Raw genomic sequence first — 57,671 nt, 5'->3', positions numbered from 1 at the left:
TATTATTTTGCACCCGATTCATAAAGTTTGAATTTTATCATGAAAATATCTTTGTATGTACTTACAATTCTGTTTTGTCTGTCTTGTTGTACACAGAACAAACTAGAGGAGATCTCTATCCAATTGGATAAAGAAACTCTGAATCCGGTACGTAATCCCGGGGAAAAGGGAACCCTTCGTGTTACCGGTCATTATTCTAATGGAAAGACATCCGATCTCTCCTTATCCGATATCGCTTTATCCGTACGTACAGTCAGTGCCAGTGGAAATGTCGAGGTTGTCGCTTTATCCGGTGATCAGTTAATCCCGAAGGATGGCGGACTGGCTGAAGTGACTGCCGTCTATCAGAAAGACGGTGCCACTTATCAGGCGAAAAAGAGAGTCGTTGTTGCCCCTTATTATCGTGATTACCACCAGACCCTGGTGTTGAAACTTTTTATGGGGTACGATGGCGAACTGAATGAACCTGATCCGAACAACGTGATTTTCCAAAAAGAAGACCCGTCATGCCTTTGTACATTCGCTCAGGCGCTCGATGTGGTGAAACGAGTGGATAATCTGACACGCGGTATCCCGAAGATCATTTACCTGGTCGGTTGGCAGCGTGGTGGTCATGATCATCTTTATCCCGACTGGAGCGTCGTCAACCCTAAGCTGAAACGCGAAGAAGATGCTACAGCTCTCGAAAGTCTCCGCTGGCTGATCCGTGAAGCACGTGCTTATAATACGACTATCAGTCTGCACATCAATATGGTCGATGCTTTCGAGGAAAGTCCTCTTTGGGATACTTATATCAAAAATGATATTATTGCACGTGATGTCAATGGAAACCTGAAATCCATCTGGGAATATGTCAAAGGACATAGAGCTTATCATCTGAGCTATACGAAAGAGTGGGAGAAAGGCTTCGCCAAAAAACGTATCGACAACCTGATCGGGATGGTTCCCGAACTAAAGGAAGGCCATACCATTCATATCGACGCTTTTATGGCTTACTGGCAACCGGAAAACCGTCCGTTAAGTCCTTGGCATGCCAAACCGGAGAACGGAGGGATTGATATGTATAAAGAGGTAGAAACACAGCGGAAGATATTTAAATACTGGCGCGAAAAAGGGTTCGATGTTACCGGTGAAGGTATTTTCTGGGCTCATCCGGCGGGAGAAGGTTTTGTCGGTTTGCAACCTATGTCGTGGTGGTTTCCGGCGGATATAAACTTCCAGATGGAAGTCCCCGAACGGTTATCGGCAAGGGGACGGACACATCGGGACGGACAAGGTGATTTTCGTTTCGGTTCCAGTATGCAAGGTGAAGAGATTTTTCAGAAAGACAAGGATAATCTTCCCGGTTTCCTGTCTCAGTTCTGTACGATGACGTTGCCCTGGTATTATCTGAGTCGTCTCGAACGTGTTGCTTTTATCGATGACGCGTTGTATTACAGTGATGGTGTCGTAGCCCGTGTGGAAGATGGAAAGAAGATCATCCGCAAAGGCGATTTTATCCTGCGTGAAAACGACAACCTGTTCGTCCCCGCTCTTTGGAACGAGAACGAGATCATCGCCTATTCCGCAGAAGGCTACAATAACCGCAGCTGGCGGATGCCGGAAGGTTGGGAAAAAGTCAGCTCAGTGGATATATATTCCATAACTATGAATGGTTCGACATTGAAACAATCCGCAGTGCCGGTAAAGAATGGCCTTCTTATGCTGACGTTGGAGAAAGAGGAAGCGGTTTCGATTGTTCCGGCAGGGATACCGTTACATTAATTCTATAAAAATAATCCTTGGATTATTGCAGAATGATTCAAGGATTATTACTTTTGTAAAATCAAATAAATCAGTATTAATATAAAAAATCTTAGCTATGACAAAAGAAGAGAAGGAGGAGCTTATCCGACAGAAAGAGAACCTGAAATTATTATTTGAATTATCTAAATTCTTACCTACAGCAGATATGCAGGCCGATTTTGAACTGTTTAAAAACATGACGCCCGAAGAACGTGCGATGTTTCAGGAAAAGCGGGCACAGAAGATAGAAGCGATGCCGGGCGATGAGAAAATGATTTTTACTGAAGCTACAGAAAAAGGGTTGAAGGCTATAAAGTCAGAATTACAGGATGTTAAGTTGGCATTGGAGTTAGGAGACGTTGCGAATGCTTTATCGTTGAGTTATATTGCGAAAGAGTATTTTGGTAAAAGTAAAACCTGGCTTTATCAACGTTTAAACGGTAATAAAGTGAACGGAAAATCAGCTCGGTTTACAGAAGATGAACGGAAACGCTTTGCAGCAGCTTTACTGGATTTGAGTAAAAGAATCAATGAAACAGCACTTAAATTTGTATAGTTTAAAAGATTGTTTTGATTATCCGGCTGATTATTCACTTGCCGGATAATCAAAACTGAATCTTATTAAGTTCCGAACCGCGAAGTATCTACGGATTTCACCTTTTTCTCTTTGTAGCCACCGAAGCTGTAACGGAGTGTCAGGGAGACGGAGCGTATATCCTGGAACAACTCCATCCGGCTCTTTTGTCTTTGTTCGTCGATATGGGTGAGAGGTTTCTGGCTATTTAGCAGGTCAGAGCCTTTAAGCGTCAGGCGAAGTCTCTTTTTGGGGAGTGTCCATACCAGTGCGGCATCGAGGCTATACAGGGGATCGATGTCGTAAATGCCCTGGATCGCCGGCGAACTGTAATCGCCGCTGATGTCGAGCGAAAGGTTCTTGTCGCGCGTCAGAAAGATCGTATTTGTCAGCATTGCCCGCCCGAACAACTTCTTTCTGTCGAAGTTGATATCGACCAGCGTGCCTTTGTCGTGGATGCTGAACCCCATCAGCGTCAGTCGCGAACTGAGCACTTCGCCGGCACGAAAAGGAACAACGGCCATCAGTCCGTACATCGTATGCGTATCCAGGTTGATGGAATGGAAGACCGATTGCAGACGGTCGTGTTGCTGATACGACATCTGCTGTATCTTGTCGGGTTGGAAGTTAGCGAAAGCCCCCAGTACATATTTATTCTTTATGACATATGTCAGTTGCATCGAATAGTTCAGTTCCGGTTTCAACTGCGGATTACCTTTTATCACGCTGTAGATATTCATATAATAGGTATTGGGAGTTGTTGCCCAATAGGAAGGATATTTTCTGTTACTCGACAATGAGAACTGTAACATATTCGAACGGTCGATCCGGTAAACGGCGGAAAGCGACGGAAACAAGTCTGCCTGATCCCATAACGTACCCTTCTTTCCGGCAGAATCAACTGAAGCCTTGTAATAACGGACAGCCAGCGAAGCATTCAGCGTGAATTTCTTTCCGAACGAACGGGAGAAACCGCCGAATATACCCGCCGAATGTTCTTTTTGTTTCATATAGAAGGTCCCTTCGCTTTCTTTTTCATTATTCAGAAGGGCGGAAGCCTCATTGGTCGTCCCCGATAAGGAGGCTTCTGCCCCGTAAGAAATCTTCCATCCTTCTCCTACGACAACGAAGTGGTTGATATATATATTAGCTCGTTGTGATTTTTGCTTGCTCTCGTTGCGTCTGTCCTGGTCGTTGCTATCTTCAAAATTATTAACCAGGTCCTGCAAGGATTTATCTTTGTATAAGGTGTAGTCGATGCCGGCATTCAGGTTTTTATGTCCGTTGTAGTCGATCCGTGTGCTATGCAGAAACGAAGGACCTGTAGTCCGGCTGGCCGTATTAACGGTTTCGATACCCTTGAAATCAGTCTGTCCGCCCCTCAGGGATACTGGCTTGTCTTGTACATATTTTCCTGTATAGGAGGCCGACAGCTTGTCTTTATTGCTGAAATCATATTCGAAGGCACCCCGCAGGTTATGGGAGATGCCTTTGTTTTCCGACCAGTTCTTTTGCAGAATATCGTATTTTGTACCGTTCACGGTCGGTTCTGCGTGCATATCTTCTGTCGAACGTTCGTGACGGTAATTGGCCGAGTAGGAGAGGTCGGCGGCATACTTCTTTCCGGTATAGGACAGATTCATCAGTGCTGTAGGAGAAAAATACCAGGCCTGTTTTCCTGTCAGCGATATTTCTCCTTTCAGGATATCCGCCAGGCTCCGGTCGTTCTCAATAACCACATTGATCGATGCGCCTCTTACACCGTATTGGGGTGGAGTGCTGTACATCACTTCTATCTTTTTTACCTTGGACGAAGGAGTCGCTTTCAACATGTCGGCCAACTGTTCCGGTGTCATCGAACTTTTCCGGCCGTTGATGATGATGGTGGTTTCCGAGGTACCGAGCAGGGAGATATTGTCGCCGCTTTTGCCTACTCCCGGTAGTTCCCCCAATATATCGAACGCATTATCCACCGGTTTGCTTTTCATCAGGTTGGGAATGTCGTATTGCAGTTTTCCGTCGGTCATCTTTACCAGCGGCCGTTCCGCTTTGACGAATACTTCCGGCAGGTTCAACGTGATGCTGTCGTTGACCAGGATGGTTTCGCTACCAGTCTGTTTTTGTGCCAGCATTTGTGTGGGAAGCGAGAGTAAGCCGGCTATCGGTAATAAGTAATAGATTCTTTTCATGGCCTTTTGTTTTTATACGAAAGGTAGGGAGGACGCCAGTGATTACCAAAAAAGGCTTTCATTTGGTAAGACTAAATAACATTCGGCGAAAACTGTGTTATTTTGATTTAAAGCGGGAAGCTGCATGGCGGAGATTCCTTATATTTGTTTGCATGAAATCATCGTTCAAGTATATCATTCTCTTGGTTATTCTGTCTTTGTCGGGAATCTTCGTCTACCAGTTGTTCTGGATAAACGGATTATACCATTCCCTGCAACAGCAGAACAGGGAGTACATTATGCAGGCTATCCGCAATGCCGACCATGTCGAACTGTTTAGTCGTGCTGACTTTATCAGCAAAAAGACGAATAAGCAACGGGTAACGATATCGCAGGCCGATGATCGGGGAGGAGTTGCCCTGACTACCCGTTTTTCAGATAAAGATTCGGTCATTCAACCGGTCAGCATCATAGAGAAGAAGGCGTCTCTCTCTTATGCAAGCGGAGTAGATGAGGATATGAAGAAAGTCCTGCAAAGCTACTCAGTCAAAGTGGGCGACGATTTCAAGTCATTGGGTGAGCTGGGTTTACAGATGCAGCGTAGCCTTCATGAAATCATTGACACGATCTCTCCTGTTAATATAGCAAAGTTCGATAGCCTGCTGACAGCTAATCTACGGGAAAAGAACTTGAACCTCCGCCATTTCACGGAGATACGTCTGCTTACCGACAGTACGGTCATTGCCACTTCCGTCCCTGAAGGAGAAGATTTGTCACGCTATCACCTGTATACCTGGAAATACACTACTTTTACTCCAAGAGCTTTCTATGTCTATGTGGAATCCACCCGCATGGCTTCGCTGGCTGGTATGACGGGGATTCTGGTTTCTTCTTTCCTGATTCTGCTGATTCTTGCTTTATCGTTTGCCTATATGATTTGGTTTCTATTCCATCAGAAGACGGTGGAACAGTTGAAAGATGATTTCACGCATAACGTTACTCATGAACTGAAAACACCGATCGCCATTTCGTATGCCGCCATTGAATCTATTATCCATTATAACCTGCTGGATAATAGAGAAAAGGCTGATAAATATCTGCACCTTTGCCATGAGGAACTGGAACGCCTGGGCGGGATGGTGGAACAAATCCTTTCGCTCAGTTTAGAGAAACGGAAAGATATCCGTCTGGTGATAGAAAAACTGTCTTTGAATGATTTGATAGCCAGGCTCGTGGAGCAACAGAAGATAAAATCGTCCCGCTCTTTCCGCATTCGGACAGAGTATCAGCCGGAGGAAATCACGTTGAGAGCAGACCGTATCCATTTGTACAGCATCATCAGCAACCTGGTGGATAATGCCATCAAATATGCGGATAAAGAACCGGAAATAACGATACGGGCGGTGGCGACGGAGGGAAAGACACAAATACGGGTACAGGACAATGGTCCTGGCATCCCCGAAGAATACCGCCGCCATATTTTTGATAAGTTCTACCGCATACCCTCTGTCCGTCAGTCACCGGTGAAAGGCTATGGCATCGGACTGTTCTATGTGAAGACTATGGTGGAGAAACATGGTGGGAGCATCACAGTGGAATGCGAACCCGGTAAAGGCACCTGTTTTATAATTACATTACCTCAATAACCTGAGATTATGAACATACTATTAGTAGAAGACGAAGTCTCTCTGGTAATGATTGTAAAAGATGCCCTGGAAGAGGAAGGTTACGAAGTTGCTATTGCCCGCGACGGCCTGGAAGGGCTCGAACAGTATTTCAGGGAGCATCCCGCATTGATCATTGCCGACGTGATGATGCCGGAGGTGGACGGCTTTGAGATGGTTCGCCGCATTCGCCGGATGGATAAGGAGGTGCCCGTACTGTTTCTGAGTGCCCGTTCTTCGGTGGACGATATCGTGTTCGGTTTCGGGCTTGGGGCAAACGATTACCTGCGGAAGCCTTTCAGCCTCCGTGAACTGATTGCCCGGGTGAAGGCTTTGACAGTGAAAAGCCAGTCTGAACCGGTAGCCGTTATTTACCATGAACTGGGACTTTACACCTTTTACCCCTCTACCCAGACTTTGCAGATCGGCGGTGAGGAGATCGAACTGTCATTCAGGGAGTCGGAGTTGTTGCGGCTTCTTTGCGAGAGCGGAACTTTGCCGGTCGATACGAAGGATATCCTGCTGCAACTCTGGGGTAATGACAGTTTTTACAATACCCGCAGCCTGCATGTATTTATCACCAAACTACGCCATAAATTAGAGAAAGACCCCCGTATCAAAATATTGAATGTACGGGGGATCGGATATAAGCTGGTCGGCGGACGGCTCTGACTTTTAAAGGCTTATCACTTTCCCTTCTTTCCTGCTTCTTTCTGCCGCAAAGGCTATCAGATGGCTTTCCAGCGATTCGTCGAGTGGTGTGCTCATCAGGCTGGCATCCTGGCGGCGGATGGCTTGGATCCAGTCGCGGATCATACCGGCATCACCGCCACCGTGGCCTACGCCTTCGTAGTTGAGGGCGTCTTCGGCATTGGCATTGTATGTTTTTGAAACGCCGGTGGCGAAGTCGGTGTGGGTGAACTCTTCCATGTCGCCGACGATATCGCCACGCGTCCCCATGATACGGGTACGGCGGCCGCCATACGATGTGAAAGCCTCTATCGAGAAGTTGACCGTTACGCCGCCTTCAAATTCCATCAGCATCATATAATGATCGGGCTGGTTGTTCTCGCAATGGTAGACGCATTTGCCATACGGTCCTGTTTTCAGGTTTTCGAGGATGACGTCGCCCTGTTTGTCCGGGTCTTCCGGCAGGTCGAATACGTATAGCCAGGTGCGGTCGCGGTAGTAGATTTTCAGGGCGGAGAAAGGACAGGTCGCTTCTGCCGGACAACCATCGGTACAACGGGCCGGAGCACCTTCGGGGGCGTTTTCCGCCTTAAAATGCGCCAGGTCACCGAAGGCTACCACTTTCTTACAAGGCTTGCCGATGATCCAGTGGAGGATATCCAGGTCATGACTCGATTTGGCAAGGACCAGCGGCGTACTCGCTTCTGCGTTGCACCAGCTTCCGCGCACATACGAATGGCTCATATGTACATGTTCTATCGGTTCGAAATGCTGGATGCTGACCAGGTCGCCGATCGCTTTGCTGCTCACCATCTCTTTCAGCATTCCGAAATAAGGCGAGTAACGGAGCACATGCGTCAGACCGACGATCTTTCCTTTTTCTTTGGCATAGGCTACCAGGCGACGGCATTCCTCGTCTGTCTGTGCGATCGGTTTTTCAAGGAGGATGTCGTATCCCAGGTCGAGCGCTTTCATACAGGGGGCATAATGCAGATGGTCGGGGGTAGCGATAATGACGGCATCGGCAAACTTGGGGCGGCTGAGCATTTCTTCCCAGGTGGCGACACGGTTTTCCCGGGGTACATGGTATTTGTCACCATATATGTTGCGGCGCAGTTCCACCAACTCGGCAATGCCGGTGATTTGCAAATCTTCTGGGTGCTCCAGTGAATAATCGCCGTACAATTTTCCTCTTCCGCTGGCTCCCAACACGATGGCTGTTACGGGAGTGGTCTTCTCTGTGTTCATGATCTAAGATGATTATAAGTAAATATTCCCCAAATATAGGATAAAATCTTTATAAATCGTTCACCTGTTATTCTTTATCGGGCTTCGCCATTAGTTGCAGCCAGAGGAATAAGGCTCCCGGTACCATGATGATCGCGGCAGATGCCAGTAAGGCGATCCTGAGCGAATACATATCGTTCAGCCAGCCGATGAACGGAGCGATGGCGGCAAACATCAGGCGGATGATAAAATTACGGATGGAAAGGACGGTGGCACGCATCTCCGAAAAGGTCATCTGGTTGATGTATCCTTTTAATATCGGGGTGGCAAAGCCTCTTATGATATAAAAAACGAACAGGATGGCTAGTCCTGCGTAGGTCAGGTTGAAGGCGAGTGCCACGTAACCGCCTGCCACGAATGTCAGGATCAGAATGCCCATCTTTTTGGGACCGAAATAGCTGTCCACACGGTCCGAATAAAGAGCGGCGATCCCTACGGTCAGGTTCAACACCGTCCAGATTACGCCGAACCACGAAGTGGGCGTATTCATATACATCAGGTAAGGTTGTACGAACCACGCCATGGTGAGTGTGGCAGCTCCGATAATCCCTGAGAACATAATGTTGTAGCAGAGCCTTTTATTAGTGACCAGCGAGTACCTGATGATCCGTACGATCTCCTGTACAGGGCTTTGCACCTTACTTTTAATATTCAGTTCCTGTAGGGCGAAGGCTGCCGGAATACCGCTGAATGCAATCAGTGCCTGTGCATAAAACGGATAACGCAGCGAATAAGCCGCCAGCAATCCGCCGAAAATACCGGCAATGGCTTCGGCAAAGTTACCGATCATGGTGATACGCCCTTCGTAACGCAGATAAAGGTTTTCCTTCTTATATTGGACTGTCGTATCGTACAGCAAGGCGGAGTCTGCCCCGTTGACCAGCGTTTGCCCTGTTCCCAATAGTATTTCGGCTATGACAAAGGCGGCGAAGGTGGAGGTGAAGGAGTAACAGAGATATCCAAAAAAGAAAAGAATGCATCCGAGTATGAGGCATTTGCGTCGTCCCCACACGTCAGCCAGATATCCGGAGGGTATCTCGAGTGCCACGGCCGCGATTGAATAAACGCTCTTCAGTATAAATACATCCTGCAATCCCAGTCCGTGATCTTCATAGAAAAGCACGATGATTGGCATGACCAGGGTGAACCATTTGGATAGTTTAATAATGTATAGCGCAAGTATGTTTCGTTTCATCTTGTCCGGAAATCTATCTTTAATCGTTGGACAAAGGTACGTATATTATCAGTCTTGCGTCTTACAGGGACGAACCATTTTTCTCCCGGCGGTTTGGAATAGTCCATGTGAAATGTTAAATACAGGTATGTATACATTCATATTCTTTGCTTTACGAATGCAGTGTGTGTTTTACGAATTTATCGTAATAACCTTGCTTCTTTGAAATATTATCCCTTTATTTGCGCTATGTTGTATTAAATTCAAAGGGATTATGAAAAGGATATGTTTATGTGCAGTGGCAGTGATGTTGGTTGTGGGGCTGAATGGATGTAAAAATGGAGTAAAGAATGAAGGCCCGTTGCCTGTATTGGATTTTCGTGCGGATATTCCGGACAGGGAGGCCGCTTTGCAGGATTTGGGAAAGGTACGTTATTTCCGTCTGCAAACGCCTGAAAACGTGTTGCTGGGCGACCAGATGAAACTTATTCCCAGCGAAGCCGGGTTGTTCTTTATCGGGTCTTCTACCGGCGACGTGATCGGTTTCAATAAGAAAGGCGAGATGATCAGCCATTTTAACCGCAAGGGGCAAGGCGGTGAAGAATACGCCCGAATACGCCATATCCTGTATGATGAGAAACGCCAGGAACTTTTTTTAGATGGAATAACCCAGATGCAGGTTTATGGTTTGGACGGGACTTATAAAAGGTCTTTCAGTCTGCCGGATTCTTTGCAGATGGATGTAATCGAATCGCTGGATGAGAATGCAATGGTCTTTCTGGATATGAAAGGCGCTCTTTTTGTGAAAGAAGGTGAGACCGCTAAAATAGATGATAACCCGGAAGCGAGTAACCAGCCTTATGTCCTGATGGATAAGGAAACCGGAAAGAAGATCGAACGTCTGCCTATCGTCTCCGACAATCGTTATCGCAGTATGATCGTAACTACCCGCGACGGACGTCCCTTTATCCTGCTGAACCGTATGAGAAACCTGCTATCCTGTGGCGACGGAGGATGCCTGATCAGCGAACCGGCCGCCGATACGTTATATCGGTTGTCGCCCGACCGCCAACTGAAACCTGTCTTTACCAAACTGCCGTTATCGACAGAGAAAGATGGAAAGATCGCTTGCGAGATCCGGGCATTGACTCCGAATCAGATGCTTGTCAACGCCGTCTTCCTGAAAGATGAAGGTCAAATGAAACTGCGTGACGAACTCTATTTATATAATGTGGCAGAAAACTCTTTCTCGCATGTCAAGCTGACAAATAAAGACTGGCAGAACGGCGACATGATGAACTTTGTCTTCAATAATAACAAGCTCTATTATACCTTATATCCTTTTACTTTGCTGGAAGCAATGGAAAAGAACGAACTGGGCGGAGACCTGCTGGAGATAACCAAAACATTGGATGAAGACGAAAATTTGATCCTTATGGAAGTAAGTCTCGATTGATTTGGCGTTATTATTTATTGTCAGTTAGTAAAAAAGTTATTACTTTGCGACAGTTTTACACTACTAACAATTAAATGATAACAAACTGATACCATGATTTGGAACGAAACTATTGAATGTATGGACCGCGAAGAAATGCGGAAATTACAGAGCATCCGGTTGAAACGGGTTGTCGAACACGTTTATCATAATACTCCTTTCTATCGCAAGAAAATGCAGGAGATGGGTATTACTCCGGATGATATTCAATCAATTGAAGATATTACCAAGCTGCCGTTTACGGTAAAGCAGGATTTAAGAGATAATTACCCGTTCGGCCTGATGGCTGTGCCGATGTCCGAGATTGTTCGTTTGCATGCCTCTTCCGGTACGACCGGAAAACCTATTGTTGTGGGATATACCCGTAAGGACTTGTCGATCTGGTCGGAAGTGGTGGCACGCTGTCTGACGGCCTATGGTATTACAAAGAACGACTCTGTGCAGGTTTCCTATGGATACGGTTTGTTTACCGGTGGACTGGGTGCTCATGGAGGCGTAGAAAATATCGGTGGTACCGTAATCCCGATGAGTAGCGGTAACACGCAGAAACAGATTCAGTTGATGCACGACTTCGGAGCGAAAGGTCTGGCTTGTACGCCTTCCTATGCTCTGTATCTGGCGGAAACGATCCATAATTCGGGCATTCCTTTGGAAGAATTCCAACTAAGGGTAGGAGCGTTCGGCGCGGAACCCTGGACGGAAAATATGCGTAAGGAACTGGAACAGAAACTGAATATTAAAGCATACGATATTTACGGATTAACAGAAATCTGTGGTCCCGGTGTCGGTGGCGAATGCGAATGCCAGAACGGTACCCACCTGTGGGAAGACCATTTCTTCCCGGAAATCGTCGATCCGGTCACTTTGCAACCTGTGCCTGAAGGTGAACAAGGCGAGTTGGTATTCACTACCCTGACCAAGGAAGGTATGCCGATGATCCGTTACCGTACGCGTGACCTGACGCACCTGATCTATGAAAAGTGCGAATGCGGCCGTACCGCTGTCCGTATGGGACGTATCCTCGGCCGTAGCGACGATATGATGATCATCCGTGGTGTCAACGTATTTCCGTCGCAGGTAGAATCCGTATTGCTGGAAATGTCGGAATTCGAACCGCATTACCTGATTGTGGTGGACCGTGTGAACAACACCGATACTTTCCAGATCCAGGTGGAAGTACGACCGGATTATTATTCGGATGAAATGAACAAGATGATCGCGCTGAAAAAGAAGATCGCCGCCCGTATGCAGAGCGTGATCGGCATTCAGCCTGATATAAAGATTGTGGAACCGCGTAGCCTTGAACGCAGTATGGGTAAGGCAAAACACGTGATCGACAATCGTAAGTTAGTTTAAAACCCTAAAAATAGTAAAGTGCTATGCTAATTAAACAATTATCAATCTTTCTTGAAAACAAGAAAGGCCGTTTTACGGAAGTGGCAAAGATTTTGGGTGAAGCCGGAGTGAACATGTCAGCCTTTACGGTGGCGGAGAATTCCGATTTTGGTATCCTGCGTCTGATCGTGTCGGACACAGACAAAGCAATTCAGGTACTTCGTGAAAAATTATATGCGGTGAGTGTGGCTGATGTGGTGTGCCTGCATTGCCCCAACCAGCCCGGTGCATTGGCGAAGGCGATGGAGATCATAACTTCGGCAGGTATTTTTGTCGAATATATGTACGCTTTCTCGCAAGGAGAGGCGGCTAATGTGATCATCCGCCCCGACAATGTGGAGAAGTGTGCGGAGGTTCTGAAAGCCAACAAACTGGAGCTTATTGCTGCCAGCGATTTATATAAGTTGTAAATATTAACGTTATGCGCTTCGTTATTTTGCAATAAAAAATGTAACTTTGCGCGCTAAAAGTATGTGAATGAAAAAGGTTGTATTTTTATTGATGATGATTACGGTCTTGTTATCCTCCTGTGGGGAATATAACAAGATATTGAAAAGTACGGACTATGAGTTGAAGTATTCGTATGCAAAGAAGTATTTCAATGCAAAGCAATACAACAAGTCCGCTACCCTGCTGGATGAACTGGTTACAATCTTTAAAGGAACTGCTTATGCCGAAGAATCCTTGTACCTGCTGGCTCAGAGCTATTACGGACAAAAAGATTATCAGACGGCTTCGCAATACTTTAATACGTATTACACCACCTATCCGAAAGGCGAGTACACGGAATTGGCCCGCTATTATTCGGGATATGGTTTGTATCTGGACTCTCCCGATCCGCGGTTAGACCAGACGCAGACGTATGAAGCTATTAACCAGTTGCAGCTCTATCTGGAGTATTATCCGCAGAGCGAACGTGCCGCCGAAGCCCAGAAGATCATGTTTGAATTGCAGGAGAAACTGGCTTACAAGGAATTACTGGCTGTAAGATTGTATTATAACCTGGGTACTTACATGCGCGACAATAACTATTTGTCTGCCGTGATCACTGCCGAGAATGCCTTGAAGAACTATCCTTATTCCAAATACAGGGAAGAGTTTATGTTCTATGTTTTACGTTCGAAGTATGAACAGGCTATTGCCAGTGTGGAAGAAAAGTTGCAGGGTCGTTATCGTGAGGTAGTGGATGAATACTACACTTACATGAACGAATATCCGGAAGGCAAATACGTAAAACAGGCACAGAAGTTCTACGATTATGCCAGCAAGAGAATAACAGATGCGTATTAACGATATTATTTAATCAATAAAGTAAAATGGATTACAGAAAGTCTAGCGCCCCTTCGAATACGGTAACCCGTGACATGATGAAGTTGTCAGCCGACACGGGAAATGTATATGAAACAGTAATGATCATCGGAAAACGGGCTAACCAGATTAGTGTTGAAATGAAGCAGGACCTGGAAAAGAAACTTCAGGAATTTGCTTCTTATAACGATAACCTGGAAGAAGTTTTCGAAAACAGAGAGCAGATCGAGATCTCCCGTTATTATGAAAAGCTTCCGAAGCCGACTCTGATCGCTGCTCAGGAATATGAAGAAGGTAAGGTTTACTATAAGAACCCTGCTAAAGAAAAGAATAACTTTTGAGAATTGAAAATTGAAAATTGAGAATTGAAAATTATATTCTCGATTTAAGATATAGGAGCAATTGTTCAACGGGCGGGTAATACGTGCTTTGTTTAAACAATTGCTCTTTTGTTCTCAATTTTCAATTCTCATTCTCAATTTTCAATTAAAAAGATTATGTTACAAAGAATACAAACAGTTTACTTGCTTATTATCGTGGCCTTAATGGTCGCAACATTGTTTTTACCTCTTGCCATGTTGCAGGCGGGAGACCAGTTTTACTCTTTTGATGCAACAGGCGTTAGCACGATCGCTGCTGAACCGGAACTCGTTTATCCGACCTGGGGACTTTTTGCTTTGACGGCAGTGATCTCCATCCTGTCATTGATAACGATCTTCTTATTTAAGAAGAGGATGTTGCAGATTCGTCTTTGTATCTTTAACGGGATTCTGATGTTGGGTTTCTATGCCCTGTTCGGCTTTTTTGTATGGGTTTTGAAAGATCAGCTGGCTGGTGCAGCGCTGAGTGTGAAGATTGCCCTTTCTTTCCCGATAATCGCATTGATCCTGGATTATCTGGCTATCCGTAACATCGGTGCGGATGAAGCACTGGTTCGCTCGCTCGACCGGTTGAGATAAGAATAAAATACCATCCTGTTGAAGGGTGGAGGATATATGTCAGACGCAGTCACGTTTTCAAATAACGTGGCTGCGTTTTTTTGTTTGTTAACAAGATCATGATTTAACCGGAATAATGTCATGTATTATCCTTGAGTGTTCTACATAGGCTGTTTAATAAGAGATTTATTAAAAAACGAACATTCTTTATCTGATATTGGATATCGAACCATTCCCATATCACTTCTTTTGCTGTGTGAAATTATTAAAAAAATGCCTATGATTTAAAAAAGAGAACACAGTTCAGGAAAAGGAATTAAAAACCATCCTTAGAGATCTATCAGAGTAAAAAATTATCAAGGAAAAAACTTAAAAGAAAAATGACATTTAACATGAAGAAAGAAAACTTCCGAGGAATGAAAAACTGGAATGTGGCGTTTGCCCTTCTTTTTTTATTCTCTGCCGCTTCATCGAAAGCGGACACAGGAAAAGGCTTGGAGGCCTCTGATCCTACTATTAAAGAAAGTGCCGGAAACCTTATTGCCCAACAGAGCGAGCGGACAATAAAAGGCGTTGTGAAAGATGCTACCGGCGAAACTGTTATTGGAGCGAATGTGGCGGTTGTAGGTACCACGATTGGTACTATAACCGATGTGAACGGTAGTTTCTCATTGAATGTGCCGGCGGGAGCCACCCTGAAAGTCTCATTTATCGGTTATAAAGATGTAACGGTTAAAATCACGAACCAACAAAATCTGGACATTGTTTTGCAGGATGACTCGCAGGCTCTGGATGAAGTTGTTGTCGTGGGTTTCGGTACGCAGAAGAAGGTGAACCTGACTGGTTCTGTTTCGGTTGTTAATGCAGAAGAACTGGCTTCACGTCCGGTATCTAATGTTACGCAAGCCTTGCAGGGATTGGTCCCGGGTATGAACTTCAGTTATGGAGGCCAGGGAGCAAAGGTCGGCAGTACAATGGATATCAATATTCGTGGTGCTGGTACGCTGGATACCAAGGTGGCAAAAGCATCTCCATTGGTCTTGATTGACGGTATGGAAGGCGATATGAATATGCTGAATCCAAACGATATTGAGAATATCTCTGTTTTGAAGGATGCCGCTGCTTCTTCTATTTATGGCTCACGTGCTCCTTATGGGGTAGTTTTGGTAACGACCAAAAAAGGTAAGAGCGGAAAAGTGAGCGTTAACTATAATAATAGTCTCCGTTGGTCGAGTGCTATCAATATGCCGAAAACGGCTAATTCTTATGATTATGCAAAGTTTATAAATCAGATCAATCTGAATGACGGTGCGACCCCTACTTTTAATGCCGATCATCTGGAACGTATTGAAGCTTTTTTGAATGGAACAAATACGAATACAACTATTCCAGAGCCAAATACTCCGACTATATGGGATTGGCGAGGTAATGATAACAATGACTGGCTGAAAGAAATTTTTGGCGGGACAGGTTTTTCTCATGAACATTCTTTGAGTGTGAACGGTGGCAATGATAAATATCAATATTATCTTTCTGCTAATTATATGAAGCAGGATGGTATTGTTCGATACGGGGATGAAGATATGAAGCGCTATAATTTTACTGCAAAAATTAATGCGCAACTGGCTTCCTGGTTAAAAACGAATTACAGTACTAAATTTATCCGTAAGGATTTAGATCAACCGAACGCGTTGAACGACCATCTTTTCTATTATAATACACAACGTCGTTGGCCGACTGAACCTGTATTTGATCCGAATGGAAATTATCTGGTCGGACTTCCTAAAGATTTGATGTGGGGCGGTAATAATAAACATCAGACAGATTGGATGTACCAGCAATTACAGTTTGAAATCGAACCGATCAAGAATTGGAAGACTTTTGTTGAATTCAATTATAAAACCATCAATCTGATGGCTGACGAACCCAGATACAAGGTTCCGAGCTGGAATGTAGCCGGGGATGTTTATTATTCATCAGGGGCAAAGTCGAGCATGAATACCTATTCGGAACGTACAAATTTCTTCAATACGAATATATACAGTGAATATACGTATCTGTTGAAAGACCATACATTTAAGGCAATGGTCGGTTATCAGTCCGAGTCTAATTACTGGAGGAAAATAGGTGCACAAAAAGACGATTTGATTTCTGAAAGTGTAACAGATATTACTGTTGCAACAGGAAAAGAATATCTTACTGGAGGCCGTAACCATTGGGCGACAGCCGGTTTCTTCGGACGTATCAATTATGACTATGCCGGACGTTATCTGGCTGAAGTAAACTTGCGTTATGACGGAACTTCCCGTTTCGCAAGCGATCAGCGCTGGAATCTGTTTCCTTCTTTCTCTGCAGGCTGGAACATTGCACGGGAAGCATTTATGGAGCCGTATACGGATATTATCAATAATTTGAAACTGCGTGGTTCGTGGGGACAGTTAGGTAATCAGAATACGGTAAATCTTTATCCGTACATTCAGACAATGCCTTTCTATCCATCTTCCAATACGAACGAAAATACATGGTTAGTAAATGGGGAACGCCAGAACAGTTCAAAAGCTCCTGATTTGATTTCCGCTTTGCTGACTTGGGAAACAATGAGTTCCTGGAATGTCGGTTTTGACTTGGGGATGTTGCGTAACCGTTTGACTATGAGTTTTGATTATTTTGTTAGAAAAACGTTCGATATGGTGGGACCTGCTCCTGAACTTCCGGTTATTTTGGGTACTGCCGTGCCGAAAGCCAATAATGCGGATATGCAATCTGCCGGTTTTGAGCTGGATGTTGCTTGGAGGGATCAGATAAACGATTTTCGTTATGGTGTGCATGTATTGCTATCTGATGACCGTCAGAAAGTATTGAAATATCCGAATGAAAGCGGTTCACTTTCAACTTGGCGCGAAGGACAATATCTGAACGAGATTTGGGGATTGACAACTATCGGTATCGCTAAATCGCAGGAAGAGATGGATGCTCATATCGCCTCTTTGCCGAATGGCGGACAAGGTGGATTGGGTACTTCTACTTGGTTGGAAGGTGATGTTATGTATGCCGATCTGAATGGTGACGGTAAGATAACGAAAGGAAATACCGTGGATGATCCGGGTGACCGTACAATTATCGGAAACAGCACGCCGCGCTTCAAATTCGGACTTGATCTGGATGCTGCATGGAAAGGATTCGACTTGCGTTTGTTCTTCCAGGGAGTCGCAAAGAGAGACTGGGCTTTTGGTGGCGGACACTTGGTTTATTGGGGGAATGCCGGAGGTATCTGGAATTCTGCTATGTTTGAATCAAACTATGATTTCTATCGTCCCGATGGTGACACTTGGTTAGGTGCAAATAAAGATGCCAAATTCCCACGTCTGACGTCTAGTGGTAAAAATAGAGAAACACAGACTGCCTATCTTGAAAATGCTGCTTATATCCGTTTGAAGAATCTGCAACTGGGATACACATTGCCAAATACATGGACACAAAAAGTGGGGATCTCAAATTTGAGAATATTCTTCTCCGGTGAAAACTTGTTTACAATAACCGGCATTCCCGACGGTATTGATCCTGAAACGCTTGGTATTGGAGATTACGGAAATGGTTCCGGTTCTTATCCGCTGACTCGTACATATTCAGCCGGTGTTAGTGTTAACTTTTAATTAGAAGACAGATATGAAATTATTTAATAAATATGCCATTTTGCTGGCTGGTAGTTTGATGTTATTGCCATCTTGTAACGATTTTCTGGATAAAACTCCGATTGCTGCTGTTACGCCGGATACTTATCTGTGGTCGGATGCTGATTTGGGAGCTTATGCATTGAAACAATATAGTTTTACGACACATCAAGGAGCTGGAATCGGTATCTGGGCTGGTGATAACCATACAGACAACCAGGCTACAAGTTCGTATGACAACCGGTGGGTACCGGGCGAATGGAGAGTGAAAGATCATTATGATAAAGATTCCGATGATCCTTATTATTTCTCAGGAATCTATAATTGTAATTACTTTTTGGAAACAGTTATGCCTCGTTATGAGGAGGGTACTTTGACCGGTTCGATAGATATGGTGAAACATTATATCGGAGAGGTATATTTCCTGCGTGCCTGGAACTATTTCAGTAAATTACAGACTTTTGGTGACTTTCCGATCGTAAAAGAAACGTTGCCGGATGAGAAAGGAGTATTGGTTGAGGCTAGCAAACGTCAGCCACGCCATCAGGTTGCCCGTTTTATTCTGGAGGATTTGGACAAAGCGATCGGGTTTTTGTCTGATAATCCGACAGGAGGAACTAATCGCATTACGAAAAAGGCAGCTTACCTGGTAAAATCGCGTGTAGCATTGTATGAAGCCAGTTGGGAAACTTACCATGCCAACACGGCATTTGTTCCGAACGGACCAGGTTATCCGGGTCCGCAAAGCGATTACAATGCCCAAAGTGAAATCGCATTTTTCCTGAAAGAATGTAAAGATGCAGCGGCGGCGGTTGCTGATAATGTTCCTTTGGCAACAAACAGCCATGTATGGGCGGATGGTGCTGCAAAGATGAATAATCCTTATTTTGCCCAGTTTTCTGTCAATGATATGAGTGGTTATCCTGAAATCCTTTTATGGAGAGATTATAGTATTGATTTGAATATAAGACATTCTGCTGGTTTTTATATCCGTGTAGGGGGAAACAGTGGTTTTACCCGTCAGTTTGTAGAAACATTTCTGATGAAGAATGGATTACCTGTTTATGCAAACGGAAGTGGTTATAAGGGCGATATGAGTATAGGGGATGTTCGTGCCGATCGTGATGAACGTTTGCAACTATTCATGATGACTCCGAGCGAAGTCTTGACAGAAGGACAGGTTGAATTTGTGGATACATTGTCCTCTCTGCCCAATATCCTTGCTAAGGAAGAAAGTCGTAATGTTACCGGTTACCAACTGCGTAAAGGGTTGTCTAATAACTGGAGCCGCGATTGGAACGAATCGGAAGAGGGTTCTCCGATCTTCCGCGCAACCGAAGCATATCTGAATTATATAGAGGCTTCCTGTATTGAAAACAACGGTAGCAGTATTGATGGTAAAGCACAAGGATACTGGAGACAGTTACGCGAAAGAGCAGGTCTGCCGAGTGATTATAATGTAACAGTCGCAGCTACAGACCTGGGTAAGGAAAGCGACTGGGCGGTGTATTCTGCCGGTCAACAGGTTACTCCGTTACTGTATAACATTCGCCGCGAACGTCGTTGTGAATTGATGGAAGAAGGCTTGCGTATGTTTGATCTGAAACGCTGGAGGGCATTAGATCAATTGAATGCGACTTGGCAACCGGAAGGTGTCAACCTGTGGAAATCCGGATTATCTCAGAAGTATGCTGATCGGGGGATAAACCTTGTTTCTGACGGTTCTGATGTGGCTAATGTATCTTCTTCGGACAGAAGCGCTTACCTGCGTCCTTACGAGATTATAAACAAAGTATCTAACCTGATGTATGGAAAAGGTTATGATTGGTGTGATGCACATTATCTGAGTCCCATTTCAATTGTACATTTCCGTAATACGGCTGAGAATCCAGGCGACCTGACAACTTCCGTGATTTATCAGAATCCGGGATGGCCTCTTGTCGCCGACGAGGGTCCGACAGCTAAATAATATATATGAACTCTGGATTGATGACAGGGTTTAGATTTTGTCATAAGTATTCAGCATAATTGATGTGAAAGGTTTCCTCCTCCGTGACGGAGGGGGAGTCTTTAAGTTAATATCTGTTGAATTTTTTGATATTTCAGGTTATAACTTTAAAACTATTTATTATGTCAATATTAATTAAAGCGATCCAGCGTGCTAATCCGCGGGATAAGAACGCACCAAAGAAATGGTATGTCGTTCAAAACTCCACCGGATTGATCGGGGAGACCGAAGTTGCCGACCTCATTGCTGATGAGACGACACTCAATCCGGCAGAGGCTTTGATGTCTCTTCGTCAATTTCGAAAAATATTGCAACGTCTGATGTCGGACGGGCATAGTGTGAAACTCGGTAATTGGGGTACGTTTTCTCCATCCCTTAACAGTAAGGGCAAGGATAAGAAAGAAGATCTGAAGGCTACGGACATTAATAGTGTAAATATTAATTTTCAGCCCGGTGAAGAATTGAAGACAGCTATGCAAAAAGTGGACTTTGTATGGATCGACAAGCTGGTTGAAGGCAAGACAAATACCGGTGGCGGCTCTGGCGAGTCTGGTGGTGACCGTCCGGAGATTGAATAATTTCTATTTTCTGAATGATTAAAATTTCCTCTTCGGTTTTCCGGAGGGGATTTTTTTATTCCGGCTTTCCGGGTAGAAGAAGTCTGTTTTACAACATGAAGGAGTAAACTCTGAAACATGAAGAGACTTGTTTTGAAACATCAAGAAGTCTTTTCCGAAACTTGAAGAAGTCAGTATCGTGAGATGAAGAGGTCGGCTTTGCGAGATGAAGAAGTCGGAATTTCGAGATGAGGAACTTATAAGTTTTCCCTTATTTAGGTGCAGGTTTTGATATGTCTCCTTTCAAGGAGGAAAATGAAGCGTTTCGTCGTATACTCGATGCTGCAAACGTGAATGCAATGACATCCCATGAACGTGACGTGTATGACGAAGTCCTGAAGCGTTATCGTGATTGGCGATGTAAGACTGAATATGCTATCGAACAAGCCGAGGAGATAGGTTTGGGTATGACCTCCGAAGAGATCGAACAGCTTTAAAGATTTATATTAAAAAGATAGCCATAAAAAATCCCGGGGAATTTTTCTCTCCGGGATTTTTTGTAATATGAATAAAGTTTGCAGCAGTCTGTTATTTTATCGGTCGGATAACAAACTCGAACATTGTCTTCTCTACCGGAACGAGGTACTGAGGTAATACACCCGGGCCGCAGGTAGCTGTTCCTATGCCGGCCTGTTCAGCATCCAGATGGACGGTGACTGTGCCGCTTCGTTTCAGTTGGTTGATATGCGTGGATACATCGATATTGCTATCTGCGAAAGGAACGATACTGAATTGCCATGGGTGGGCAGCCGTTACGTGCAGGCCGTTACCGGTTTCGTTGGTGATTGTTGCCCAGCGCATATCCGTGCGGTTGCCTGTCGATTGCGGTTTGACGTAATAATGGAACATACGTTCCGCGTCTGTCCGGTCGATGGCGATACGGCCGCTTTGGATACGGTCTGCGTAGGTTTCTCCGGTACGTCCCAGGTAGGAAACCTGGGCATATTCGGCAGGCATTTCAAAGGTCAGTCCGATACGTGCCAACGATTTGACGATGGTGGTGTCCGGGGTAAAGGTAGTCGCTATCTTTACTGTGCCGTCAGGGTTGACACTATAGTGCTGTGTCGCTGTCCCTACTGTTTCGGACTTGTCATTCAGTAGTGCCAGGGTTGTCTGTACGCTGTTCTTGCCTGTGCGGAAGGCTGTTGCCTGTTGGCTGAGTTTGTCGAGACCGGCGGCTTTCCAGAGGCGGGCACCATTGCGGTCGCGGTTATCGTTGTCGGTAATCGGACGGTACAAGCTGATGGTGAGAGGGGTTGAAAGTAACTCTTTGCCATCGAGTTTGTAAGATGTCATGGCTCCTGTTTCCGGAGAGAAAGAGATGCTTATACGGTCGTTGTTGAACGTGTTGCCGTCCTGTTTCAACGCTGATGCTTTCAGACCCGGATATTTCGGCTGATAGTTTTTATTGGCAGCCAATAAAAACTGGTCGTAAGCAACTTCATGAGTGGTCGGCAGGAACGGACGTGTCTGCTTAGGTGTCCAGCTCAGGTTCAGGAAGACTTCTTTGCAGTCTTTCGGCAAAACGGTTTTACCCAGTGTCAATGTTGCTGTTTCGTGGGGGAGGCAATCGACAGTTTCCGTTCCCTGACGGACAGTGCGGCCGTCGTCTGTAACCAACTGCCAGTTCAAGGTATATTCGTTTAGGTTGCTGAAGTCGTACCAGTTTTTAATGGAGAGGGTCAGATTGCGTTCGTCTGTCAGTTTTGTCTTGATATACTGGTAGACTTTTTTCACTTCGTTCAGATGCGGATGCGGTTCACGGTCGGCGCTGACCAGGCCGTTACAGCAGAAGTTGTCGAAGCTGGGGATACCTTTAGGACCGTAATCGCCGCCATACGACCAATACCAGTTGCCATTTTCATCCAGTTCGCGGAAAGACTGGTCCACCCAATCCCAGACGCAACCGCCCTGTGCCATCGGTTCGTTTTCGAATACGTCCCAGTATTCTTTCAGGCCGCCGACACTGTTACCCATCGCATGCACATATTCACAGAGGATAAAAGGACGGTAGATTTTCGGTTCCTTCTGGTTCAGATATTCTTTGATTACGTCTACGCTGCGGTACATGCGGCAATAGATGTCGGTATTGTAGTTTTGTTCGGCACGTTCGTACTGTACGGGGCGGTTCTTCTCGATCGATTTCAGCCAGTCGTAGGTACGTTCGAAGTTGATGCCGTTGCCAGCTTCGTTGCCCAGCGACCAGATTACGATGCAGGGATGGTTCTTGGAACGTTCGTACATCCGGCGGGTGCGGTCCATATGGGCTGGGAGCCAGGTACTGTCTTTAGCCAGCGATTCGGGACCGTATCCCATTCCGTGCGATTCGATGTTGGCTTCGTCGATCATATAGAGGCCATATTCGTCGCAAAGTTCGTACCATAACGGGTCGGTCGGGTAGTGGGAGTTGCGTACAGTGTTGATGTTGTACTGCTTCATCAACTCAATATCTTTCAGCATCAGTTCGCGGCTGACCGTACGGCCCAGTTGCGAATGTTCATGGCGGTTGGTCCCTTTCACCAATGTCGGTACGCCGTTCACGCAGAAGCGGCCGTCTTTGATTTCGGACGTGCGGAAGCCTACTCTGCCTCCGGTCAGTTCGGTTTCTTTGCCACCAGCGTCTTTCAGGGAGAGGACGAGCGTGTACAGGTTCGGATGTTCGGCACTCCAGGCTTTTACACCGGGGATTGTCGCTTCTTTGAATGTAATCCGGCTGTTTTCTCCGGCAGGGATTTTAGTTTCCTCTTTCAGGACGGTTTTGCCGTCGGCATCTTTCAGCTGGTAAGCGATGCGGGCGTCCGGATTTGCCGGACCGGCAATCTGAACGTCCAGGTTGAAGATACCGTCTTTGTAAGTATTCTTGTCGAGAGTGGATACCACCTTGTAGTCGGCAATATACTGTCGGGGCGTGCTGTAAAGGTAGACGCTCCGTTCGATACCGCTCAGGCGCCACATGTCCTGGCATTCCAGGTAGGAACCGCTGCTCCAGCGATAGACTTCCAGGGCTACGGTGTTCTCGCCCGGTTTCAGCTTATCGGTAATATCCCATTCTGCCGGGGTTTTAGACCCCTGGTTATATCCTAGTTTTTCCCCGTTCACCCATACATAATAGAAAGAGATGACGCCTTCGCAGCAGAGAACTACGCGGCGGCCGTCCCAGTTTGCCGGAACGGTGAAAGTGCGGCGGTAAGAGCCGACTTCATTTTCTTCATAAGGGACGAAAGGCGGATTCTTTTTGAAATTGAACATCGGGTCGTCGAACTCATACGTTTCGTTTACGTAGATGGCGGTACCGTATCCCTGCCGTTCCCAGTTGCCGGGAACGTTGATATCTGCCCATCCTCCGGTATAGAAAGAAGGCTTGTAGAAATCTTTCGGGCGGTTGTCCGGGTTCTTTGTCCAATGGAATTTCCATTTTCCGTTCAGGCTTTGGTACCAGGGAGACGATTCGTGGTCGCGTACGGACACGGATTTCTCGTTCTCAAAAGGCCAGACGTAAGCGTGCGGTTCCAGTTTGTTGAGTCCGGTTGCGTACTGGCTTTGCCACTCGGGCTTGTTGTTGTCTGTCGACCCTGTAGCCGCCTGGAGCATCCCCAGGCAGCACAGAGCGAAAATAGATAACCTCGTTTTTCTCATTTGTATTTTAGAATTGATATGTTTCATTGTACTGTGACTTCATCTATATACATCCAGGTGCCTTGTCCGGGACGTGTATGATCGTCCGGGCATTTGCCGGGATTCTTCAGGGCGACTCTCAGGTAACGGCCTGTTGCTTTCAGATTGTCGAATGTCTTGTCTTCGATGCGGATTCCTTCGCGGAATATTTCTTCCGGAGTAAAACTGCGTTCTGCAACCTGCGTATATGTCTGGTTGTCGTCTGAAACGGACAACGTAATCCGGCTGGGGATATGTGTGCCCATTCCGTAATTGGTGATGCAGCCGATTGTTATTTCATTTATTGCCTCCGTTTTTCCCAGGTCGATCGTAAAGGTCGCATCTTCGTCGTACCAGCCGCACCATTCGAAGTCAGATTGTTTGTTGCTGCCCCGTAATCCGTTGGTCAGGCGGTATGTCTGACTGTTTCCGTCCTGAACGGGGCGGGCGGTGGCCTTGTTCCAATGGAGCGGGAGGGTCAGGGTTTTTCCCATTTGTTTGCCGTTTGCAAAGGTTGCAGCGTTGATTGTGATATCGTTGGTGACAACCAGTGAGTCGGTGTACAGGGATGATGTGGCGACCGGTTCGTTCCCGTCGGTCGTATAACGTATCTCCATATCCGGTCGGATACAGGTGAGGGCAACTTTCAATGTATCGTTGTTGCCTGTTACCAGATGGTCGATGTTGAACATGGAACGGGCATAATTTACTCCCAGATAGTCATAATGTAGTGTTAATACATCCAGGCGTTTCAGGAAGCCGGGCCAGTTTTTCCGGTCTTTTCCCGACCAGGCTATTTCGGCAACGGCGGCCAGACGGGGGAAAAGCAGGTGTTCGACATCTTCTGCCGAATAGCAGAATTCCGTCCACATGCATCCTTGCACGCCTATCAGGTTGGCGGCAACTTTCGGGTCCCAATCCGGCTGTATAGGTTCGTAGTCGTATACGCCTTTTAAGGTATTGTTTCCGAAATAGGTACGTGGTTCAAACCATTGCGGGCCCTGGTAACGAATCAGGTAGAGGACGCGTGCCGGACTCATAATAAACTTATGTCCCAGTTGTCCTGCCTTATATCCGGCCGTCCCCATTCCTTGCCATCCCAGGATTGTGGCGCCGTCGGGTATTTTGCTGTTGATGAGTTCGTCCCATCCAATGACCTGCTTGCCTTTACTTTTTACATAATCGGACATGCGGTTCATGAAATATCCCTGTAAATCTTCGATGTCCGTGTATCCTTCGGCTTTCATCCGTGCCTGGCAAAGCGGGCATTTCTTCCAGTTCTTTTTAGAGGCTTCATCACCTCCTAGATTGATATAGGAAGAGGGAAAAAGGTCGGCCACTTCGTCTATCACATCTTCCAGAAAGGAAAATACTTTGTCGTTGCCGGCGCAATAGACGATTTCAGAGGCATGTGCACCCATTCCCGGAATGACGCTGATAAAATCCTTTACTATGGGGCATGCCAGTTCCGGGTAAGCGGCCAGCGAGGAATTGGTATGTGCCGGCATCTCTATTTCCGGAATGATTTCGACCTGGCGGGCACTCGCATAGGCAATAATCTCTTTCATGTCCTCCTGTGTGTAAAATCCGCCTACGGGTGTCGGTTCACCCGGTTTAGCATTTTTGCGTTGGGAGAAATCCCCTTCGCGTGCAACCCGCCAGGCACCGACTTCCGTTAACCGGGGATATTTCTTTATTTCCAGTCGCCAGCCGTTTCCGTCGACGAGATGCAAATTTAGTTTGTTCAGTTTCAGCATAGCCATGTAATCAATGATTTTGATTACATTTTCTTTAGGAATGAAACAGCGGGAGACATCGAGTAATAATCCGCGGTAGGGGAAACGCGGACCATCCTGTATGTTTAATGTCGGTACGTTCCATTGGATATTACTAACCGGTTCTTTGTTTTCTATAGCGGGAGGAAGCAACTGGCGGATTGACTGCACGGCATAGAAGAATCCTTCTTTGCCGGCTGCCTGGATAAAGATACGGGATGGGGTTATATCCAGTTTATAGCATTCCTTTATGAGGGTTGTGTCGGTAGAAAAAATGACGGAGGCGGAAGCGGCGGACGAACCAGTGTTTACCACAGGTGTAAATCCGGCAGAAGGGGTAAACAAATCAGCTAATAATCCGGCAATCGGTTCCTGTTCCCGGTTCTCGACCTGGATGACAGTATTCTTGCTGAATGTGAAATGGCTGTTACCGGCTACTAGTTGTTCCGGTAGCGGGACAATATTAATTGGGACCGGACCAGTGGTGGTACATCCGGTAATCAACCAGACAATAAAGAAAAAAAGAAGGAGTTTGCTTTTTGTCATTTGATATACTTTTAATGTTAACAATATTGTTTTATGCTACCGGAGTATGCTGTTGCAAATGTAGAAGTATGGTTATAGGTTTATGTCCGGATTTGTACAAAAAACTTCAATATTTGTCCATAAAACGATGTTCGTGTTGATTTTTAACACTATTGGGAATAGTGTTAGTTCCGTAAGAACTCATGTTCTCTTATTTACTCAACAAAGATATAAAAAGATTTTTTTACACAAAGATGCTTCTCTTATAGTTTATGGAGCAGAATTTTATTTCTTATTTAATTCTAACAAGTATACAGTAAAATTTAGTGAAGCGATATATGGTGTTTTATAGCTATCCTGTACACCTTAGATTCTAAAATAGTAACTATTCTTTTGGTTATTCGTTATAATAAGCTACCTGTAAACTACCGAAGTTTTTAATTCTATGACTAATCCTCTAATAATCTATTAATTAAGATGTAATGACATGAGTTCTTACGGAACACTGGTATTAATCTATTAATCAAATATTGAAGGTGTGGCTATAAGAGTATATATATATTTATTTTATGTCTTTTTTTGTTATTCAGCTCATACAAGCGTTATATCAGGAATGACCTGGTTTATGTTCTGTTGTAGCTTATTTGTTATAATAGGGCTGTTCTTTGTTTTCTGTCTGATCGTGAAAAAGCGGAAAAAGGAATCATCAGTCACATGTTTGCAATGGGCTGGGAAAGAGTTTGATGTCAATCTACACAGGCTATTTACGGACTTTTCTGTAGGAAAGTATTCCGTTCTGATTATGGAGGATGAACCGGAGCTTCGAAATTATCTGAAGATTTCATTGAAAACACATTTCAGGCAAGTGTATGTGGCGGAAGAAGGAGGAGAAGCATTGAATATAGCTGTGCATTGTGTACCGGATATTGTTGTTTGTGATATGATGATGTCTCGTATGAATGGCTTTGAATTTTGCCGGCAATTAAAAAGTACGCCGGAAGTCAGCCATATCCCGGTTATTTTGTTGACTGCCAGGGCAGACCAGAGTAGTACGATACAAGGATATAAAGAAGGAGTAGATTTTTATTTACCGAAACCGTTTGATTTGGAGTTCTTGTTGGTAATGATCTGTAATCTTTTAAAGAACAGGGAAGCGGTTAAACAACGGTATAAAAACAGTAATTCGGTCGTTTCTCTTAAAGAAGATACGATTAGCAATGCGGATGAGGTATTTATGAGAAAACTGAATGAACTGATCAGAGACCAGTTGGAAAATCCCGACCTGGATGTGAACTATGTCGCTACGCAAATGGCAATGAGCCGTGCTTCCCTGTATAATAAGCTGAAGGCATTGACCGGCATCAGTATCGGCGATTATATTAATAAGTTCAGGATGACCCGTGTGATGGAACTGCTGGCGGATAAGACTCTCAGCATCCTGGAGGTTTCGGAGAAGGCAGGGTTTACCAACCAGCGTTATTTTAGCACGGTATTTAAACAAGCGTACGGAACGACTCCGTCCAAATACCGGCAGGAACATTTCAGTTGAAAATCTTATTTCCGGATGGGCAGCAGGTAAATGATACGTGCGGAGATTACCTGGCTGGACGATTTGTTGAAGTAATCGCTTTTGCGGCTGCCGTAAATATCACCCAGCGCATAATAATAGCGTCCTTCCAGCAGGAAATAACCGATGCCGGTACGCAGTTCAAGCCCCGGACCACCACACAATCCCCAATCGAATTTTTTCTGGATGGCCATGTTGTGTTGCTCATTGGAGCCGGGGTTCGTATTCGTCTCGTTCGGGTTTGTTTCCGTCTTTTCGCTGAAGGCATAACCTATTTTGGGACCCAGGTTAAAATAGAACTTGAATCTGTTGCTGCCGAAATAGATATGAGTGAAGAACGGTATTTCGAAATAATTGATCGTACGACTGTATTTGTAGGTCGGATGTTCTTCGAATTCCTCGTCCCATCCTTGTTGGCTGAAATTCAGTTCGGTTTGCAACCCCAGGTTCTTTTCTGTGTTCCAGCGCAGCACCAGTCCGGCATTGTATCCCTGTTTCATTTTCGTATATACCTTGGGATTGAAACTTACGGACGAGAAGTTCATACCGAAGGAAGCACCGACGGAGACCTCCTGAGGAAACCTGCTTTGCTGTGCCATGGTGCTTATAATAACGGCCAGGCACAAAAAGGATGTGATTATACTCTTTCTGATCATCTTACTTCGCTACGTGTTACGTTAAAATCACTCTGGTAATGAACGATAAATATATTGGTATTGATGAATCCGCCCCAATTGTTTACCCGTTCAAAATCGAAACCTGTCTGTATGCTCTTGTAACGGATCTTATCCAGGTTGTTTTCGAAATTGGAACCATATTTTTTGATGGCATCAAAGAAGAACATACCGGTGTCGAATCCTAATATACCGTATTTAGGGAACGTATTGATCAGGTTCTTGCTATACCATGTTTTATATTTTGAATAGAAATCGGCAACTTCGGGCGAAAGGTTATCGGCATAGAAGTTACTATATATATATGTATTCAAGGCAAAGAAATCATCCAAGCACTCACGAGTGTATGTTTGCCATACAGGATAACCGAACAGGGTGATATTACATTCGGGTTTAGACTCAGCCAGCATACGTAGAGGAGATTTGAGTTTATTCAGTGCATCCAGTGAATCGGAAGTCGGAATAATCACACTTCGTTTATCTGTACTGAGCATAGCTTCCATCTCGACCGGGAATGTTTCGGCTGAGTAGGTCAGTTCACGCCAGGTAATGTTCCGTTGTTTCATTTCTGCTTTGAAAGCTTTGATGAAATTTGCTTTCTCTTCTATACCGGGCACTTTTACAAAGATGATATTATCGTTTCCAAACAGGTCGCAACCAGCTTGGGATGCTTTGGCATACAAATAGGAATGAGGCGTATTAACCTGGTATACATGCGCATTGGATAATACATCGTCGTTTTTGGAAGTGAACGGGATCACGTATTTGATATTATTCTTTTCTGCAAATTCGGCAACAGGAGCGATCTGGTCGTTCTGTACGGCTCCGATGATCAGGTTGGCTTCCTTCAAAGCATCTTCTTTGAGGATCTCTTTCACCTTCTTGGTGCCGTTGCCGGTATCGAAGACGGAAAGTTCGATCGAACAACCGCTGTTGCGGAGGCTGTCGACTGCCAGCAGCATACCTTCGTAATATTCAATAAAACGCAGCGTGTTGGAAGAAGGAGTTGCTTCGTTTGTCATGAACGGCAATAACAATGCGACCTTGATCATATTGACGCGCTTAATTTCTTTGGGTGTCGACAAAAGGGCATTGACGTCTCTTTCATGCATGGCAGGGGCTGTTTCAGTCACTGTCTCTTTAGTCTCTACCGGTATTTTAATGACCATACCGGCTTTTACTCCGTTTTTCAGTTCAGGGTTTCGCTGGAGCAGTTCTGCACTGGATACATTGAATTTCCGGCAAATGCGGTACATCGTTTCTTTCTTGGCGATCGTATATTCGATTTCCTTGGTTACGGTCTTTATATCTGTGGTCGGCAGTGTCTCTATAGGAGTTGCCGGGATACGGATTGTCTTGCCTATGGTAAAAGAGGAAACGGATAATCCAGGATTTGCCGCGATAATATCAGGACCGGGCACTTTGTACCGGATAGATAATGAATACAGCGTTTCTTTAGGTTGTATAGTATGATACAGATAATTATCTTCAGCGTTTCCCATCGGAGCGGAACTTACATCCTTTTGTGGGATTTTTAGGGTGGCCCCGGCCTTTATGGATTCGCGGCTTTCGGGATTCAGGCGATAAATGTCGTCGACAGTTACTCCGTACATGGTTGCGATCGAGTAGACTGTTTGTCCTCGTTCAATCGTATGATAAAATATATTATCATTTAGTTCGTTAGTAGTAATGATCCGAGCTCTGTTGTTTTGTGAATACAAGGAGACAGCGGAAAAACTCAGGCATAACGTCAATACGTATATACTAATCTTATTCATTTGCTGATTCGAATATTTGCAGCAAAGATAGTGTATGTCCGTATAAAATACTAATTTTGGAAGCTAATTAGGTTATAATATATGCAAAGGAATTGTTTAAGAAGAGTGATCGGGACGCTCTGTTTTTTGTTATTGATACTTGCAGCACATGCTCAAAAATATACGGTAACAGGGGGGAGAGGTACGCCTTTACAGGCTTATGATAATAAGCAAGGCAGCACCAGTAGCCGATTTGAGGTTTACCTTGTGTATGGCATGGATAATGTGGAAATACGATATACTCCTACATCAAGTACATATCAATGGTATCGCTATAAAAATAAAGCAGGCGTTGGAGGGGATGCTGAAAAAATACCTTCTGTAAATGAAGGAAATACAACTGTTATCCGGAATATAGAAGAAGGATATGGTTATTATATATTGGAAGATGATGCTTACTCGAAAGCTGGAGGGTATGTATGGATTATTGACTATAGCAAATATGAATTCAATATAACCAGTTTGTTTGTGGATACACAAAAAAGTGGTTGTGATGCCATGTATCTGGGTGGTACAAGCGATATAAAGGATATGAGATATGTGCTTCCTGATGTTAATGGCACTCCCGGTTTTCTGGAACGTGAGTTTGACGTGACTTATCAGACAATGGAAATACCGGAAGGAGATAATCAGAGTATTATTCCTAAAACGGCGACGGCGACTATAACGGGAAATCCGTTTAAAGCCAGCTTAGAACCTCCCTACAGCGATACGGAAGTAGAGTTGAAGGGCGATCAGTTTGCCCGTCATTTCGGTGTGGAAAAATCAATGCTTACTGATATGTATCAGGCTGTCGCTGTGCTGGCTGTTATGAAAATAGATACTTTGTCTTATGCTTCAGATGTGCCTAATATGGTCGTAAAAGGCGACAGCCTCTCTGCTCCGGTCGAGTTTAATTTTACGGCAATTGCAAATACGCCGGTTGCTGCTATGTTTAATTGGAAGATATACAGGAAGGATGAAGGCGGAGGAAGCAGTGAAGGTAATGAAGAAGGCGAAGAGAATAACGGTACGCTATTGAGGGACTTTAGCGGAGAGGAAACTTCTTTTATTTTCAACCAAAATGGTACTTACGTGGTTAAATTAACAGTGAACGACCGGACTGGTCAATGCCAGGCAAATCCACCTGATGTTACGGTAAACATTTCGGATTCTTACCTCGATGTACCGAATGCTTTTTCGCCCGGTACATCACCCGGCATTAACGACGAGTTCAGAGTAGCTTATCGCTCTCTGACCCGTTTTAAATGTTGGATATTCAATCGGTGGGGAGTGGAAATGTATCATTGGACGGACCCGTCGAAAGGCTGGGACGGCAAAAAGGGAGGCAAGTATGTAGCCCCCGGTGTTTATTTTTATGTGATTGAGGCTACCGGCTCGGACGGTAAACCTATAAAGAGAAAAGGTTCTATTAACATTCTTAGATCAAAACAAATTCAGGATGAGATTATCGAAGAATAGTATATTCAGTTTTTTGTCGGGTGGTCTGATCTGCCTGACTGCTTGTTTGTCTATCGGCTCAAGCGATTCGGAAAAAGTAATGGACGGACGTCCGGTGGTGATGTCGATGACATCGTCGCCCGATATACCTGCGTCGGTTATTTTCTGTGGCAAACCTATTGATCTGACCCGCTATAATATGCGTGAAGGGTTCGACCGTGAAATGAGTAGTTTTACCTATTTCCATTCGACCACCATGTTACTGATCAAGCGGGCCAACCGCTATTTCCCGGTTATCGAACCGATATTGAAAGCCAACGGTATCCCTGATGACTTCAAATATCTGGCTGTGATAGAAAGTCATCTGGACCCGCGTGTGTCGTCGCCGGCACGTGCCGTGGGAATGTGGCAGTTTCTGGAAGGGACAGGCAAACAATATGGCCTGACTGTTACTCCGACGGTCGATGAACGTTGCCACGTAGCCAAGGCGACCGAGGCTGCATGCAAATACCTGAAAGCTGCCTACGACAAATATGGCGACTGGGCGAATGTGGCCGCTTCCTATAATGCGGGCATGGGACGTATCTCCGGCGAACTGACCAAACAGGAAGCCGACAGTACTTTCGACCTTTGGCTGGTAGAGGAAACAAGCCGTTACGTCTATCGTATCATGGCGATCAAACAGATATTTGAGAACCCGTATAAATATGGTTTCGTACTCCGGGCGGAAGACCTGTACAAGCCGGTTGCCTGCGAAGATGTGGCTGTCTCGTCAGATATTCCCGATTTGTCTGCTTTTGCACAGAAGTATGATATAACCTATGCCGACCTGAAACGCTTTAACCCCTGGTTGCGCGACCGGAAATTGCAGACATTGGGCAAGACTTATACGCTTCAGGTTCCTAAACAAAGTGATATGTATTACAAGACACCAAACACGTACGTGCATAACCCGGCTTGGGTGGTAAGATAAATTCCTTTCGGGTGTAATCGGAGTTCCATTCGGATGGAACAGGATTTTCTCCCGGATGAAAAAGAAAACAGTGATAAGAAGTATGAATGATAAGAATGCATTGGAAGGCGGACGTATTTCCGTTTTAGGCGCCCGCGTTCACAATTTGAAGAATATAGACGTCGAGATACCGAGAAACAAACTTACCGTGATAACGGGTATGAGTGGTAGTGGTAAGTCATCACTGGCTTTTGATACGATTTTTGCGGAAGGACAACGCCGGTATGTGGAGACATTCTCTGCCTATGCCCGTAACTTCCTCGGAAATATGGAACGTCCGGATGTGGATAAGATCACCGGATTGAGCCCGGTCATCTCGATCGAACAGAAAACGACTAACAAAAATCCCCGTTCTACCGTCGGTACGACGACAGAGATCTACGACTTTTTCCGTCTGCTTTATGCGAGGGCGGGAGAGGCGTACTCGTATCTGAGCGGAGAGAAGATGGTGAAATACACCGAAGAGCAGGTGCTCGACCTGATTCTGGAGCATTATGAGGGAAAGAAGACATACCTCCTGGCTCCGCTGGTCCGCAATCGTAAGGGACATTATAAGGAACTGTTCGAGCAGGTTCGTAAGAAAGGCTATCTGACCGTCCGTGTCGATGGCGAGATCAAGGAGATATTCCACGGCATGAAGCTGGACCGCTACAAGATGCACAGCATCGAAGTGGTGATCGATAAAATGGTTGTCTCGGCTTCCGACGAACGCCGCCTGAAAGAAAGCCTGCGTACAGCCATGAAGCAGGGTGACGGATTGGTCATGCTGCTGGATGCCGATACGGACGAGTTGCGCCATTACAGCCGTCGCCTGATGGACCCGGCTACCGGACTTTCCTACAGCGAACCGGCTCCGCATAATTTTTCCTTTAACTCCCCGCAAGGTGCATGCCCCAAATGTAAAGGATTGGGACAGGTGAACCTGCTGGATATGGAAAAGATCGTGCCGGATCCTTCCCTCAGTATCTATAACGGCGGGATCGTGGCCCTCGGGAAATATAAGAACTCGCTTATCTTTTGGCAGATCGAAGCCCTTTGCGAGAAGCATGGGGTAACGATCAAGACGCCGATCAAGGATATTCCGGCGGAGGCGATCGACGAGATCATGAACGGAACCGACGAACGACTTCAGATCAAGAACGAATCCCTGGGTTCTTCCAATTATTTCCTGTCTTATGAAGGCGTTGCCAAATATATCCTGATGCAGCAGGAGAACGAGGCGTCCGCTTCCGCACAGAAATGGGCGGGGCAGTTTATTAAAATGACTACATGTCCGGAATGTAACGGCCAGCGTCTGAACAAAGAGGCATTGCATTACCGGATTGCCGATAAGAATATTGCGGAAATATCTTCTTATGATATATCTGAACTGTATGATTGGCTGGACGGCATCGAAGACCGTCTGGACCAGAAGCAGAAACAGATAGCGATAGAGATATTGAAGGAGATCCGTTCGCGCCTGAAATTCCTGCTGGATGTGGGGCTGGATTATCTCTCTCTCAACCGTGCTTCGGCAAGCCTTTCCGGCGGTGAAAGCCAGCGTATCCGCCTGGCAACCCAGATCGGCAGCCAGCTGGTCAATGTGCTTTATATCCTCGACGAGCCGAGTATCGGGTTGCATCAGCGTGATAATGTCCGTCTGATCAACTCTTTGAAAGAACTTCGTGATACAGGGAACTCGGTCGTTGTCGTGGAACATGACAAGGATATGATGCTGAATGCCGATTACGTGATCGACATGGGTCCGAAAGCCGGCCGTCTGGGCGGAGAGGTCGTGTACGAAGGTACGCCTCAGGAGATGCTGAAAGTCGATACGCTGACGTCCGCTTATCTGAACGGAAAAACAGAAATTGCCATTCCTGCCGAACGTCGGAAAGGAAACGGCAAGTTCATCACTATCAAAGGAGCCGGCGGTAATAACCTGAAAAACGTAGATGTGACTTTTCCACTGGGAACGTTGATCTGTGTGACAGGCGTGTCGGGGAGCGGCAAATCGACGTTGATCAACCGTACCCTGCAACCGATCCTGAGCCAGCATTTCTATCGTTCGCTGGAAGATCCGTTGCCTTATAAGTCGATCGAAGGTATTGATAATGTGGATAAGATCGTCAATGTCGACCAGTCGCCTATCGGACGTTCGCCGCGAAGCAATCCGGCTACCTATACGGGTGTGTTTTCCGATATCCGTAACCTCTTTGTCGATCTTCCCGAATCGAAAGTAAGGGGATATAAACCGGGACGCTTCTCATTCAACGTGTCCGGCGGTCGTTGCGAAACCTGCAAAGGGAATGGTTACAAGACCATCGAGATGAACTTTCTGCCCGACGTATTGGTGCCCTGCGAGGACTGTCATGGCAAACGTTACAACCGCGAAACACTGGAAGTGCGTTTCCGTGGTAAATCCATCGCGGATGTATTGGATATGACGATCAACATGGCGGTGGAGTTCTTCGAGAATATTCCGACCATCTTGTCCAAGATCAAGGTCTTGCAGGATGTGGGCCTGGGTTATATTAAATTGGGGCAGCCTTCCACCACGTTGTCCGGCGGCGAAAGCCAGCGTGTGAAGCTGGCGACTGAGCTGGCTAAAAAGGATACAGGCAATACATTATATGTACTGGATGAACCGACAACCGGTCTTCATTTCGAAGACATCCGTGTTCTTCTGGGTGTCCTGAACAAACTGGTGGAAAAGGGCAACACCATCATCGTCATCGAGCATAACCTCGACGTCATCAAATGCGCCGACTACCTGATCGACATGGGCCCCGAAGGCGGCCGTAAAGGCGGTCAGGTCTTGTTTACCGGCACCCCGGAAGAGATGGTAAAGAAGAAAACGAAGAGCTATACCGTTCCGTTCCTGAAAGAGGAGTTGAAACAATAACCTGGCATAGGCAGACGAGGAATATGGCACGCCTATCCCCGTTTGCCGACATAACTAAGATAGAATAATAACTAAGTGAAGACAGATATATGAAGAATCCTATCCAAATGATCAAACAATGCGTAGAGAAGGAAGAACCTTATTTCCTGCTGCGCGGACAAGATATATGCGCCCTGGCGGCCATTGAAACCTATTACGAGGAGGTGAAGAAAAATGTGAAAGATCCCTATTTTATCGAGGAGATCGAAGAGATCATGAAAGACTTCCGGGCCTTCCGCGAAGAACAGCAAACCCATATACCGGATTGATCGATGGCAGACGACAGTTACAGAACCATTAAACAAGTAGCCGAGGGCTATTACACGGAGAAGCGTAGCCGCTTTATCTCGTATGCCATCCCCGTGCGTACGGTCGAAGAGGTGAAGGAGCAACTGGACCGGTACCGTAAACAATATTATGATGCACGCCATGTCTGCTGGGCTTATATGCTGGGACCGGACCGCCTGACGTTTCGTGCAAACGATGACGGCGAACCGTCTTCCACTGCCGGGAAACCGATCCTCGGACAGATCAATTCCAATGAACTGACGGATATCCTGATCCTCGTAGTCCGTTATTTCGGAGGTATCGAGCTGGGTACCAGCGGGCTGATCGTTGCCTATCGTACGGCCGCTGCCGAAGCGATTGCGGCCGCCGAAATAGAGGAACGTACGGTGGATGAAGATATCACAGTCGCTTTCGAATATCCCTACCTGAACGGGATCATGCGCATAGTGAAAGAAGATACCCCCCTTATTGTATCTCAAAAATTCGAAATGGACTGTGAGATGACACTACGTATCCGAAAAGGGGAGGCGGAAAAGCTGAAGAACCGCTTATTGAAAGTGGAGTCGGCCTATCTGAAGTAATTTATTAATAATCTGAAACATGAGTTACCTGCTATTTCCGATTTGAGAGGATTTCCTTATTTTTGTACTCTGAAATCTAAACAAGCAAATAGTGGTAATATAATGAAGAAGATTCTGTTATTTTCTTTTTTCTTAGTGATTGGTTTGGTTGTCTCGCAGTTTCTTCCCGGTATGGTGGGAGAGAACTATTCGATGGTGAAGACGATCTCCAACACGTTGTTGTATGTGTGCCTGGCCTTTATTATGATCAACGTGGGCCGGGAGTTTGAAATGGACAAAACCCGTTGGAAATCTTATACGGAGGATTACTTTATTGCGATGGCAACCGCAGCCTTTCCCTGGATCTTTGTGGCGTTGTATTATATGTTCGTCCTGCTTCCCGATATCTATTGGTCGAGTGGCGAAGCCTGGAAGGAAAACCTGTTGCTGAGCCGTTTTGCGGCGCCTACCTCTGCCGGCATTCTCTTTACTATGCTTGCTGCTGCCGGACTGAAGGCTTCATGGGTATATAAAAAGGTGCAGGTTCTGGCTATTTTCGACGACCTCGATACAATCCTGCTGATGATACCGCTTCAGATCATGATGGTGGGACTGCGCTGGCAGTTGGGTGTTATCATCCTGATCGTGATGGTGCTGCTTATGCTCGGGTGGAAGAAGATGGGCACTTATAATATGCGTCAGGACTGGAAAGCGATCTTGCTCTATGCAATTGTGACGCTGGCTATTACACAGGGAGTTTATCTGGTGTCCAAACATTTCTATGGTGAAGACGCCAGTATTCATATCGAAGTGCTGCTGCCTGCTTTCGTCCTGGGTATGATCATGAAGCATAAGCATATTGACACGAAGGTCGAACACAATGTGGCTACAGCCATATCCTTCCTGTTCATGTTCCTTGTGGGAGTGAGTATGCCGGTATTCTTTGGCATTGATTTTGCCAAACAATCGGCCGAGGCGGCAACCATTACCGGGGCGCAGCCGATGATGTCGTGGCCGATGATCCTGTTGCACGTTCTTATTGTCTCTTTCCTTTCTAATATAGGAAAACTTTTCCCACTGTTCTTCTATCGCGACCGGCGCAAACGTGAGCGTCTGGCATTGTCGATCGGTATGTTTACGCGTGGTGAGGTAGGAGCAGGTATTATTTTCATCGCTCTCGGATACAATTTAGGTGGACCGGCCCTGATGATTTCTGTCCTTACTATTGTGTTTAATTTAATTTTAACTGGTATCTTTGTGGTCTGGGTAGAAAAATTGACCCGCAGTGCCTATCAGCTCGAAATGGCAGAGAAGCAAAGACAATAACACAGTTAGGAATTACGGAGACAGGTCAGCAAGCTGTCTCCGCAAATATTTTAAATACAATGGATCGTACTATTAATGTTATCCTGAAACCATTGCGCCGTTTCGCTACACAGAAGTCGAGCGCCAGTTTTCTATTGTTTATGGCCACTATACTGGCTATGATACTGGCCAATTCCCCTTGGGCGTATGCTTATCATCATATACTATCTTATCCCATAGATCTTCAGATCGGTAAATTCAATTTGTTCTCGCATCACGGAGAGCCGATGCCGATGCTGGCTTTTGTGAATGATGCCCTGATGGCCGTATTCTTCTTTGTGATAGGGTTGGAGATCAAGCAGGAGGTTTTGATCGGCGAACTCAGTTCGGTCCGTAAGGCGATCCTTCCGGTAATTGCCGCTTGCGGTGGTATGATCGTGCCGGTCCTTTTCTTCCTTCTGGTGTGTAATACAGGACCGGAAGCACGCGGGGCTGCCATCCCAATGGCTACCGATATCGCTTTTGCCCTTGCCGTTCTGGGACTTTTGGGGAAGCGGGTTCCTCTGAGTATGCGAATTTTCCTGACGGCGTTGGCTGTTGTCGATGATATCGGCGGTATAATTATTATCGCTTTGTTTTATAGCGGGCATATTGCCTATCAGCCGTTGCTGATTTCCCTGGCCCTGTTGGCGTTATTGTATGCCGGAGGGAAGATGCGGGTAAATAATAACCTGTTCTATTATATTGTCGGTTTTTTTGTCTGGATTTTGTTCCTGGAATCGGGTATTCATCCAACCATAGCAGGGGTATTGGTGGCCTTCACCGTGCCTGCCCGTCCGAAGATCAACCTGAACGATTTCACCTGTGATATGACCGGCTATCTGAATATGCTGGACTATACGGAGGTGCGCCAGTCTAAAAAGGCCGCCGTGCTGACTCCGACGCAGATACAGGTATTAAACAATATCCATCTGCTGGCGGATAAAACGATCAGTCCGTTGCAAAGCATTGCCGACAAACTGCATCCGATGGTAAATTACCTGATCCTTCCGCTGTTTGCCTTTGTGAATGCCGGTGTCACGTTCGGCGATATCCAGCCTGCGTCTTTGGTCAATGTGCCGTTGGCAGTCTTCCTGGGATTGTTTGTCGGAAAGACATTGGGTATTTTCTCTTTTACCTATTTCTTTGCCCGTACAAGCCTTGCCTCTATGCCGGCAGGAATGACACGTTGGAATCTGTTTGGGGTGTCGATGTTAGGAGGTATTGGTTTCACAGTTGCACTGTTCATCGCCAACCTGTCGTTTAACACTACGGATGCTGTAGGCATGGATTTGCTGAACCAGGCTAAACTTGGCGTATTTACGGGATCGTTTGTCTCTGGACTTTGCGGATACTTATTGCTGAAAAAGGTGCTGCCGAAGGCGGCAAATGAGTGATAACATACATTTGACGCACCTTTCTGCAATCAGATTCTTATACTTCCCAAATCTTATACCCCTTATTCGCAACGACATAAATAACAAATTGGCGAATATGGAAATCCGGCAATAATTCTTTGGCATCGGCAGCATAGCGGCACACCTGTTCGACATCTTCCGGATGCAGCACTTTCACGTATAGCATAGGGTATCTTATAACTTCTCATAGCGAAACATGTTAATCATTCAGACAAAGGTAGTTCATTTTCTGTTATATTCCTGCCAATATTAATTTAAATAGGAAACAGTATGGATGAAATGACTTTGATTAGGAAAGGGGTTGCACGTAATGGGTTCGTGCTTTATGCTCTGAATATTATTGACAAGGTGGAACAGGAAGGACGGTTCGGGACGGCACATGCCTATATGAGTAGCCTGAAGTCGCTGGTGCAGTTTACCGGGAGCCAGCGGATACCCTTCCGGCTGTTCCGGTCGGGGATGCTGAATAGTTATGAGAACTGGTTGTTGGGACAAGGCTGTTGTGAGAATACGGCACATTTCTATCTGCGTAATTTACGCGCCCTTTACAACAAGGCTGTGGCGGAGAAAGTGATCCGCCCGCGCGAAAACCCTTTTGCCGGCATGTCGCTGGAATCGATGCCGACACGTAAACGGGCATTGCCTAAAAGATGGGTGAAGCGGATAAAGAACCTCAAATTGGATGAAGGAACCAGCCTGGCTATGGCACGCGATATGTTCCTTTTCAGTTTTTACACCTGCGGTATGGGGTTTGCTGATATGATTCTATTGAAACATGAGCAATTGCAACGGGAGATGATCCATTATGAGCGGGTGAAGACCGGACGGCCCGTCTCTGTTTTTGCAAATGGAGACTTGTTGAAGATTATTGAAAAATATCGTACCGATAGTTGTTACATCTGGCCTGTGCTGTCGGATGGGGCGAGCGAGGAAGCCCATTATAAATGTTATCGGAGTGCCTTATGCTCATTCAATCGTCATCTGAAGATCATTGCGGAGAAAGCGAATATCCCCGAATCACTGTCGTCATATATGGCCCGCCACTCTTGGGCAACCGCCGCCCGCAACCAATTGATGCCTACTGCGGTGATTAGTTCCTGCCTGGGACATGCCAACGAAAAAACGACACAGATCTATCTCGACTCGTTCAACGAAGGGTTGGTGAAGCGGATAAATAATAAAGTGATCAATCTGGATTGATAGGGGATGATAATGAAAGAAAGTTTCCATTACAAATGGAAACTTTCTTTCTGTTGACATTTGACTGTTAAGTGAATAAACTACAATTTGTCTATTTCTTCGACAGACAAACCGGTACACTGGGCGATCGTTTCGATATTAACTTCCTGCTTTTTTTAATTTGCAGTAATCTGGCGTTGTTCTTCTACTTTACCCTCAGCTTTACCTTTTGTCATCCCTTTCATTTCGGCCTCCTCCACCGCATATTCCAAGGTATTGCGCCAGTCGCGGTAAATCTTCAGGTTCTCATCGTAAACAGCCCGTTCGTGAGAAGTCATTGCATTCAGGTTTGCCACATCGAGCAGGCGTTTGAAGGCATCGTTTTTCTCCTTAAACGGAGACATATCAAATAAATTCATATTCTTCAATATATAAACCATATTCTCCAGAGGCGTTTTGCATTCCTCTTCTCTTAGATTGAACAGATCGAACGACAGATAAATCTGTTTCAGTTTGACCTCGCCAAAAGTTTTACCTGTCGCCTCATTGGCCAGCACCACATCGGTGCGCCAACTCTGAAATTCAGGCAGACTAAAGTTCAACAGGTAGATGCCATATACCGGAAGCAAGCTATACTTCCAGTCAGCTCCGCTCTCTCCCTGACGGGAGATCATTCGACAAATGTAATAAAATCCGCGGTTAAAGAAATAATGTTGAGGACAATTCTGCATTTCAAGTACAAATTTGCTCCCGTCCACATCTTCGCAAAGGAGATCGAAGATCACCGTGCGCTGTTCTATTACTTCGGGTTGGATTTCTTTATCGAGATAGGTCAGGTCTTTCACCTGGCGTTCGCCCTCGAGCGTGGCGTTGATAAAGTCGATTGCCACTTGCTTTTCACCGAATACGGTTTTAAAAGCCTTGTCGAGCATGATGTTCACATACTTTTCCATAAGTCAATAGTTTTAGTTGTTTTATTACCCGATAGCAGGTAACGAGACAAATGTAGGCAATATTTTATTTATTCCAAACAGAGAAGGGGATTATTTGATTCAGATGTAGGAATAATTGAGCTATCTGTTTATAGTGACGGGAGTAACCAATTCCCCTCTTGAGAGGGGATAAGGGGTGTGTTAAAGCCAGTTATGGGGCGAAACTATAACACACCCCCTCTCAAGAGGGGAGCCAGTTACAACCAGTTTATAATTTAGATAGTTCAAATCTGATAGATTATGAACAGGATTAACTCCACCAACGATTATGAACTGTATTGTATAGAAGAATGCTATTCCTATTTTTTATTGGTATTCTTGAAAATCAATTTGTCATTTAATCCCTTTTATAGGAACTCTCTATGGAGGCGGGTAAGGGATTGGGAGTATTTATGCGTCTCTGGGGAAGTTAAGCGATGACAGGAGGAAAGGGGATTGGGGAAATCGGATGACTTTTTGTTTGCGCATTTGGAATGGGGCCCCGGGCTGTTTGTGATGGTGGCTGCTTGGTTGATGGAAACGGCTACATTTTGTCAGGCAGGAATGGTGTGGATTTTTTTACCTTCCAGCGAAAAAAACACTGAATAACCGATGCCTGCTTAGGGAAAAAAGAGACGTGTTACAATTATCTCCCAAGCAATTTCAATTGGCTGCCGGACAATTCCGACCAGTTGCCGGGTGGTTGAAACTATCCGGCAACTAACTGAAACTATCTGCCGGGTAATCGATACCAAACCGGAGCCAATAACCATGAAAAAGGCCTTTTTACCCGCCAAAAGCAACCGATTTGCGTCCGGATGGCCTCTGTTGAAAAAAGAGGGCGTTACGAAAAGAACTTAAAAAGTGATTGCAATGATAGCCTATCGTTGATTTTTGTTACTTTTTGATATCCTTTAGACTTCTGATAATCAGTTTGTGCTTTTCTTTGTCGGCTCTCTTATTCACCTTTTCCCTCTGTAACTCTTATCCCATATCAGCCGGATTTGTTGCATCCTAACAACAATCACCGGGTTCATTTTTTTGTGATTTTACGGCCTGTTCAATCTATAAATAAAGCTAAAAAATAATTGTTTGGTGGAGAAGAAGAGATGCCCTGAATTTCATATCCTTCTGAATATAGGGTACTGCATCTCTATTGATAGTAGAGATACATTATATTTACTTAACTAAAAACTGGTAGAAAGGTAGTAAATATCTGTTTTAAAAACTCCTTGATCATTAAGAAGTAAATAATATTTAACTATTGAAAAAATGTTATCAATTTCACGTTTATTTACGTATTTTGTTGTGTGAATAAAAACCAATGAAGGTTAATGTTATTTGTATCACATTGAATTATAGTCGATTAAAGGCTGTGTATCTCTACTATCAATAGAGATGCAATATTCAGGGAGGAAAAATGAAGCAAAAAACAGGTATAGGGTTCATCTTTTGCTTGCTTGCAATCATGAGTATTTTATCTTGTTGCAGGAGATCTGACGAGCCGGCTGCGGAACTTGTCGACGGGACAGTCCGTATCTGTTTTGAATGGGATACGGTGCCTTCCGGCATACAGCCTCCGGAGGGGATGACGCTCCGTTTCTATCCGGAAAGCGGTGAGGGGACGGTCTACGAAATGAAATCGGATACGGTCTCTTTCTCCGGCAATCTGCCGGTCGGCAATTATCGTGTACTGATCTATAACTGTCCGACACCGGGTATCTGGTTTCGCGGACAGGAGCAGTTTGAAACCGCTGAAGCCTGCGTAAAACCTCTGACCCGTTCGGTGGAAACGGTCGGTCAACCGGATTGGTTTACGCTGGCTACGCTCGGAGAGTATGAAGTGAGGAAAGAGGATCCGGGTGCAGAGCCTTTACGGGTTCATCCCGAGCCAATTGTGCGGCGCATCTCTTTTCGTATAAAAGTGACCGATGCGCGGGAGGTGGAATCGGTATCGGGTCGCCTCCTGAATGTGGCCGAAGCAGTCAATCTGAGTACGGGAAAGTCTGTAGCCTCCTATGTGGCGGGCACCGATATCCCCATCCGCGCGGAAGAGGGCCTGTTCGTGGGTTCGCTTTTGGTGTTCAACCTGCTGGATAAGGATGAGATCCCGGGTGGAGGAGCCGATAAAAACCTTCGTTTGCAGATCAACTATGCGGACGAGACGAAGGAGGTGCACGAATTGGATATCTATGACGACTTGATCAATATGGGGGATGGCGATAATGCGGATGTGGAGTTGGATGTGACTCCTTCGGGCATCCATTTTCAGGTTCGTATAACTGAATGGATAGCGGGACAGGGTCCCGATGTATCGGTTGGTAAATAAAAAAATGATAGAGAAATGAAAACAACGACATTAGTATTAGTAGCGGGCCTGGGCCTGTTGTGTGCCTGTTCTGACAACCGTGGGGCCGAAACGCCGGACCTTTCGGGTGTGATCCGTTTTGAATCTGGCATTCAGACGAAAGCCGGTCCGGTGACGGGTACGCAGTTTGCAGCCGGAACGAAAGTGGGCGTGTACACGCTTGAAAACAGGAACGGCGTACCCGTCTGGACGACATCGGTTAGTGATGCTTCGAACAACCTGATTATGAACAATGTGGAAGCGGAGGTCAGCGGTAGCGGCGGCCTGGTCTACGAACCTGTAAAGATGTACACGGCGAATGCCAACTACAGTTTTTTTGCCTACTATCCTTATGAAGCGTCCGTCACGGATCCTTCTGCCGGTCAGCCGCCTAAGCTGGCCTGCACGTTCGGGAAGACTCCGTCGGACCAGATCGATTATATGTATGCGAGTCCGCTGGAAAATAAAAAGCCGGTGACCGGCGCTTACCTGCTGAGCTTCAACCATGCCCTGACGCAGGTCACGGTAAAGGTGGTGAATGGTACGGGCGATAAACTGACGCTGCACTCTTTGAAAATACAGGCTCCCGGCGGTGCAACGCTGAATATCGGCAACGGTACGTGGAGCGCACCTTCCGGATCGGAAACCTATATCCTGTTTGGTCCGTCTGCTGCGGAAGAGATTCAGCCGAAAGCCTCTTTCTCCGTACCGGGACAACTGATGTTGTTGCCTGTAGCAGCCAAAGGGACGGCCTATACTTTTGATATGGGTGTGACGGAAGGCGATGCTTCTTCGGCCATAGAGAAAACCGGTCAGACGCTGACATTGCCGACGGAAGGTTTACGGGCGGGATATTCTTACGAATATACAGTGACTTACGGAAGTGCTTCCTCCATCCAGTTGTCTACCAGCGTGGTGGAATGGCAATATGTATCAGGTCCGGGTATCACGGTAAAATAAAGGAGAGGGGATGAAACGGCTGCTGATATATCTGGTTTGCGCCGCCATGTTTGGGGGGTGTTCTCCCGACGACCGTCGGGAGACGCCTTCGGGCGGAGCAATTCGTTTCGTGGCAGACGTCTCTGTAGAAACGAGCAAAGCTTCGGGTCTTCTGTCGGGAACCGTATTACCGGACGGAAGTCGTGCCGGACTTTTCGCTTGTTCGACGCAGACCGGCGGTAGCAGTGAAGTTGTCATGAACAACGTAGCGGGAACGATCGGTGTGGAAGGGGCGGTCGATTACGATCCGGTGAAGTATTACGAAGCGGGAAAGAACTATTCTTTTTATGCCTGTTGGCCCTATACGGCGTCGATGGCCTATACGGATGCTGCCGACGCCCCTTCGCTGAAAATCAGCCTGGGCGATCAGGCGGGGAGTCAGGCGGATTATCTGTGGGCATCCCTGAAAGTAACGCCTGATACCGACAGGTCGAATGATATCGGCCGGTTGACTTTCCGGCATGCCTTGTGCCGGATACGGGTACGTATTTGGAACGGTAGTACAGCCGGTGTTTTTTTGAATAGCATTACGCTGACGGCTCCGGGGAGCGGCACGCTTTCGCTGGCCGACGGAAGCTGGGAGGAGGTAGAGGAAGGCAATCGTTTTCCCTCTTTTATCCTTTGCCGTTATAGTGAGGCGGTGGAACTTCCGCAAGAGGCTTTCTACGAGATACCGATTTCGTTGCTTCAACTCCCGGTGGGAGCGGAGACAATGAAAAAACAGGTTTTCAGCATTACGATCGACGGACAGACGTTCGAGGTTTCTCCCGCCACCCCTGCCGAAGGCTGGGCGGCAGGCTACTCTTACCTTTATACGGTATGGTATGCCACCGATGGTGTCACTTTCCAGGGTACGATCGAACCCTGGCTACCTGTCGAGGCAGGAGAGGTCGACTCGGAAGAATAGTTTTGAACAATATAAAGTATTAATATTAAAAAGAAATTAGTGTATGAAAAATCTTATTTTATTAACAGCAATCGCTTTCGCTGCTGTCTCCTGTTCTGAGGACGACGGGTTGCAGAATAGCAAACCGGAGGCTAATGCGATCCTTTTCGGTACAACGGTGCAGATAGAAACCAAGGCCGTGGTAAAAGGGACGAAGATCCCCGACGGGGAAAAAGTGGGACTGTATGCCCTGGAAGCGGAATCATCCGCATCCCCGGCATGGAAAGCCTCCGCAAACCTGATGGATAACATCGAAGCGGTTGCGAACAGTTCGGGAGGATTGGACTATTCTCCGCTACTGAACTATACGGTGGACAAAGTGTATAACTTCTATGCTTATTATCCGCATACGGCTGTTTCCCAGGCAGGTGGCGACGGAGTCGTGGCGCCAACTACTACTGCTGCCCCCAAATTGAAAGTGACTCTGGAAAAAACACCGTCCGCACAGGCCGATTATATGTATGCCGCGCCGATTGAAAACTACAAACGGACATCGGACGAAGCCGGTGTTATTCAGAAGCTGGTGTTCAAGCATGCCTTGACACAGATACGTTTTAAGTTCAAGAATACGGAAGAGTCGGATGCGATAGTCATCAAGAGTATCAAGGTGAAAGACAATGATAAGGGTACAATGAGTATAACGGATGGGGAATGGAGCAGTTTGAGTGCAACATCATCCGACGGGAATACCTTTACTTTCTTTCAGCCGACAACCCCTCAGACAGTAGCAGCCGGAACAACTTTCGATATCCCGGAACAATTGATGCTGTTCCCGAAGACAGGAGAGGATATGGTTGGTAATTCGACTCTTAAATTTGAGTTGGCTCTGGATGCCAGCGGTACGGAAAAAACGGTGGAGATCACCCCGACAGTCCCTGCCACAGGTCTTACAGCGGGCACTTCCTATCTGTATACCTTATTATACAGTTCCACAGCCAAAGACTTCATTTCCTTATCCACCGAAGTGGTTGACTGGGTAGATGCCATAGGCGGCGATTTGCCGGTAGTACCGGATAAACCCGGGGCGTGAAGCGGTAAGATAAAGATGTAGATATAGAAATAATTGAACTATCCCGTTCCCGTGCCCGACACGGGAACGCAAAGGCACAAACCGTATCCTATATGTATCTTTTGATACTGCTGGTTCTTCTGCGGCCCCGTGTCAAGCACGGGGACAAGATAGCTCAATTTTGGCAATATGTGAAACATTCAAATCTGACAATAATTAAAACAACAAACATGAAAACAACCAACATATTACTAACCATTCTCCTACTGCTTCTCTCGGTTACCGGGTGTACTTCCGACGAACAGGGGGATGACCCCGTTACAAACGGGAAGGGAGAATACGCTGTCAACTTTAGCGGAAATATAAATTTGACGCAGACAAAGGTAAGCTCGTCGGAGAGTGTGGCAACTGGGGTAAAAGCAAAAATCTCCACCTTTGTAACGGACGAGACTTCTACTCCTGTTGTCGATGCAAAAGGATATACGGTCGCCACTGCCGGGAAATTTAATGGCGACGATAGTTTCGTAATGTATCTGGCTAAAGGTTCTTATGACTTTTATGCCGTATCGGCCAATATCACCACTTCGGCAAATGGAATTCCTGTCTTTTCAAGCGGCACATCGACTACCGACTTGCAAAATAAGGTCGATTATATCTATGCGAATAGTAAGAATGTGGCTGTTCCTGCAACTGGCGGCGGTAGTGACAATAATATAACCCTGAATTTCGAGCATAAAGCTGTCCGGATTACTATTGACGTAAAATCCGGAACCGGGTTGGAACTGACCGGCTGGCAGGATGGTGACGATCATGCGACCATAACCCCTCCTGTAATAACCAATTGTAAGATGAACTTGACTGATGGTGTAATAACACCGGCAACGAGTGTGAATACAACTCCGGATAATATGGAAACAACAACTGTGGCTACTAAAGCCTCTACAGCCTCTTATACAATGCTTCCTTTGGCCGCTTCGAGTGGCAATGCTCACAAATTGACTGTCACCTTTAAGGTTAAGGTACAGGTCGGAGGCCGTGCAGAAGAGAATAGAACCTATACGGCAACATTGACAGCACCGAATACCAGTGACAACGGTAACACGACCGCCTTCCAGTCCGGCAAGAATTACACCTACACGGCTACTCTGAACCCGACTGCAATCACCTTCACCGGCGCCACAGTCACAGACTGGACACAGGTAGGCACAACGGAAGACCTGAAACCCAGCGAACCGGATCCGGCGCCATAAATATAAAATAACAAATAAAACACATATGTCCCATCCTTATTTATATATCCTGTCTTTCATCCTGCTGCTGTCCGGCTGTGCCGACGGGGAAGAACATGCTGACGAGGTTGTCGATCCGGCTCCGCCCGGGGAGATGGTTGCCGTGTCGTTCAGTAGCGTTATCGGCCTGGCTACAAAAGCAGGCGGGGAGGCAGCGGGAGTTACCGCAGATACGGATCCCGTACTCGCTGATGATGTACAGGTAATTGTCTATGCCTATAAGGAGACCGCTGCCGGTGTCCCTACTGCTGCCCCGGTTGCCAGTCGAACTTATAAGGCTGCGAATGGGAATGGGAGCCTGACGGAATCCGGTAGCGAGGGCCTGATGTATCTAGCCGCCGGTAAATATTGCTTTTATGCCCTGTCGGTCAATGAAAACAGCCAACCGCCTGTATTGGCGGAAGGCTCCTTTTCGGAAACCGGCGAGCTAACCAATAACACCGACTATATCTATTGCAAAACAAATGCAACCATCTCGTCTACCTCGGGCGAAGAACAGGAGGTTTTGTTATCCTTCTCCCGCCTGTCGGTACGTATCGAACTGAAGGTGGTGAGCGAAATCAACGGAACGGATGCCGGTAAGGCGACGGAGGCAGCTACGCCGGTAATCAAACTGGCAGCTACCGACCCGGTTGGCTCAAAAATCAGGCTGGGGGCCGATCCGGTAATTACCTCCGGTAGTGTACCGATTGCAGCCGTTGCCAACACAGGGATGACAGTCACAGGAACGCTGGCCGGAGGTGGTTTTACAGCCGGTTGCATCATGCTTCCGATGAAGGCCGGGCAGGAAATCCCTGTAACCCTCACCTTTCCGACTATCACCTTCGATGGACTGTCCCAGCAGAAAGACAAACTTTATACGTTGGCTATAACGACTCCGGAAGGTGGTTTTGTGTCTGGTAACCAATATAGTTACCGGGTGAATATCACAGGAAACGAAATCGTCTTTCAGGGGGTGACGGTTACCGGTTGGAAAGATAAAGAGGGTAGTATGCCCGATAGCGATATAACAGAAGATTTTATGTAACACAGCAACAACCATGAGAGATCGAATAAACATACCTGTGTTGGCGAGCCTTTGGGTTCCGGTTCTTTGCCTGGTACTGGCAACCGGATGTACCCGGGAGGAAGCGATCGACGGTCCGGAATCAGGCAACCGATCGGAAATCCATTTCTTTACCTCTACGCAGACACGTGCGGGGGGGAAGTGGCCTGGCAACATCCGCTAAAGTTCGTATTTATCCCTATCATCGAAAAACAGGGACAACGGCACCGGTCATGTATGGCGGCAAAGAGTACGTGGCGGATGCTACCGCCGGAACAACGCTGACTCCTGCGGCTCCTGCGGGTACGGATGCCAAAAATATGATCCTTCCTGCCGGAACATTCGGGTTTTATGCCATTTCTACCAATAGCAGTACGGAAGAAGTTCCGGCGTTTAATACCGTTGCCAATGATGGCTATCCGACAGATGACGCGAAGAACACGACCGCACTTGTCAATGGAATCGATTATCTGCACGCTGTTAGAGAGGAGGCGATACAATTCGGTTCCGCGCAGGAGGTCCCTTTGACATTTAAGCATATAGGAACCCAGGTGCAGCTGACTATCCAGTTCGATGCAAATGCCTGTGCGGCAAGTGAGACGGCCGCTCAAAATTTTGCCAAAGCTGAGGTCTGGGTGCAGCAAACCGATGTAACAAATGTTTATATGTACCTGAGAGACGGCCAGGTGCGTGTCGGTAATAATGTGGGATTGCCGTTTTTGGACTGTGGTTCCGCGGCCGATAATTTGAATACCGGTAGCATGGCAAAAATGTCCGTAGAGAAGGTCGGAGAGGTGACAGGGAGCATTCCGGCCAATCAGGTGGCCACCTTCAATATGCTGCCATTGAGATCGGAGGCGTCCCGGAAGATGTGGATTAAAGTCGTTATCGCTGACCTTAAAGTCGGGGATACGCCAGCGGCAACCCACACCTATAGCGGACAACTCGATGCCTCCAACGGCTGGAATCCCGGTGAACGAAACAGCTATACGCTGATTCTGAAAGGTAATGAGATTTCTTTTTCCGGGGTAACGGTGGAAGACTGGAAAAACGGTACTTCGGGCGTGGTGGGCGGTATAACGGACTCGTCGTCATCAACAACAACAAACTAAACACGGAAAACATGAAACAACTGACAGCTACAATAACTACCGGCCTGTTCATGCTGCTTCCCATAGCCTGTACGCAGGAATACGGACAAGAACAGGCAGACAACCATGATATAACAGTCGGCTTTACGGCTACGGCAGGTGAGTTGGCTGCTCGGGCGGAGGCTGCCGTCGGCAAGTCCCTGGAAGCAGGAGCGAACGTCACGGTACATGCCTGGACGAGTGCCCTTTCTTCCGCCACATCGGAGAATCCTGCGCTTTCAAATACGTATACCGTCGATAATTCGGGAGAAACAGTGGTGTTGAAGGCAACAGGCGGTCCTATGCAGGTACAGACCGGATTGAGTTATTATTTTTATGCCCTGTCGACCAATAGTGCAACGGATGCCGTGCCCGCATTAAGCGGCAGTTACCAGACATCCACCCTTCACAACGGAGTCGATTACCTGATGGCAACAGCCAATATAACTAACAGCGGCGGTGATAGTGAGATTACGGTCCCTTTGTCTTTCCGCCATCTGGCAGCCCAAATCGTATTGACCGTAAAACCGGCAACCACTGATGGCTATCTGTCTGCCGATGCTCTGTCGGTAAGTATTGCCGACACCGATCCGACGGGCAGTTATATCGACTTGTCCGTCGGTTCCGATAGTCCTGCATTGATAACGGGCGGTGTTCCGGGCGATCTGCCCAGTGGGCAGACCAAGGGGGCTACAGTATCTCAATCCTCTCCGGCCGAATTTACCGTCTCCTTTATCGTCCTGCCGGTAACAGCTTCCGCCCGGGGGATCCCGTTGAAACTGGATTTTACCAATTTGAGCTTTGAAAGCGATAAAACCACGGCCTCTAAAAGCTATACGGCAAGTATCCTGCCGGAAACCGGTAAAACACTTACGCTGGAGGGGGGCTACAGTTACGCATACGAAGTGAGAATCGCCCGTTATGCCGCTTCATTCAGCCTGCCGACAGTAAAACCCTGGGAATTGTTCGGTGTGGATATGGATAAGATAGAACTGGACCCGAAATAATCAGCTTCGGAAAACAAGTATACGTATGAAAAAGAGTAACAATATATGGATCGTTCTTTTGTTGTTGGCATCCTGTCGGCAGGATACAGTCGTGCCGGACGGGGAGGTGCTCTATCCAGTGACGTTCAGCCTGCCGGAAGTGGAGGTGATGACCCGCGCAACGGAAAGCGAAGCGTTGGAAAACGGCAAAACGCTGACAATAACCGCTTATAACCCGGATACGAAAGAGATGGCGGGAAGTAGTCAATATGTCGTAAGTTCCGGCAGTCTCGGATTGGCAACGGGTGCGGGCCCTTTGTATCTTCCTGCCGGTACCTACGATTTTTGTACGATGGTTCCGGGGACCGGTCTGTCGGAGGATGGGCGTTCTATTACGGTTGCTGCCAATGTGGATGCGTTGGGTTCGGTTACCCGGGCGCAGATGTTGCCGGAGCCGACGAGTGTCACGCTGAATAGCCTGGATCATCTGGCTGCGCAAATCAGCTTTACGGTGCGGGTAGTGACGGCAACTTCGCCAATCACAACTTTTGAAGTAAAGAAGGTTGTTATAAATGGTATGGTGGAAGCCCGGGCCGATAATTATAAGTTGCCGGAAAATGAGTGGGTTATGCCGGATGTATTTAACGGTAATCTGACGATCGATAATCAGAGTGGGAATCTGTTTACTTATTCGGCGGATGCTCCTGACGGAAAAAACGGGAAACACTATAATATCCAGAAAGAGCCCTTAGTTATCTTCCCCCGGCCTGCCGGTACGTTTGAGGCTGTCATCACATTGAATGTGGGAGAAGAGAACAAGGCGGCTGTGGAAAGAACAGTAAAAGCAACCATTAACAAACTGGCATTCGAGCCGGGCAAACGATATCTGTTTGAAGTGAACTACGGCTGGGATTTTGTGAGTTTCACGGTGACAGTCGCTGCATGGAATCCGGTAGATAATAACCAGGACACAGTGGGGAGCGGCGAACAGGAGATCGAACATATCTTTACGATCGAAGGTAGTTGGGTAGATGTATCATTGGAAGGAGAGATAGGATGAAACAGTTGAAAGCGATTTATTACGGATTGTTTGCATGGGGCATAGCTTCCGGTTGTTCCGGAGGTTTACCTGATCACCCGGAAGAAGGGAGGGGCGATGAACCGGTACCGGTCTTTTTTTGCCTGAGGCAGGAACCGGTTGTCTCGATCGCGTGTGTCGACGGGCTGACGAAAGCAGACCCGCCGGCAACCGGAGAAACAACGGAACTGGCTATTAATGACCTGACGGTTTTGCAGTTTGACTGGGATGGAACGACGGGGGATGGCACTGATGCTGAATGTGTAACGTCGCGTTTCATCCTTTCGCCTCAACCGGAGACTGGTACTGATATAGAAAATCTTTACTCTATCGGTCTGCGTTCCCAGAACAATGCAGACCAGTATATCATCTTCATAGCGAATGCCGGAGCCGTATTCCAGGATTACGAAGGAGGAACACTTGGAGCATTCAGGGAGAAGACGGTGGCGCTCGACCAACAGACCATGAATGAAAAGAATATCATGATGATTGCGGCAGTTAAAGCCTCCTTTACCTCCGGTGGAAATCAGGGAAATCCTATTGCGGTAGACTTGCAGCGGTTGGTGGCACGCATCCGTTTCACCTGGAAAAAGAACCTGAAAGTAACGGGTGCCAATTTTACCCCGTCTGTCCTGAAAATAGGGAATGTGCCTAATGTATTGAGATATGCCGACGGATTTGTCGATACGGCTGCCGGGGCGGATTATCCCGAAAAGAAGGAGGCCAATTTCAAAGACTATACCTCTATTGTCGCCGGGATCGACAAAGGGTATACCTGGTATGTTCCCCTGAACCGGCATGCCAAAACAGGAAAAGGAGCGACCTCCTATGAAAAAGATGCAATCAATGCCCCCGATGCATTTTGTACCTATGTGGAACTGTCAGGCGTATATACTACGCCGAATATGCCCGACCAGCTGGTCAGCTACCGGTTTTATCCCGGAGGAAATACAACGAACGATTATACGATCGACCGGAATTGCGCTTACGATATTCAAGCCGTTATTGAAGGGTTAAACTCGTTTGACAAGCGGGTGACGAAAAAGACCTTTGAATATACAGAACCCGCCAATTGCTTCGTAATAGCCCCGGAGCCGGGTAATGAATTGTCGTTTAACCCTTACCTGGCCCCGGGAGCAAGTGTGGCGGGCACAGGAGTGCTCTACGAAGACCGGTTGATCGACGGACGTTTCAGCAGAGTGGCCGGGGTGAAAATTCTCTGGCAAACGGTAGAAGGTTTGATCCGGTCGGTATCTCTAACCCAGGGGATGGTCGATATCGCTACGAATACGGACGGTGTTGCCGGAAATGCCCTGGTTGCGATTTACGATGATGAGGGAACCATCCTCTGGAGTTGGCATATCTGGGTGACTCCCTATGAGAAAGTGCTTTATAAAAATGGTACAAACGGGCGTTTGCAGAACTATGCCGGACAGACCTGGATGGATCGTAACCTGGGTGCACTGAGTACGATCAAAGGGGATGAAGGTGCCCGTGGTGTCTATTACCAGTGGGGACGTAAAGACCCGTTTGTTACCTCGGTTGTTGCCGGGGGAACGGCTCCCGCTCATAGGGATATGGGAACAGCTTTGAATATAGACAAGTTGGTCGAAAATCCTACTGTGTTTTTTACCAATCAGGCGGATAACACCTGGAATGGCGGGGGACCGTTGCCTGCATTGTGGCAGGCAACAGGCAGCAAAACACTGTTTGATCCCTGCCCGGCAGGTTGGAGGCTGCCGGGGAAAACGGCTTGGGAGACTTTTGTATGGAGCACTAATTTTTCTTGGGATAGCTCAACAAGTTCAGGGGCAGCCAGAGATGTCGAGGGCGAGACATTGCCTGCCTGGTATCCGTTGTCCGGACGGTTGGATAATAGTTCAATGGAGTATGCTGCTTCCCCTGCCTACCTGTGGTCGGCATCTTTCGGGAACACAATGCCGTATGTTTTCCAGTTTAGTTCAAGCGGGGCCTCCACAGTAGAAACCTCCGGAGCCTGGGGGGCAGCCGTGAGATGTGTCAAACAATAAAGAGAAAAAGAAGAATGGATAGAAAGAAGACAAATAGAACCCGGTTGATCGGAATATTGTTTTTACAGGTCGTCGGTTGGGGTGTTGTAACCGGTTGTGTGGAGGACGGCAGACGGACGGAAACGGATGACCGCAACAGCATAGAGGTAACCTGTTGTTTGCAGATCGAACCGCTGGTAGGCGAACCGGCTACGCGGGCGGATAATACGCTTATCAATGGAGAAGGCACAACGGCAGAAGAGACGGTGGTAAATGACCTGACGGTGATACAGTTTGACGGGAACGGAGACGCGACAGACGAATCGATTGTGATCCGCACATTCAATGGTAAGTTGAATCTGACCAGTTTGTCTATCGGCCTGATGCAACCGCCTTCGAAGGGAAGTCAGTATCTTTATTTTATCTGTAATGCCGGTGATGTGTTTGCCAATTTTGTGGGAACGCTGGGTGAGTTGGAAGAAAAAATACTGACAATCAGCCGGGAGGGTGGTTTGTCGGGAGGAATTGTAATGACCGGAGCCTGTCGTTCGACGTTGGTAGGCGGGACACCGATAAAGGCGACGCTGACCCGCCGATTTGCCAAAATTCGTTTTACTTATAACGCGGATGGATTGCCGGAGGGGGATACCTTCGAGCCGGTGTGGTTGCAATTACTGTCTGTTCCCAAGGCGATGATGCTTGAACCGGCATCGGCAACAACGGATATTGTTGTCGGTTTTTCCGATCTTGATCCGGTTTTAAAAGAGATAGAGAAGGGATATGTCTGGTATATACCTGAAAACAAACGGGGGAAGGGTAAGAATACCGGTGGTAGTGCGGCCAATAAAGGCGCGGTGAGTGTTCCTGATAATTATTGTACTTATATTTTACTGGAAGGCAGGTATCATCAGAGTAGTGATAATAAAGATTATAAAGTCTTTTACCGCTTTTATCCGGGAGCAGATGCGATCAATGATTTTAATCTGGAAAGTAACCATGTATATAATGTAGGATTGACCTTAAAAGGGATAGGTAACAACGACGACCGGGTGGCATCGCAGACGGCAGAGTCGCTACCCGGAGCAAATTGCTATATGACAGCACCCGGTTCTATTCTGACTTTTAATCCGTATGCAGCTGCGGGGATTGATGTTTCATCGACCGGATGGACGTATGCCGGCCGGATGGGAACAAAAGAGCAAAGTAAGATCGACCACGTCGGATTAGTCTGGCAAACGGAACCGGGATTGATAAGGAATATCTATTACCTGATTTCCAGCGGAGAAATACGTTTGGCTATAGATAATAAGTCAGGAAATGCATTGGTTGCAGCGTATGACGGGAATAATAGAATACTATGGAGTTGGCATATCTGGATAACGGATTATTCGGTGGCAAAGGCAGACTATTCTATGGAGGGAACCAGTGCCGAAGTTGATAATGGGTATGTTTATAAGTTTAAAGACTATATCTGGATGGACAGAGGGCCCGGTGCGTTATCTAATGAACGGACAAATGTTACAAACTTCGGTATGAATTACCAGTGGGGAAGAAAGGATCCGTTTGTTCCGGCAAATACGTTTACAGCAAATACCCTGACACCTACGTATGATGCGAATGGGGAGAGGGTCGAAACTACTGCAAAACAGTTTGATCAGGCTTATGTGAATACAGTCGGAGATATGTTTGATAATGTGATGCAGAATCCGCTTACATTCTTTACGAATGGAGGGGCTGCATCAGGTACACCTGTTAATACAAGCAATGAATGTATATGGTATGGTATGTCAGCGAAAGGTGATTTGTGGTCGTCGATAAAAACCTTTTTCGATCCCTGTCCGGCAGGGTGGTGTGTTCCACCGGCTGGAGCAAGGCCGGGATCTGGTGATGTATCTTATCATTATGCTTCAAATGCTTCCGGGAATGGTTTTTATATTAAAGGAATCGAAGGTCTGTTTTGGCCTTATATTGGCTATAGGCAGATCTCGACAGGAGTGCCTAGTGGTGTTGGAGCGCAAGGAATATACTGGACTTCTGAGAATGGAAGCAGTAAGGGAAGTAATTGGGCTAAAACTTATGGGGCTGGTAATGCGAATTGGGATAATACTATGTTTGACCAAAGCCGCAGACACTCCGATGGTATGGGAGTCCGTTGTGTAAAAATCAAATAAACGCAATAAATATATGAATAAGATCGAACTGGCCCGTGCCATCCAGGAAGCGTGTGGATGCACGCAGACAGAAGCAGCCGGGTTGTTGAATACTGTTATAGATGTATTTACAGAGCAACTGTCGAATGGCAATTCCATCAACCTCCAGGGGTTCGGTACCCTGAAACCCTGGCATCAGACCTTGCGTGACGGTCGCAACCCGAAAACAGGAGTACCCGTCACCATCCCTCCGCGCATCAGCGTCAAATTCCGTCCGGGAAAGTTTCTGCTGGATGCATTGAATAAAAAGCAATAACTAATTTTGTAGAAAATAATGAGGCTCGAAACTAGAAATAATTGAACCTACTTTTCCCTTGATGGAAAAGTAGGCAAAAGATCAAGGCTACACCTGCTTCGCTACTTCGCATCCTACGTTCGCTGTCGTCTGTGAACTCGCTGCGCTCAAACAGCACAGCCTCTGGGCGCTCTCTACGGATGCTTCGTTTAACGCTCATCAGTTGAGGCCTTTCATAGAACGCTTTGCGTTCTCTTGGGATTGCTGATACTACCTGTTAAATCCGAAAGTTTTTGTTTTATAAGTATCGGTGTCGGCCATCTTAAGAGGAAGCATAGCTTCCTTGGAAAGGCCTAAGCGGGTGAACGTCCGCGTAGGTGAAAGACGGAACGGTAAAGAAAATCCGTTGTTTGAGCGTAGCGAGTTTCGGATTTTCGAGTGGAGTCTTTCACCGGACCAGTGAAGCC

The 57,671-nt window shown here is 46.5% G+C and carries 44 protein-coding genes and 1 pseudogene; 36 read left to right on the top strand and 9 right to left on the bottom strand.

Going from position 1 to position 57,671, the window contains the following annotated elements; all coding sequences use genetic code 11:
* Nucleotides 1-39 precede the first annotated feature (39 nt).
* Both DWW91_RS18530 and DWW91_RS18525 read left to right on the top strand, forming a co-directional pair.
* The gene (locus DWW91_RS18530; RefSeq protein ID WP_122328568.1) at nt 40-1,764 is read left to right on the top strand and encodes an endo-alpha-N-acetylgalactosaminidase family protein; all 1,725 of its coding nucleotides are present in this window, start codon (nt 40-42) and stop codon (nt 1,762-1,764) included.
* A gap of 97 nt (nt 1,765-1,861) precedes the next feature.
* Nucleotides 1,862-2,341: a DUF5053 domain-containing protein gene (locus DWW91_RS18525; protein ID WP_122328567.1), complete on the top strand. Its 480-nt coding sequence runs from the start codon at nt 1,862-1,864 to the stop codon at nt 2,339-2,341.
* Nucleotides 2,342-2,406: 65 nt separating this feature from the next.
* On the opposite strand, the gene DWW91_RS18520 is transcribed toward DWW91_RS18525, so the two are convergent.
* On the bottom strand, nt 2,407-4,548 hold the full coding sequence (locus DWW91_RS18520; RefSeq protein WP_122328566.1) for an outer membrane beta-barrel family protein: 2,142 nt from the start codon (nt 4,546-4,548) through the stop codon (nt 2,407-2,409).
* A 152-nt stretch (nt 4,549-4,700) separates the two neighbouring features.
* Here DWW91_RS18520 and DWW91_RS18515 point away from each other — a divergent pair, with 152 nt between their 5' ends.
* Both DWW91_RS18515 and DWW91_RS18510 read left to right on the top strand, forming a co-directional pair.
* Nucleotides 4,701-6,173 (top strand): sensor histidine kinase KdpD, encoded by a 1,473-nt coding sequence (locus DWW91_RS18515; protein WP_122328565.1) that lies wholly within the window; start codon nt 4,701-4,703, stop codon nt 6,171-6,173.
* 9 nt (nt 6,174-6,182) lie between these two features.
* On the top strand, nt 6,183-6,863 hold the full coding sequence (locus DWW91_RS18510; RefSeq protein ID WP_122328564.1) for a response regulator transcription factor: 681 nt from the start codon (nt 6,183-6,185) through the stop codon (nt 6,861-6,863).
* Nucleotides 6,864-6,866: 3 nt separating this feature from the next.
* On the opposite strand, the gene DWW91_RS18505 is transcribed toward DWW91_RS18510, so the two are convergent.
* Both DWW91_RS18505 and DWW91_RS18500 read right to left on the bottom strand, forming a co-directional pair.
* A complete protein-coding gene (locus DWW91_RS18505) occupies nt 6,867-8,129 on the bottom strand; it encodes a Gfo/Idh/MocA family protein (protein ID WP_010802742.1) in 1,263 nt (420 codons plus the stop codon).
* Between the two features lie 67 nt (nt 8,130-8,196).
* The gene (locus DWW91_RS18500) at nt 8,197-9,363 is read right to left on the bottom strand and encodes an MFS transporter (protein ID WP_046147380.1); all 1,167 of its coding nucleotides are present in this window, start codon (nt 9,361-9,363) and stop codon (nt 8,197-8,199) included.
* A 253-nt stretch (nt 9,364-9,616) separates the two neighbouring features.
* Between DWW91_RS18500 and DWW91_RS18495 the strand changes: the two genes are divergently transcribed.
* From DWW91_RS18495 to DWW91_RS18450, 10 genes are all read left to right on the top strand, one after another.
* Nucleotides 9,617-10,798: a 6-bladed beta-propeller gene (locus DWW91_RS18495; RefSeq protein WP_122328563.1), complete on the top strand. Its 1,182-nt coding sequence runs from the start codon at nt 9,617-9,619 to the stop codon at nt 10,796-10,798.
* A gap of 93 nt (nt 10,799-10,891) precedes the next feature.
* Entirely contained in the window at nt 10,892-12,193 is a 1,302-nt protein-coding gene (locus tag DWW91_RS18490) for a phenylacetate--CoA ligase family protein (RefSeq protein WP_122328562.1), read from the top strand.
* 23 nt (nt 12,194-12,216) lie between these two features.
* Nucleotides 12,217-12,642, top strand: a complete 426-nt coding sequence (locus DWW91_RS18485; protein ID WP_007658150.1) for an amino acid-binding protein — start codon at nt 12,217-12,219, stop codon at nt 12,640-12,642.
* 67 nt (nt 12,643-12,709) lie between these two features.
* A complete protein-coding gene (locus DWW91_RS18480; protein WP_007658148.1) occupies nt 12,710-13,522 on the top strand; it encodes an outer membrane protein assembly factor BamD in 813 nt (270 codons plus the stop codon).
* 26 nt (nt 13,523-13,548) lie between these two features.
* A complete protein-coding gene (locus DWW91_RS18475) occupies nt 13,549-13,881 on the top strand; it encodes a DNA-directed RNA polymerase subunit omega (RefSeq protein ID WP_007658146.1) in 333 nt (110 codons plus the stop codon).
* Nucleotides 13,882-14,037: 156 nt separating this feature from the next.
* Nucleotides 14,038-14,499, top strand: coding sequence for a DUF4293 domain-containing protein (locus DWW91_RS18470; protein ID WP_122328561.1), 462 nt, complete (start codon nt 14,038-14,040; stop codon nt 14,497-14,499).
* A gap of 371 nt (nt 14,500-14,870) precedes the next feature.
* On the top strand, nt 14,871-18,131 hold the full coding sequence (locus DWW91_RS18465; protein ID WP_233584523.1) for a TonB-dependent receptor: 3,261 nt from the start codon (nt 14,871-14,873) through the stop codon (nt 18,129-18,131).
* Between the two features lie 13 nt (nt 18,132-18,144).
* Entirely contained in the window at nt 18,145-20,118 is a 1,974-nt protein-coding gene (locus DWW91_RS18460) for a RagB/SusD family nutrient uptake outer membrane protein (RefSeq protein WP_122328559.1), read from the top strand.
* Nucleotides 20,119-20,279: 161 nt separating this feature from the next.
* Nucleotides 20,280-20,735 (top strand): HU family DNA-binding protein, encoded by a 456-nt coding sequence (locus DWW91_RS18455; RefSeq protein WP_122328558.1) that lies wholly within the window; start codon nt 20,280-20,282, stop codon nt 20,733-20,735.
* A gap of 272 nt (nt 20,736-21,007) precedes the next feature.
* The gene (locus tag DWW91_RS18450) at nt 21,008-21,211 is read left to right on the top strand and encodes a hypothetical protein (protein WP_122328557.1); all 204 of its coding nucleotides are present in this window, start codon (nt 21,008-21,010) and stop codon (nt 21,209-21,211) included.
* A gap of 91 nt (nt 21,212-21,302) precedes the next feature.
* On the opposite strand, the gene DWW91_RS18445 is transcribed toward DWW91_RS18450, so the two are convergent.
* Nucleotides 21,303-24,410: a glycoside hydrolase family 2 TIM barrel-domain containing protein gene (locus DWW91_RS18445; protein WP_122328622.1), complete on the bottom strand. Its 3,108-nt coding sequence runs from the start codon at nt 24,408-24,410 to the stop codon at nt 21,303-21,305.
* Nucleotides 24,411-24,433: 23 nt separating this feature from the next.
* Nucleotides 24,434-26,749 (bottom strand): glycoside hydrolase family 20 protein, encoded by a 2,316-nt coding sequence (locus DWW91_RS18440; protein WP_122328556.1) that lies wholly within the window; start codon nt 26,747-26,749, stop codon nt 24,434-24,436.
* A gap of 661 nt (nt 26,750-27,410) precedes the next feature.
* Between DWW91_RS18440 and DWW91_RS18430 the strand changes: the two genes are divergently transcribed.
* Entirely contained in the window at nt 27,411-28,277 is an 867-nt protein-coding gene (locus tag DWW91_RS18430; protein ID WP_233584522.1) for a response regulator, read from the top strand.
* Between the two features lie 5 nt (nt 28,278-28,282).
* Here DWW91_RS18430 and DWW91_RS18425 read toward each other — a convergent pair whose 3' ends face one another.
* Both DWW91_RS18425 and DWW91_RS18420 read right to left on the bottom strand, forming a co-directional pair.
* Nucleotides 28,283-28,951, bottom strand: a complete 669-nt coding sequence (locus DWW91_RS18425; RefSeq protein WP_199722605.1) for a porin family protein — start codon at nt 28,949-28,951, stop codon at nt 28,283-28,285.
* Nucleotides 28,948-30,747 carry a LysM peptidoglycan-binding domain-containing protein gene (locus DWW91_RS18420; RefSeq protein ID WP_122328553.1) on the bottom strand — a complete coding sequence of 600 codons (1,800 nt, stop codon included), beginning with the start codon at nt 30,745-30,747 and terminating at the stop codon, nt 28,948-28,950. Before DWW91_RS18420 ends, DWW91_RS18425 begins: the two co-directional genes overlap by 4 nt.
* 81 nt (nt 30,748-30,828) lie before the next feature.
* Between DWW91_RS18420 and DWW91_RS18415 the strand changes: the two genes are divergently transcribed.
* From DWW91_RS18415 to nhaA, 7 genes are all read left to right on the top strand, one after another.
* A complete protein-coding gene (locus DWW91_RS18415) occupies nt 30,829-32,247 on the top strand; it encodes a gliding motility-associated C-terminal domain-containing protein (RefSeq protein WP_122328552.1) in 1,419 nt (472 codons plus the stop codon).
* Nucleotides 32,228-33,199 carry a lytic transglycosylase domain-containing protein gene (locus DWW91_RS18410; protein ID WP_007658129.1) on the top strand — a complete coding sequence of 324 codons (972 nt, stop codon included), beginning with the start codon at nt 32,228-32,230 and terminating at the stop codon, nt 33,197-33,199. Before DWW91_RS18415 ends, DWW91_RS18410 begins: the two co-directional genes overlap by 20 nt.
* 82 nt (nt 33,200-33,281) lie before the next feature.
* The gene (gene uvrA, locus DWW91_RS18405) at nt 33,282-36,122 is read left to right on the top strand and encodes an excinuclease ABC subunit UvrA (RefSeq protein WP_122328620.1); all 2,841 of its coding nucleotides are present in this window, start codon (nt 33,282-33,284) and stop codon (nt 36,120-36,122) included.
* 89 nt (nt 36,123-36,211) lie between these two features.
* Nucleotides 36,212-36,430: a hypothetical protein gene (locus DWW91_RS18400; protein WP_007658121.1), complete on the top strand. Its 219-nt coding sequence runs from the start codon at nt 36,212-36,214 to the stop codon at nt 36,428-36,430.
* Nucleotides 36,431-36,433: 3 nt separating this feature from the next.
* Nucleotides 36,434-37,030, top strand: a complete 597-nt coding sequence (locus DWW91_RS18395) for a YigZ family protein (RefSeq protein WP_007658120.1) — start codon at nt 36,434-36,436, stop codon at nt 37,028-37,030.
* Nucleotides 37,031-37,132: 102 nt separating this feature from the next.
* On the top strand, nt 37,133-38,335 hold the full coding sequence (locus tag DWW91_RS18390) for a hypothetical protein (protein ID WP_007658119.1): 1,203 nt from the start codon (nt 37,133-37,135) through the stop codon (nt 38,333-38,335).
* Between the two features lie 59 nt (nt 38,336-38,394).
* A complete protein-coding gene (gene nhaA / locus DWW91_RS18385) occupies nt 38,395-39,750 on the top strand; it encodes a Na+/H+ antiporter NhaA (RefSeq protein ID WP_122328551.1) in 1,356 nt (451 codons plus the stop codon).
* A gap of 37 nt (nt 39,751-39,787) precedes the next feature.
* On the opposite strand, the gene DWW91_RS27705 is transcribed toward nhaA, so the two are convergent.
* Nucleotides 39,788-39,937 carry a hypothetical protein gene (locus tag DWW91_RS27705; protein WP_158599467.1) on the bottom strand — a complete coding sequence of 50 codons (150 nt, stop codon included), beginning with the start codon at nt 39,935-39,937 and terminating at the stop codon, nt 39,788-39,790.
* Nucleotides 39,938-40,041: 104 nt separating this feature from the next.
* Here DWW91_RS27705 and DWW91_RS18380 point away from each other — a divergent pair, with 104 nt between their 5' ends.
* A complete protein-coding gene (locus tag DWW91_RS18380) occupies nt 40,042-40,971 on the top strand; it encodes a site-specific integrase (RefSeq protein ID WP_122328550.1) in 930 nt (309 codons plus the stop codon).
* An 80-nt stretch (nt 40,972-41,051) separates the two neighbouring features.
* Here DWW91_RS18380 and DWW91_RS18375 read toward each other — a convergent pair.
* A pseudogene (locus DWW91_RS18375) lies at nt 41,052-41,903 on the bottom strand (Rpn family recombination-promoting nuclease/putative transposase).
* Nucleotides 41,904-43,341: 1,438 nt separating this feature from the next.
* Here DWW91_RS18375 and DWW91_RS18370 point away from each other — a divergent pair.
* The 13 genes from DWW91_RS18370 to DWW91_RS18315 all read left to right on the top strand — a co-directional run bounded on the left by DWW91_RS18370 (nt 43,342) and on the right by DWW91_RS18315 (nt 57,225).
* On the top strand, nt 43,342-44,250 hold the full coding sequence (locus tag DWW91_RS18370) for a DUF5119 domain-containing protein (RefSeq protein ID WP_010802758.1): 909 nt from the start codon (nt 43,342-43,344) through the stop codon (nt 44,248-44,250).
* A gap of 15 nt (nt 44,251-44,265) precedes the next feature.
* A complete protein-coding gene (locus DWW91_RS18365; RefSeq protein ID WP_010802759.1) occupies nt 44,266-45,228 on the top strand; it encodes a fimbrillin family protein in 963 nt (320 codons plus the stop codon).
* A 10-nt stretch (nt 45,229-45,238) separates the two neighbouring features.
* Nucleotides 45,239-46,174, top strand: a complete 936-nt coding sequence (locus DWW91_RS18360; RefSeq protein ID WP_122328549.1) for a fimbrillin family protein — start codon at nt 45,239-45,241, stop codon at nt 46,172-46,174.
* 43 nt (nt 46,175-46,217) lie between these two features.
* Complete coding sequence (locus DWW91_RS18355) at nt 46,218-47,243, top strand: fimbrillin family protein (RefSeq protein WP_122328548.1); 1,026 nt, start codon at nt 46,218-46,220, stop codon at nt 47,241-47,243.
* 209 nt (nt 47,244-47,452) lie between these two features.
* Complete coding sequence (locus tag DWW91_RS18350) at nt 47,453-48,472, top strand: fimbrillin family protein (protein WP_158599466.1); 1,020 nt, start codon at nt 47,453-47,455, stop codon at nt 48,470-48,472.
* 25 nt (nt 48,473-48,497) lie between these two features.
* Nucleotides 48,498-49,538: a fimbrillin family protein gene (locus DWW91_RS18345; RefSeq protein ID WP_122328546.1), complete on the top strand. Its 1,041-nt coding sequence runs from the start codon at nt 48,498-48,500 to the stop codon at nt 49,536-49,538.
* 13 nt (nt 49,539-49,551) lie between these two features.
* On the top strand, nt 49,552-49,740 hold the full coding sequence (locus tag DWW91_RS27555) for a hypothetical protein (protein WP_147426556.1): 189 nt from the start codon (nt 49,552-49,554) through the stop codon (nt 49,738-49,740).
* Entirely contained in the window at nt 49,706-50,668 is a 963-nt protein-coding gene (locus DWW91_RS18340; protein WP_158599465.1) for a fimbrillin family protein, read from the top strand. The genes DWW91_RS27555 and DWW91_RS18340 overlap by 35 nt, the downstream gene beginning before the upstream one ends.
* An 11-nt stretch (nt 50,669-50,679) precedes the next feature.
* Nucleotides 50,680-51,693, top strand: coding sequence for a fimbrillin family protein (locus tag DWW91_RS18335; protein ID WP_010802765.1), 1,014 nt, complete (start codon nt 50,680-50,682; stop codon nt 51,691-51,693).
* A 25-nt stretch (nt 51,694-51,718) separates the two neighbouring features.
* On the top strand, nt 51,719-52,732 hold the full coding sequence (locus DWW91_RS18330; protein WP_010802766.1) for a fimbrillin family protein: 1,014 nt from the start codon (nt 51,719-51,721) through the stop codon (nt 52,730-52,732).
* The gene (locus DWW91_RS18325; protein WP_122328544.1) at nt 52,729-54,780 is read left to right on the top strand and encodes a fimbrial protein; all 2,052 of its coding nucleotides are present in this window, start codon (nt 52,729-52,731) and stop codon (nt 54,778-54,780) included. Before DWW91_RS18330 ends, DWW91_RS18325 begins: the two co-directional genes overlap by 4 nt.
* A gap of 14 nt (nt 54,781-54,794) precedes the next feature.
* On the top strand, nt 54,795-56,930 hold the full coding sequence (locus DWW91_RS18320; protein WP_158599464.1) for a DUF4906 domain-containing protein: 2,136 nt from the start codon (nt 54,795-54,797) through the stop codon (nt 56,928-56,930).
* A 13-nt stretch (nt 56,931-56,943) separates the two neighbouring features.
* The gene (locus DWW91_RS18315) at nt 56,944-57,225 is read left to right on the top strand and encodes an HU family DNA-binding protein (RefSeq protein ID WP_122328542.1); all 282 of its coding nucleotides are present in this window, start codon (nt 56,944-56,946) and stop codon (nt 57,223-57,225) included.
* The last annotated feature ends 446 nt before the right edge of the window (nt 57,226-57,671 follow it).

Origin of the sequence: Parabacteroides sp. AF17-3, from assembly GCF_003635445.1 — a bacterium.
GTDB lineage: Bacteria > Bacteroidota > Bacteroidia > Bacteroidales > Tannerellaceae > Parabacteroides > Parabacteroides goldsteinii.
This window is presented reverse-complemented; position numbering and strand designations above follow the sequence as displayed.

Excerpts from the sequence above, each read along its gene's own strand:
- DWW91_RS18525 (WP_122328567.1), top strand. The coding sequence starts at position 1,862 with ATGACAAAAGAAGAGAAGGAGGAGCTTATCCGACAGAAAGAGAACCTG.
- nhaA (WP_122328551.1), top strand. The coding sequence starts at position 38,395 with ATGGATCGTACTATTAATGTTATCCTGAAACCATTGCGCCGTTTCGCT.
- DWW91_RS18420 (WP_122328553.1), bottom strand. The coding sequence starts at position 30,747 with ATGAATAAGATTAGTATATACGTATTGACGTTATGCCTGAGTTTTTCC.
- DWW91_RS18425 (WP_199722605.1), bottom strand. The coding sequence starts at position 28,951 with ATGATCAGAAAGAGTATAATCACATCCTTTTTGTGCCTGGCCGTTATT.
- DWW91_RS18490 (WP_122328562.1), top strand. The coding sequence starts at position 10,892 with ATGATTTGGAACGAAACTATTGAATGTATGGACCGCGAAGAAATGCGG.
- DWW91_RS18370 (WP_010802758.1), top strand. The coding sequence starts at position 43,342 with ATGAAGCAAAAAACAGGTATAGGGTTCATCTTTTGCTTGCTTGCAATC.
- DWW91_RS18345 (WP_122328546.1), top strand. The coding sequence starts at position 48,498 with ATGTCCCATCCTTATTTATATATCCTGTCTTTCATCCTGCTGCTGTCC.
- DWW91_RS18325 (WP_122328544.1), top strand. The coding sequence starts at position 52,729 with ATGAAACAGTTGAAAGCGATTTATTACGGATTGTTTGCATGGGGCATA.
- DWW91_RS18520 (WP_122328566.1), bottom strand. The coding sequence starts at position 4,548 with ATGAAAAGAATCTATTACTTATTACCGATAGCCGGCTTACTCTCGCTT.
- DWW91_RS18440 (WP_122328556.1), bottom strand. The coding sequence starts at position 26,749 with ATGACAAAAAGCAAACTCCTTCTTTTTTTCTTTATTGTCTGGTTGATT.
- DWW91_RS27705 (WP_158599467.1), bottom strand. The coding sequence starts at position 39,937 with ATGCTATACGTGAAAGTGCTGCATCCGGAAGATGTCGAACAGGTGTGC.
- DWW91_RS18495 (WP_122328563.1), top strand. The coding sequence starts at position 9,617 with ATGAAAAGGATATGTTTATGTGCAGTGGCAGTGATGTTGGTTGTGGGG.
- DWW91_RS18350 (WP_158599466.1), top strand. The coding sequence starts at position 47,453 with ATGAAAACAACCAACATATTACTAACCATTCTCCTACTGCTTCTCTCG.
- DWW91_RS18475 (WP_007658146.1), top strand. The coding sequence starts at position 13,549 with ATGGATTACAGAAAGTCTAGCGCCCCTTCGAATACGGTAACCCGTGAC.
- DWW91_RS18510 (WP_122328564.1), top strand. The coding sequence starts at position 6,183 with ATGAACATACTATTAGTAGAAGACGAAGTCTCTCTGGTAATGATTGTA.
- DWW91_RS18365 (WP_010802759.1), top strand. The coding sequence starts at position 44,266 with ATGAAAACAACGACATTAGTATTAGTAGCGGGCCTGGGCCTGTTGTGT.
- DWW91_RS18500 (WP_046147380.1), bottom strand. The coding sequence starts at position 9,363 with ATGAAACGAAACATACTTGCGCTATACATTATTAAACTATCCAAATGG.
- DWW91_RS18465 (WP_233584523.1), top strand. The coding sequence starts at position 14,871 with ATGAAGAAAGAAAACTTCCGAGGAATGAAAAACTGGAATGTGGCGTTT.
- DWW91_RS27555 (WP_147426556.1), top strand. The coding sequence starts at position 49,552 with ATGAGAGATCGAATAAACATACCTGTGTTGGCGAGCCTTTGGGTTCCG.
- uvrA (WP_122328620.1), top strand. The coding sequence starts at position 33,282 with ATGAATGATAAGAATGCATTGGAAGGCGGACGTATTTCCGTTTTAGGC.
- DWW91_RS18445 (WP_122328622.1), bottom strand. The coding sequence starts at position 24,410 with ATGAGAAAAACGAGGTTATCTATTTTCGCTCTGTGCTGCCTGGGGATG.
- DWW91_RS18515 (WP_122328565.1), top strand. The coding sequence starts at position 4,701 with ATGAAATCATCGTTCAAGTATATCATTCTCTTGGTTATTCTGTCTTTG.
- DWW91_RS18315 (WP_122328542.1), top strand. The coding sequence starts at position 56,944 with ATGAATAAGATCGAACTGGCCCGTGCCATCCAGGAAGCGTGTGGATGC.
- DWW91_RS18460 (WP_122328559.1), top strand. The coding sequence starts at position 18,145 with ATGAAATTATTTAATAAATATGCCATTTTGCTGGCTGGTAGTTTGATG.
- DWW91_RS18505 (WP_010802742.1), bottom strand. The coding sequence starts at position 8,129 with ATGAACACAGAGAAGACCACTCCCGTAACAGCCATCGTGTTGGGAGCC.
- DWW91_RS18380 (WP_122328550.1), top strand. The coding sequence starts at position 40,042 with ATGGATGAAATGACTTTGATTAGGAAAGGGGTTGCACGTAATGGGTTC.
- DWW91_RS18335 (WP_010802765.1), top strand. The coding sequence starts at position 50,680 with ATGAAACAACTGACAGCTACAATAACTACCGGCCTGTTCATGCTGCTT.
- DWW91_RS18400 (WP_007658121.1), top strand. The coding sequence starts at position 36,212 with ATGAAGAATCCTATCCAAATGATCAAACAATGCGTAGAGAAGGAAGAA.
- DWW91_RS18530 (WP_122328568.1), top strand. The coding sequence starts at position 40 with ATGAAAATATCTTTGTATGTACTTACAATTCTGTTTTGTCTGTCTTGT.
- DWW91_RS18485 (WP_007658150.1), top strand. The coding sequence starts at position 12,217 with ATGCTAATTAAACAATTATCAATCTTTCTTGAAAACAAGAAAGGCCGT.
- DWW91_RS18390 (WP_007658119.1), top strand. The coding sequence starts at position 37,133 with ATGAAGAAGATTCTGTTATTTTCTTTTTTCTTAGTGATTGGTTTGGTT.
- DWW91_RS18410 (WP_007658129.1), top strand. The coding sequence starts at position 32,228 with ATGAGATTATCGAAGAATAGTATATTCAGTTTTTTGTCGGGTGGTCTG.
- DWW91_RS18355 (WP_122328548.1), top strand. The coding sequence starts at position 46,218 with ATGAAAAATCTTATTTTATTAACAGCAATCGCTTTCGCTGCTGTCTCC.
- DWW91_RS18395 (WP_007658120.1), top strand. The coding sequence starts at position 36,434 with ATGGCAGACGACAGTTACAGAACCATTAAACAAGTAGCCGAGGGCTAT.
- DWW91_RS18480 (WP_007658148.1), top strand. The coding sequence starts at position 12,710 with ATGAAAAAGGTTGTATTTTTATTGATGATGATTACGGTCTTGTTATCC.
- DWW91_RS18320 (WP_158599464.1), top strand. The coding sequence starts at position 54,795 with ATGGATAGAAAGAAGACAAATAGAACCCGGTTGATCGGAATATTGTTT.
- DWW91_RS18415 (WP_122328552.1), top strand. The coding sequence starts at position 30,829 with ATGCAAAGGAATTGTTTAAGAAGAGTGATCGGGACGCTCTGTTTTTTG.
- DWW91_RS18455 (WP_122328558.1), top strand. The coding sequence starts at position 20,280 with ATGTCAATATTAATTAAAGCGATCCAGCGTGCTAATCCGCGGGATAAG.
- DWW91_RS18450 (WP_122328557.1), top strand. The coding sequence starts at position 21,008 with ATGTCTCCTTTCAAGGAGGAAAATGAAGCGTTTCGTCGTATACTCGAT.
- DWW91_RS18470 (WP_122328561.1), top strand. The coding sequence starts at position 14,038 with ATGTTACAAAGAATACAAACAGTTTACTTGCTTATTATCGTGGCCTTA.
- DWW91_RS18330 (WP_010802766.1), top strand. The coding sequence starts at position 51,719 with ATGAAAAAGAGTAACAATATATGGATCGTTCTTTTGTTGTTGGCATCC.
- DWW91_RS18360 (WP_122328549.1), top strand. The coding sequence starts at position 45,239 with ATGAAACGGCTGCTGATATATCTGGTTTGCGCCGCCATGTTTGGGGGG.